Source organism: Streptomyces rubellus (assembly GCF_036323805.1).
Lineage (GTDB): Bacteria > Actinomycetota > Actinomycetes > Streptomycetales > Streptomycetaceae > Streptomyces.
Map to the genome: position 1 here is coordinate 57,672 of NZ_JAZDCX010000022.1, position 47,782 is coordinate 105,453.

Sequence of the window (47,782 nt, forward strand, 5' to 3'; positions counted from 1 at the left end):
ATCTCGCCCATGTAGACGGTGCACTCCAGGCCGAACAGGGCGCAGGCGGTGGCCGTGGCGACGCCGTGCTGGCCCGCGCCGGTCTCGGCGATGACCCGGGTCTTGCCCATGCGCCGGGTCAGCAGAGCCTGCCCCAGCACATTGTTGATCTTGTGCGAGCCGGTGTGGTTCAGATCCTCGCGCTTGAGGAAGACCCGGGCCCCGCCCGCGTGCTCGGCGAAGCGCCGCACCTCGGTCAGCGGACTGGGCCGGCCGGTGTAGTGGACGAGCAGGTCCTCCAGCTCGGCGGCGAACGCCGGGTCGGCCTTGGCCTTCTCGTACTCGGCCGCCACCTCGTCGACGGCGGCCACGAGGGCCTCCGGGATGAACTTGCCGCCGAACGCGCCGAAGTACCCCTCGGCGGTCGGCACCCGGCCCTCGGGGTCGGGGATGAAGAAGTCGGTGGACATCCGACATGCTCCTTGCGGGGACGCCGTGGCCCTGGGCCCCGGCGGGTGTGGTCGGGTGGGAACGGTACGCCGCCGCGCCGCGGTGCGGCCGGGCGGCGGGCGGGCGGGACGGGTCCCGCGCGGTGGGCGGGCCGGACCGGGTACCGGGCCGGCCGGGGGTCACCCCGCTCGGCGCCCGGGGGCGTCACCCGCCCCCGCCGGGGATCCCGGCACCGGGACGCCCGGTTACCGGGCGGCTTCTGACCGGTGCCGCGCCGGGTCCTGGCCGCGCGCGCCGCCGCGGTGCCATCGCTTCCCGTTGATCTGCCCCGGCTCGCAGCCGATGTGGTACCGCACCCGCCGGCCCAGTACCCGGCGGGCGGGCGCGCGGCAGCCACGCGGACGGCAGCCGCGGGCCAGCCGTGCGCACAGGGCCGTCACGCCCGCCACCGTCTCAGTTCCCGTGCCGCAGGGCGGGGTGGGCGCCGGCCGCGACCAGGTCGGCGACGGCGGCCTTCGGGTCCTTGCCGGTGACCAGCGACTCCCCCACCAGCACCGCGTCCGCGCCCTCGTTGGCGTAGGCGATCAGATCGTGCGGGCCGCGCACCCCCGACTCGGCGATCCTGACGATGCCCTCGGGGATCTCGGGGGCCACCCGGGTGAAGGTGCCCCGGTCCACCTCCAGGGTCTTCAGGTTGCGGGCGTTGACGCCGATGACCTTCGCCCCGGCGGCCACGGCCCGCTCCACCTCGTCCTCGTCGTGCACCTCCACCAGCGGGGTCAGGCCGATCGACTCGGCCCGTTCCACCAGCGACACCAGCGCCTCCTGTTCGAGCGCGGCGACGATCAGCAGGACGAGGTCCGCCCCGTACGCCCGTGCCTCCCACAGCTGGTAGGAGGTGACGACGAAGTCCTTGCGCAGGACGGGCACGTCCACCCGGGCGCGTACCGCCTCCAGATCGGCCAGCGACCCGCCGAACCGCCGCTGCTCGGTCAGCACCGAGATGGCCGCCGCGCCGCCCGCCTCGTAGTCGGCGGCGAGCCCCGCCGGGTCGGCGATGGCGGCCAGCGCGCCCTTGGACGGGCTGGACCGCTTGACCTCGCAGATCACCTTGACGCCCTCACCCCGCAGGGCGGCCAGAGCGTCGCGCACCCGCGGCGCACCGGCCGCACGCTCCTTGAGCTCGTCAAGGCCGACACGCGCCTGCCGCTCGGCGAGGTCGGCGCGGACCCCGTCGATGATCTCGTCGAGCACGCTCACGCGAGCGGCCCCCTTCCTGGCTGGCTCGGTCCCTGCGCCGGGCGCGGGGCTGGTCTGGGCACCTTCGGTCACGCTGTCACGCACTGCGATGGTATCCGGCTCCGGCCCCGGGCCCCGCATCCGGGCGCTCCCGGTCCCACATACCGGGCAGTACCGGACAGTACCGCGCCGTCCCGTACCGGCCCTCCGCGGCCGGCGGAAGTGGCGGGACGGCGCCGGGGACGGGCCGGGAGGAATCCGGCAGGACCTCGCGGGACCCGGTGGGATCCGCGGGAGGCGGCGTCCCGGCACGGCGGAGGCGCGGTGCGCCGTCCGCACCGCGCCTCCGTCACGCCGGGACGCCGCCTCCCGGCGGGCCGGCACCTACGCCTCCACCCGGTCCTTCGGCTCGGTCTGCCGGCCCTGCTCCTGCTCCGGCTGGCCCATCCCTATCGAGCGCATCACCAGTCCGGCGACGGCCCCGAGAAGAGTGATGGCGACCCCGACCCAGAAACCGACCGGCTCGGCCATCACGGTGAAGGCCGAGGCGACGCAGAAGCCGATGAACGCGATGGTGACGCCGGTCCAGGCGGCAGGAGTGTGTCCGTGGTTGTTGCCCGCCATTGAGTGCTCCTCACAGGTACTGTCCGGGTGGCTCACCGGCCATTGTGTCAGGGGCGGTCGGTGCCGTCCCCGGCGGTGGGGTCCTCTCCCCTGTCCAGGGCCTTCCACAGTTCCTCGGGCCGTTCCGGGCCGGGGCCGGACCGGCCGGCCGCGGCCCGCCTGCCCGGGCGGGCGGCCCCCCCGGCCGCCGGGGACGCGCCCGCCGTCCGCTCGTGACGGCCGGACATCGCGGGCCAGGAGCGCCCGTGGCGCAGTGCCAGCGCACCGGCCGCCAGCAGCAGGAGCCCGCCGAAGGCCGCGACGAAGGGCCACCCGCCGAAGGAGACGGCCTCGACCGTCCCCCCGGCCAGTCCGGTGGCCTCGGCCGCCGCCTCCTCCAGGGCCCCGCCGCCGTCGGCGGAGACCGCGGGGACGAGTGCGGCGGCGGCGGTGCCCGCGCCGCACAGGGCCAGCAGGGCGGCGACGACCGTCCGGCCGGTGCGGCGGACGGCGAAGACGGCGACCAGCGCGGCCAGCCCGACCAGGGCCAGGGCGCTGGGCAGCGCGGTCACCTCGCTGCCGGTGACCCGTACGGGGATCTCGCCCTGGGGAAGGGCGGCGGTGCCCTCCGCCCAGACCCGCCCCGAGGCCACCAGGACCGCGGCGGCGCCGAGCGCTCCGCAGGCCGTCGCGGCGGCGAGCGCCCGGCGGGCGGCGGGCGCGGCGGCGTCCGCGGCGGGCTCGCCGGAGGAGCGGGAGGCGCGGAGAGGGGGCCGGGAAGTCACTCCCCCACGCTACCGCCGAGCCGTCCGGCGGTGCGCACCGCCCTGAGCACCGCCGCCGCCTTGTTGCGGCACTCGGTGTCCTCCGCCGCCGGGTCGGAGTCGGCGACCACCCCGGCGCCCGCCTGGACGTAGGCCGTCCCGTCGCGCAGCAGGGCGGTGCGGATGGCGATGGCGGTGTCGGCGTCACCCGCGAAGTCGAGGTAGCCGACGCAGCCGCCGTACAGGCCGCGCCGGGTCGGCTCCAGCTCCTCGATGATCTGCAGGGCGCGCGGCTTGGGCGCGCCCGAGAGCGTGCCGGCCGGGAAGCAGGCGGTGAGCGCGTCGAAGGCGGTGCGGCCCTCCGCCAGCCGTCCGGTCACCGTGGAGACGATGTGCATGACATGGCTGTAGCGCTCGACGGACATGAAGTCGACCACCTCGACGCTGCCGGGCTCGCAGACCCGGCCCAGGTCGTTGCGGCCCAGGTCGACGAGCATCAGGTGCTCGGCGCGCTCCTTGGGGTCGGCCAGCAGTTCCTCGGCGAGCGCGGCGTCCTCGACCGGGGTGGCGCCGCGCGGGCGGGTGCCGGCGATGGGGTGCATCATGGCGCGCCCGTCCTCGACCTTGACCAGGGCCTCGGGGCTGGAGCCGACCACGTCGAAGCCGTCGAAGCGCAGCAGGTACATGTACGGGCTGGGGTTGGTGGCGCGCAGGACCCGGTAGACGTCGAGCGCGTCGGCCGGGCAGGGCGCCTCGAACCGCTGGGAGGGCACCACCTGGAACGCCTCGCCCGCGCGGATGCGCTCCTTGATGTCCTCGACGGCCGTCCGGTAGGCGGCCCCGCCCCAGCGCGCCGTGTACCCGGGCAGCTCGGCGGGCGGCAGCGGGGCGGCGCCGCCGGGCACGGGCCGCTCCAGATCGGCGGCCATGGCTTCCAGCCGCCGCACCGCGCCGGCGTACGCCTCGTCCACCCCGGTGTCCAGGTCGTTGTGGTTGATGGCGTTGGCGATCAGCAGCACCGTCCCGTCACGGTGGTCGAGGACCGCGAGGTCGGAGGTGAGCATCATGGTCAGCTCGGGCAGCCCCAGGTCGTCACGGGTGCTGTCGCCGATGCGCTCCAGGCGCCGCACGACGTCGTAGCCGAGATAGCCGACCAGGCCGCCGGTGAAGGGCGGCAGTTCGGCACCGCGGTGCAGGTCCCGCGGGGTGTGCAGGGCCTCGACGGTGGCGCGCAGCGCCGCCAGGGGGTCTCCGCCGGTGGGGACGCCGACCGGTGGGGTGCCCAGCCAGTGGGCCTGTCCGTCGCGGACGGTGAGGGCCGCGGAGGTCCGCACCCCCACGAAGGAGTAGCGCGACCAGGTCTGGCCTCCCCCGCCGCCCCCGGCCGCGGACTCCAGCAGGAAGGTGCCGGGACGGCCGGCGGCAAGCTTGCGGTAGAGCCCGACGGGGGTGTCCCCGTCCGCCAGCAGGCGCCGGACGACGGGGATGACGCGGCGGTCCTTGGCGAGGGTGCGGAAGGTCTCGATGTCCGGGGTGGCGCCGGGCGCGGTACCGGAGTCGGTGCCTGGGGTGGTCATACGGGGTGGCTCTCCTCTTCCCGGCCCTGTTCCCGGCCCTGTTCCCGGTCGCGGTCCGCCGGGCCCCGCAGCGGCAGTTCACCGGCGTCGAAGCAGGTCCGGTCGCCGGTGTGGCAGGCGGCCCCCACCTGGTCGACCCGGACCAGAACGGTGTCCCCGTCGCAGTCCAGGGCCACGGACTTCACATGCTGGACGTGCCCCGAGGTGTCTCCCTTGACCCAGTACTCGCCCCGGCTGCGGCTCCAGTACGTGCAGCGGCCGGTGGTGAGGGTGCGGTGCAGCGCCTCGTCGTCCATCCAGCCCAGCATCAGCACCTCTCCGGTGTCGTACTGCTGGGCGACGGCGGGGATCAGGCCGTCCGGGTTCCGCTTGAGGCGGGCGGCCACTGCTGGGTCGAGCGGGGATCGGGGCATGGGGCCATTGTGCCGCCCCCGCGCGGTACCCCGCGACAGCCCGGTGACCGGCCCGGACGTTCCGGGTGCCGGGGCCGTGCCCGCGGTTGCCGGGCTGTGTCAGTGTTGTGACGCACCCGGGGCTTCGCGGGTCGGCAGCGTACGGCATTCTGTCGGCCATGAGCTATCCACCGCCGCCCAACAGCGCGCACAATCCCGGCCCAGGTGGCGGTTTCGGTCCGCCCCAGGGCTTCGGTCCGCCCGAGCAGCCCGGCCCGCCCGCGGGCGGCTACGGCTACCCGGGCCCGCCCGACGGTTACGGCTACCCCGGTCCGCCGGGCGGCCCCGGTCAGCCCGGCGGCTACGGCCCCGGCGGCCCCGGTGGTCCGGGCGGTCCCTTCCCACCCCCGCCGGGCGGAGGCGGCGGGGGCAACGGGGGGAAGGTCGCCGCGATCATCATCGCCGCGGTGGTCGTGGCCGGCCTGATCGTCGGCGGCGTCCTGGTGTCCACCGGTGGAGACGGCGACGACGGAAAAGGCGACGAGGCCAGGCCGTCGAGCTCGCCCAGCGCCTCGGCCGACACCGCCAGTCCCTCGGCGGACCCCGGCAGCGACCCGACGGCTCTGCCGAGCCTCGACGTGGAGATACCCTCGCCGAGCTTCTCGCCGAACACCAGGCCCAGCGACCTGGTCCCGTACGTCGTGCTCGAACCGGGCACCTGCTTCGACCACCCGTCGCTGAGCAGCGGGGTCACGGAGGTCGAGGAGCGGTCCTGCAGCAAGCCGCACAACGGCGAGGTGATCGCCAACGAGACCCTCTCCGGCACCTTCGCCAGTGAGGCCCAGCTGCAGGCGAAGGTCCTGGAGCTGTGCAAGGCGGACGCCGAGAAGCGGCTGCGGAAGATGCCGCCGGACGGCAGGACGTACTACTACTACGCGATCTACCCGGCGCTGGCCACGTACCAGATCCGCGGGGAGGACCAGATCTCCTGCTCGCTGACGCTCAGCAACAAGCTGGACGGTCCGAAGCTGACCGCACCGCTGCCCAAGTGACCGGTGCGGCGCGTGGCGTGGGTCGGCGCCCGGCCGTAGGCTGGCCGTATGTCAACCCACGCCAGGCGCGAACGCCTTCTGCTTGCCGATCTGTTGGAGAGTGCGGGCCCCGAGGCACCCACCCTGTGCGAGGGGTGGCGGACTCGTGAACTGGCCGCCCATGTCGTGGTGCGCGAGCGGCGCGCGGACGCGGCCGGCGCGCTGGTCGTCAAGGCCCTCCAGCCCCGGATGGAACGGGTGCTGGAGGAGTTCGCGGCCAAGCCCTACGAGGAGCTGATCCAGCTCATCCGCACCGGTCCGCCGCGGGTGTCGCCCTTCAACCTCAAGCAGGTCGACGAGGCGGCCAACACCGTCGAGTTCTTCATCCACGGCGAGGACGTCCGCCGTGCCCAGCCCGACTGGACACCGCGCGAGATCGACCCGGTCTTCGCCGACACCCTGTGGAAGCGGCTGGAGACCACCGCCCGGCTCTACGGGCGCCGGTTCCCGGTCGGCCTGGTCCTGCGGCGGCCCAACGGCCAGGTGGTGGTGGCCCGCAAGGGCACCCCGGTCGTGACCGTCACGGGCGAGCCCGGTGAACTGCTCCTCTTCGTCTCCGGGCGCCAGGACTCGGCACGGGTGGAGACGGCGGGCGACGAGGAGGCCGTCGCGCGCGCCCGCGAGGCCAAGACGGGCATGTGAGCGCCGGGGCCGGTGAGGGCGGCGCGTTCCGCGCCTCCCCGCCGCCGCCCGGCTCCCCCGCCGGTGCCGTCCGCCGCAGCTCACCCCGGTCCGGGGCTCAGCCGCCCAGCCCGGCCTCGCGGGCCCGGGCGGCGGCGGCCATCCGGTCGGTCACCTGGAGTTTGGCGAAGACGTGGGAGATGTGGTTGCGGACGGTCTTGTCCGACAGGACCAGCTCCCGGGCGATCCGCCGGTTGCCGTAGCCCCGGGCGAGCAGCTCGAGAACCTGCCGCTCGCGGTTGGTGAGCTGGGGGAAGGCCACCCGGCCGGGCATGTCGTGGACCGCGGCGAAGTAGTCGCTCAGCCGGTCCGCGACGAAGGGGCTGAACACCGCCCCGCCGCCGGCGACCGTGCGCACCGCTCTCAGCAGCTCCTCGCGGGGCGCGTCCTTGACCACATAGCCACGCGCCCCGGCGCGGAGTGCCGATATCACCGCGTCGTCCTCCTCCAGCGCCGACAGGATCAGCACCCGGGGCGCCGGTCCCCCGCTCCGCGGTGCGGAGATGAGCAGCCGGGCGACCTCGGCCCCCGAACGGTCGGGCAGGCCGAGATCCATCAGGACGACATCCGCGGTCACCTCTCCCCCGCCCAGGGCCCGGATCGTCTCCTCCCCGGTGGCCGCCTCCCCCACGACCTCCATGTCGGCCGCGCCCTCGACGGCGTGGCGGGCCCCGGCCCGGAACATCGGGTGGTCGTCGACGAGGAAGACCCGGATCCTCGTCATGGCCGCTCCCGGGACCGCACGGTCCGCCCGCCGCGCGGAAGCGGCGGACGGACCGGCACGTCCGCGGTTACGGTCGCGGGCGTGCCGCGCGGAGCGCGGGCCCGTCCCTCGCCCTTCTCTTCCCTACCGGAAATTCCGTATTCGCTCCGGAGAGCCGATGGGGTACGCATTTCGCGTCTTGCCCGGCCGCCTCTCATCACCTCGTCGGTCATCGGTGAACGCCTCACTGTTTTTGCTTTGAACGATTCGGGTTCCGCTCTCCGACCCGGTGACCCACTCCCCGGCGCCGCTTCCCCGCATCCGGTCCGCTCGACTCCGCGGCCCCCCGGCGTCGCCATGAAGATTTCCCCCAATTCCCGCTGATCCTCGAACACTAATACAGCCAAAGCGCTTTCCGAAGGCATGGATTCGGCCACCCGTCGGCACGACTGACCAGGCATTTCTCCTGGGCATCACACCGGGTTTACATGTGAAAGCGAGCCGTGACGGCCGTTCGCCGCCTCCCCGGAAGTGGCGAGAAACGATGGTTACCCGTAAGGCGTCGGCGGAGGGCCCACCACGTGCTGGTCCTGGGCCGATCCGCACCGTACGGCCGTGCCACCCGGGACTTCACGGGACTTGGCTCCCACGAAACCGGGACAACGGACCTCCTACGTTGAAGATGTCCGGCACGTCCGGAGGCCGTTGGACCGACGGGTTCCGGAAGCCCTCGGCGGCGTCGCCCTCCGAGCCGTTCCCACCCCGAAGGGAAAACACATGGTGTGCGCTGCCGACCGGAGGCATCTTTCACGGACAGGCGCGGGATCCGTGGATTGGCCGGTGGGCACCGGACCGGCCGCCGTCCTCCACCCGCCGCCCGTAAAGCCCGGCGGACGCTGCCGGTCCGGGGCCGGGAACAGGCCGGTCAATCACTCCGTCCACCGCCGGCCGGGCGAGGGTCCGAAACAGTCCAACGAGATTCACCGGTGTTTTCGCGGATGCTTTGCCCGGCATGGCAACCGCAACACCGGCCGGCTCCGGACCCACCGGGGAGAGGAGACGCGGTGACGGCCTGGCAGGCGTACGGCGGGCGGGGCGCCACCGGTGTCTGGCTGGTGGGCGCGCGCGGCGCGGTGGCGGCCACCGCGATCGCGGGCGCTGCGGCACTGAGCGCGGGGCTGGTACGGCCCACGGGGTGCGTCACCGCACGGCGCGAGTTCCTCCCCCTGGACCTGCCGCGCTTCGACGAGCTGGTCTTCGGCGGACACGACATCGCCCGGACCAGCCTCCCGGAGCGGGCGGAGCGGCTGGTGGGGGAAGGTGTCCTGCCGCCGGGCCTGCCCCGTCTGGTGCGCGGGGAACTGCTGGCCGCCGAGAAGGAGATCCGCCCCGGGGTGACCGGGGCGGACGGCCCGTTCGACCAGCTGGAGGCGGTCCGCGGACTCACCGACGACCTGGTGTCCTTCCGGCGCCGGTGGAGCCTGGAACGCGTCGTCGTGCTCGACGTCTCCTCCACCGCCCCGGCCGCGGCACGGTGCCCGGCGCGCCTCTCGCTGCCCGAGCTGCGGCGCGCGCTGGCGTCCGGGGAGAGCGTCCTGCCGGACGGCTCGCTGTACGCCTGCGCCGCGCTGCGGGCGGACTGCTCCTACGTGGACCTCACCGCGTCGGCGGACCTGCGGCTCCCGGCCCTGCGGGAACTGGCCGCCGAGCGGGGGCTGCCGTACGCGGGCAGCGCGGTCAGGACCGGCGAGACCCTGCTGAGGTCGGTGCTGGCCCCCATGTTCACCCAGCGGGCGCTGGCCGTCCGGTCCTGGTCCGGCACCTGCCCGGGCGGCGGGGACGGTGCGGGCGACGGCCCGCCGGACCGGGTGGACCGGGTGCTCTTCGAGGGCTTCCTGGGCACCCAGATGACCCTGCGGCTGGCCTGGCAGGGCTGCGAACCCGCCCTGGTCGCCCCCCTGGCGCTCGATCTGGCCCGGCTCATGGCGCTGGCCGACCGGGCGGGTGTCCAGGGCCCGGTGCCCCAGCTGGCGTTCTTCTTCGGCGACCCCCTGCCCGGCGGCCCCTCCGGCGGGGACCGGGCCGCGCCGGCCGAGCAGTACGCGACGCTGGTCGAGTGGGCGCACGGGCTGCGCGTACCCGCGTGAGGCCCGGCGGCACCGGTCACGCCGACAGCGGACGGTGCGGCGCGCGCGGGGCGCCGCACATAGGTTCTCCGGCATGGAGCTCACCGAGGTCACCCGGGTGCTGCCCGGCCTGCACATGCTCGTCTTCACCGTCGGCCAGGCGTATCTGTGGCACGAGCCCGGCTCGCTGACCCTGATCGACACCGGCACCGCCGGTTCCGGGCCGGCCGTCCTCGACGCCGTACGGGAGCTGGGCCACACGCCGGGGGAGCTGGACCGTGTGGTCCTGACCCACTTCCACGAGGACCACACCGGGGGCGCCGCCGAGCTCGCGGAGACCACCGGGGCGACGGTCATGGCGCACCGGCTGGAGGCGCCCGTGATCCGCGGCGAGGCGCCGGGCCCGCCGCCGGACCTGGCCGGCGCGCCCGACTGGGAGCGCGAGCTGTTCGAGAACCTGCCCGCGCTGCCCCCGGCCCCGCCGTGCCGTGTCGACCGCGAGTTGGAGGACGGCGACGTGCTGGACTTCGGCGGTGGCGCCCGGGTGGTGGCCGTTCCCGGCCACACCGACGGCAGTATCGCGCTCCTTCTGCCCGCGGGCGGCGGTGTGCTGTTCACCGGGGACACCGCCGCCAACGTCGGGGGCGCCACCATGCCGGGGGTGTTCAACCTGGACCGCGCCCGCCTGTCGGCGTCGTTCCGCCGGCTGGCCGCCCTGGATACGGAGACCGCCTGCTTCGGGCACGGGGAGCCGATTCCCCACGGCGCCGGGGCGGTGCTGCGGAAGGCGGCGGCCGGTCTGCCGGGCCCCTGACGCCGGTGTTCCGCGGGCATCCGTCGGCCGGACGCCCGGAGCGCACCGTCTCAGCGCACCGGGTGGCCGGCCTCCCGCAGGGTGCCCTTGACCTGGCCGATGCGCAGGTCACCGAAGTGGAAGACGCTCGCGGCGAGCACCGCGTCCGCGCCGGCCGACACCGCCGGGGGGAAGTCGGCCAGCCGTCCGGCGCCGCCGGATGCGATCACCGGGATGGTGACGTGCTCGCGGACCGCGCCGATCATGGCGATGTCGTAGCCGTCCCTGGTGCCGTCGGCGTCCATGGAGTTGAGCAGGATCTCCCCGGCGCCCAGCCCGGCCGCCCGGTGCGCCCACTCCACCGCGTCGATGCCCGTTCCGCGCCGGCCGCCGTGGGTGGTGACCTCGAAGCCGGAGGGCGTCACCGTGCCCTCGGGGCAGCGGCGGGCGTCGACCGACAGCACCAGCACCTGGCTGCCGAAGCGCTCGGCGATCTCCCGGATCAGCTCCGGGCGGGCGATGGCGGCGGTGTTGACGCCCACCTTGTCCGCGCCGGCCCGCAGCAGCCGGTCCACGTCCTCGGTGCTGCGCACGCCGCCGCCCACCGTCAGCGGGATGAAGACCTGCTCGGCGGTGCGGCGCACCACGTCGTAGGTGGTCTCGCGGTCCCCGGAGGAGGCGGTGATGTCGAGGAAGGTCAGCTCGTCGGCGCCCTCCGCGTCGTACACCTTCGCCATCTCGACCGGGTCGCCCGCGTCGCGCAGGTTCTGGAAGTTGACCCCCTTGACGACCCGGCCGCCGTCCACGTCCAGGCAGGGGATGACTCGTACGGCCAGGGACACCTCAGACACTCTCCTTCGCCGGGCCCACCGGGCGGAACGCCTCGATCTCCACCTCGACCAGTACCCGCGAGTCGACGAAGCCGGAGACCACCACGAGCGTCGCGACGGGGCGGACGGAGCCGAAGATCTCCCGGTGGGCGCGGCCCACGTCCTCCACGTCGCGCGCGTGGGTTATGTACATGCGGGTGCGGATGACGGAGTCGGCGCCCAGGCCGAACCGTTCCAGCGCGGCCAGGGCGTTGGTGAACGCCGTCCTCGTCTGGAGGTACGGATCGCCCTCGCCGTGCACCACGCCGCCGGCCAGCGGCATCGTCCCCGCGACGAGGACCCGGTCGCCGACCGCGACGGCCCGCGCGAAGCCGATCTCGTCCTCCCAGGGGCTGTCGGAGCGGATCCGCTCCACCGCCGCGGGCCCCGCCGCCGGATCCGTCATCGGGAGACCGCCTCCAGTGCCTCCTCCAGCGTGAACGCCTTGGCGTACAGGGCCTTGCCCACGATGGCCCCCTCTACCCCCCGCGGCACCAGGGAGGCGATCGCTCTGAGGTCGTCGAGGGAGGAGACGCCGCCGGAGGCGACGACCGGGCGGTCGGTGGCGGCGCAGACGTTCTCCAGCAGTTCCAGATTGGGCCCCTGGAGGGTGCCGTCCTTGGCGATGTCGGTGACGACGTAGCGGGCGCAGCCCTCGGCGTCGAGCCGCTCCAGCGTCTCGTAGAGGTCGCCGCCGTCCCTGGTCCAGCCGCGGCCGCGCAGGGTGGTGCCGCGCACGTCCAGCCCGACGGCGATCTTCTCGCCGTGCTCGGCGATCACCTTGGCGACCCACTCGGGGCTCTCCAGGGCGGCGGTGCCCAGGTTCACCCGGGTGCAGCCGGTGGCCAGCGCGGCGGCCAGCGAGTCGTCGTCGCGGATGCCGCCGGAGAGCTCGACCCTGAGGTCCATGGCGCGGACGACCTCGGCGATCCGCTCGCGGTTGTCCCCGGTGCCGAAGGCCGCGTCGAGGTCCACCAGGTGCAGCCACTCGGCACCGGCCCGCTGCCAGGCCAGGGCGGCGTCCAGCGGATCACCGTAGGAGGTCTCGGTGCCGGACTCGCCGTGGACGAGCCGGACGGCCTGTCCGGCCCGGACGTCGACGGCGGGGAGGAGTTCGAGACGGTCGGTACTCATCAGGGGTGGTCCTCGGTCCTGGTCGGTCTGCTGGAGCGGTCCGCGTGAGCGGCCGGGGCCGCCGGCTCCTGCCGGAGGCCGTGTCGGGAGCGGTGTCGGTGCCTGCCGGAGGCTAGAGGGTGTCGATCCAGTTGGCCAGCAGCCGCGCGCCCGCGTCGCCGGACTTCTCGGGGTGGAACTGGGTGGCCCACAGCGGGCCGTTCTCCACGGCGGCGACGAAGCGCTCCCCGTGGGTGGCCCAGGTGACCTTCGGGGCGGGCATGGCCGGGTTGGTGGCCGTCAGCTCCCACTCGCGCACGGCGTAGGAGTGCACGAAGTAGTAGCGGGCGTCGGCGGACAGGCCCGCGAAGAGCTTCGAGTCCGCGGGCGCCTCGACGGTGTTCCAGCCCATGTGCGGCACGACGTCCGCCTTGAGCGGGCCGACCGTGCCGGGCCACTCGGCCAGGCCCTCGGCCTCCACACCGTGCTCGATGCCCCGGCCGAAGAGGATCTGCATGCCGACGCAGATGCCCAGCACCGGGCGTCCGCCGGCCAGCCGGCGTTCCACGACCCAGTCGCCGCGGGCCCGGCGGAGTCCGGCCATGCAGGCGGCGAACGCGCCGACACCGGGGACGAGCAGCCCGTCGGCGTTCATCGCGGCGTCGTAGTCGCGGGTGATCTCCACCTCCGCTCCGGCCCGGGCCAGCGCGCGCTCGGCCGAGCGGATGTTGCCGAAGCCGTAGTCGAAGACGACGACCCGTTTGTTCCTCTCCGCCATCACCACGCTCCCGCCACGTTCACGACCGCCGCCACCAGGACCACGGCGCCGACGATGCCCAGCAGAACGGTCACCCCGGTGGGGGGCTTCTGCCTCTCCGTCACGACCACACCTCCAGACGCAGGACTCCGGCGAGCAGGGACAGGGCCGCTCCGATGCCGAGCAGGGCGATGACCCCCCTGGGCATCTGCTGTTTCCAGAAGGAGACGGCACCGCCGAGCAGGAAGAGCCCCACGAAGATCAGCAGGATGGAGGGGCCGTTCACAGCGCGCCCTTGGTGGAGGGGATCTCCTTCTGGCGCGGGTCGGGCTCGCTCGCGTAGCGCAGCGCCCGGGCGAGCGCCTTGAACTGGCACTCCACGATGTGGTGCGCGTTGCGCCCGTAGGGGACGTGGACGTGCAGGGCGATCTGGGCCTGCGCCACGAACGACTCCAGGATGTGCCGGGTCATCGTGGTGTCGTAGGAGCCGATCATCGGCGCCATGTTCTCCGGCTCGGAGTGCACCAGGTAGGGGCGCCCCGACAGGTCCACGGTGACCTGGGCGAGGGACTCGTCCAGCGGTACCGAGGCATTGGCGAAGCGGACGATGCCGCGCTTGTCGCCCAGGGCCTGCCGGAAGGCGGCGCCCAGGGCCAGCGCGCTGTCCTCGATGGTGTGGTGGCTGTCGATGTGCAGGTCGCCCTCGGTCTTGACGGTGAGGTCGAACAGCCCGTGGCGGCCGAGCTGGTCGAGCATGTGGTCGTAGAAGCCGACCCCGGTCGACACGTCGGCCCTTCCGGTGCCGTCGAGGTCGATCTCGACGAGGACGGAGGTCTCCTTGGTGGTGCGCTCGACGCGTCCCACACGGCTCATCGGTTGCTCTCCTTCAGTACTGCGCGCATCGCGTCGAGGAACGCGTCGTTCTCGGCCGGGGTGCCCGCGGTGACCCGCAGCCGGCCCGGTACCCCGTTGTCCCGGACCAGGACGCCCCGCTCCAGCAGGGCCTGCCAGACGGCGTGGGCGCCGCCGGGGCCGTCGAACCGGCCGAACTGCACGAAGTTGGCGTCGGAGTCGGTGACCTCGCAGCCCATGGCGCGCAGCTCGGTCACCAGCCGGTCCCGTTCGGCCTTCAGCTGCTCCACGTAACCGAGCAGGGTGCCGGTGTGTTCCAGGGCGGCCAGGGCGGTGGCCTGGGTGACGGCGGACAGGTGGTACGGCAGGCGCACCAGCTGGACGGCGCCGACGACGGCCGGGGCGGCGGCGAGGTAGCCCAGCCGCAGTCCGGCGGCGCCGAACGCCTTGGACATGGTGCGCGAGACCACCAGGTTCGGGCGGCCGTCGAGCAGCGGCAGCAGCGAGGGCCGGTGGCTGAACTCGCCGTACGCCTCGTCGACGACCACCAGCGAGGGCCGGGCCGCCTGCGCCGCCTCGTACAGGGCCAGTACGGTGTCGGCCCCGACGGCCGTGCCGGTGGGGTTGTTGGGCGAGCAGACGAAGACCACGTGCGGCCGGCGCTCGGCGATGACCGCCCGTGCCGCCGCCACGTCGATGCGGAAGTCCTCCTCGCGCGGCCCGGAGAGCCAGCCGGTGCCGGTGCCGCGGGCGATCAGGGCGTGCATCGAGTACGAGGGCTCGAAGCCGAGCGCGGTGCGGCCCGGGCCGCCGAAGGCCTGGAGGAGCTGCTGGAGGACCTCGTTGGAGCCGTTGGCGGCCCAGACGTTCTCCGCCGCGAGCTCGTACCCGGCGGTGCGGGTGAGGTAGCGGGCCAGCTCGCCGCGCAGTTCCAGCGCGTCCCGGTCGGGGTAGCGGTTGAGGTGCCGGGCGGCCTCGGTGACGCGCTCGGCGATCCGGGCCACCAGCGCCTCGGGCAGCGGGTAGGGGTTCTCGTTGGTGTTCAGCCGTACGGGCACGTCCAGCTGGGGCGCCCCGTAGGGGGACTTGCCGCGCAGTTCGTCCCGGATGGGCAGGTCGTCGATGCCGGTCACTTCCCCTGGGGCACCTTCCAGTCGAACCTCGCCTTGAGGGCCGCCCCGTGCGCGGGCAGGTCCTCGGCCTCCGCCAGGACGACCACGTGGCGGGCCACGTCGGCCAGCGCGTCGCGGGTGTAGTCCACGACGTGGATGCCGCGCAGGAAGGACTGCACGGACAGCCCGGAGGAGTGGCAGGCGCAGCCGCCGGTGGGCAGCACGTGGTTGGAGCCGGCGCAGTAGTCGCCGAGGGAGACCGGGGCCCAGGGGCCGACGAAGACCGCGCCCGCGTTGCGGACCCGGGCGGCGACCGCGGCGGCGTTCTCGGTCTGGATCTCCAGGTGCTCGGCGGCGTAGGCGTCCACCACGGCCAGGCCCTGGTCCAGGTCGTCCACCAGGATGGTGCCGGACTGCCGCCCGGCCAGCGCCTCGGTGATGCGCCCGGTGTGCCGGGTGGCGGCCACCTGCACGGTCAGCTCGGAGTCGACGGCGTCGGCCAGCGCCTCGGAGGGGGTGACCAGGACGGCGGCGGCCAGGGTGTCGTGCTCGGCCTGGCTGATCAGGTCGGCGGCGACGTGGCGGGGGTCGGCGGTGTCGTCGGCGAGGATCGCGATCTCGGTCGGGCCGGCCTCGGAGTCGATGCCGATGCGGCCCTTGAGCAGGCGCTTGGCGGCGGCGACCCAGATGTTGCCGGGGCCGGTGACCAGCTGCGCGGGAGCGCACTCCTCGGTGCCGTAGGCGAACATGGCGATCGCCTGGGCGCCGCCGGCGGCGTACACCTCCTCGACGCCCAGCAGGGCGCAGGCGGCCAGGATCGTGGGGTGCGGCAGCCCGGCCGCCCAGTGCCCGGGGAGGCCCTTCTGCGGGGGCGAGGCGACGGCCAGCGAACCGACCTCGGCCTCCTGCGCGGGCACGACGTTCATCACCACGGACGAGGGGTAGACGGCCTGCCCGCCGGGCACGTACAGGCCCACCCGCTCGACCGGCACCCACCGCTCGGTGACGGTGCCGCCGGGGACGACGCGGACGGTGGAGTCGGCGCGCCGCTGGTCGCGGTGGACGGTCCGGGCGCGGCGGATCGACTCCTCCAGCGCCTCGCGCACCGCCGGGTCCAGCTCCTCCAGGGCCTTCTCGATCGCGGCGGCCGGGACCCGTACGCGCTCCAGGCGCACGCCGTCGAAGCGCTCGTTGTACTCGATCACCGCCGCCGTGCCGCGATGGTGCACGGCCTCGCAGATCGGCCGCACCTTCTCCAGGGCGGCCTCGACGTCGAGTTCGGCTCGGGGCAGCAGCCCCCGGTCGACCCCGTCCGCGGCGAGGTCGCGTCCGCGCAGGTCGAGTCGGGTCATGGATACGGATCGAAGCACGTGTCCCAGTGTCTCAGACCGGATCAGGTGCCCGGCCCGCCGTATCAGTGCGTGATACGGACGAGCCGGGAGGGGGAATCCTGTCAGTGCTGACCGATAGCGTCCGAGCAGTCACCCAGTGACTTCTGTGATCCGGGGGGAGACGAGGGGAGAGAGCGGTTGTGAGCGAGCCTCTGGACAGCGGGGACCCGCCCGCCGGACTGCGGCTGACCACCGCCGAGTGGGGCATGTGGCAGGCCTTCCGCAACGGCAGCGAGCACGATCTGCGCTCCGGCGCGCCGGAGCTGGACGATCCCAACGGGGACCACGAGTGGGGGCCGCGGCGGACGGTGCGGGCCCGGGTCGTCGCCCTGTTGCTGCTGCACGGGCCGTCGCCGCTGCTCGGCCGGGTCGCCTCGCTCCAGCTGACCGGCGCGTACGTCACCGGGAAGCTGGACCTGTCCGGGGGCACGGTCGAGCCGTACGTCGAGTTCAAGCAGTGCCGTTTCGAGGAGGAGGTGCTGCTGCACGAGTGCCGGCTGGTGACGGCCCGGCTGATCGACTGCCACATACCCCGGCTGGAGGCCTCCCGGATGAGCACCGAGGGCGATCTCCATCTGCCGCGCTGCACCGTTCCCGGGGGCGTGCGGCTCACCGACGCCTCCATCGGCACGGACCTGCTGCTGAACGAGATGACGGTCGGCAGCGGGCACCGCATGCGGTCGTTCTCCGCCGACGGGATCCAGGTCGCGCAGGATCTGCAGGCCAGCCTGGTGCTGGCGACCGGCGAGGTGGGCCTGCGGGGGGCGGAGATAGGCGGCTCGCTGTTCATGTACGGCAGCGTGCTGCGCCGCGGCAGCGGGCAGTACGCGCTGTACGCCCCGCAGATGACGGTCGAGCACTTCGCGCACTTCGCCTCCTCCGGCCCGCGCGAGCTGCCGGTCGTCCACGGCTCCACCCCGCCCGACGGCACCGCCTGGCCGCCGCCGGACGGGCACAGCCACGCGGTGCGGCGCGCCAAGCCCTTCGAGTGCACCGGCGGGATGAAGCTGGACGACGGGAAGTTCGGGGACTCCCTCGTGCTGGACGAGGCCCGCTTCCACCTGGAGCACGACCAGGAGCTGTCGCTGCGCCGCGTCCAGACCCCGGAGCTGTGCTTCACCCCCGAGCGGCCCGCGGACGGCCGGGTGGTGCTGGCGGGGGCGTCGGTGGACAACCTGGTGGACCGGGTGGAGAGCTGGCCGGTGGAGGACGGGCTGTGGATGGCCGGGTTCACCTACCAGAACCTGATCCCGCGCGGGCGGTTCACCCTCGCCCAGCGCATCCAGTGGCTGGCGACGGCGACCCCCGAGTACGCGCCGGAGCCCTACGAGCAGCTGGCGACCGTGATGCGCAACAGCGGGGAGGACGCCGACGCGCGCGCCGTCCTGCTGGAGAAGCAGCGCCGCCGCCGCGAGACGCTCCCGCCGGCCGCGAAACTGTGGGGCTATCTGCAGGACTGGACGGTGGCGTACGGCTACCGGCCGGGGCAGGCCGCGCTGTGGATGGCGGTGGTGTGGGCCTCGGGGACGCTGTACTTCGCCCGGCGTCCGCCGGAGCCGCTCAGACCGGGGGAGTCGCCGTACTGGAGCGCTCCCCTGTACGTCCTGGACCTGCTGCTGCCGGTGATCGATCTCGGCCAGTCCGGCCAGTGGAAGACCGACGGCGCCGCCCAGTGGACGACCACGGCCCTGATCCTGCTGGGCTGGGTGCTGGCCACCACGGTCGCCGCCGGGGCCACCAGGCTGCTGCGGCGGCAGTGAGACCGCGCCGGGACGTCCACCGGACCGGCCGACCACCGAACACGTCTTGATGGGCCTTAGGCTGCGGACTGTGACCACCACTCGCCTACCGCTGTTTCCCCTCAACACCGTGCTGTTCCCCGGGCTGGTGCTGCCGCTGAACGTGTTCGAGCAGCGCTACCGCGCGCTGATGCGCGAGCTGCTCCGGATTCCGGAGGACGAGCCGCGCCGCTTCGGGGTGGTCGCCATCCGGGACGGCCGCGAGGTCGCGCCGACCGCGACCGGGATGCCGGACCCCACCGCCCTCTCCGAGGCCGGCCCGGCGGCGGGCTTCGGACCGGATCCGATACGGGCCTTCCACTCCGTGGGCTGCGTCGCCGACGCCTCGACGATCCGCGAGCGCCCCGAGGAGGACGGGGAGGGCGACGGCTACGAGGTGCTCGCCACCGGCACCACCCGCTTCCGGCTGCGGTCCGTCGACGCCTCGGGGCCGTATCTGGTCGCCGAGGTCGAGGAGCTGACGGAGGAGGTCGGGGAGGGCGCGGGCGCGCTCGCCTCCGGGGTGCTGCGGGCGTTCCGCGCCTACCAGAAGCAGCTCGCCGGTGCCCGGGAGCGGACTCTGGCCGGCGGCCAGGAGCTGCCGGACGAGCCGTCGGTGGTGTCCTATCTGGTCGCCGCCGCGACCGTGCTGGACACCCCGACCAAGCAGCGGCTCCTGCAGGCCCCGGACACCGCCACGCGGCTGGCGGAGGAGCTGAGAATTCTGCGGCGCGAGACGGCGCTGATCGGTAGGCTCCCCTCGGTTCCGGCGGCGGAGCTCACCCGCCTGCCGACCAGCCCGAACTGAGCTCCGGGCCGTGGCGGTGCCCACCGGCCCGGCGCGGCCGTCCGGCGGCCCGAGACACAGCGAGACGACATTGGCCAGGAAGAAGCAGCGGACCGGCTCCGGCGGCACCCCCGCCACCGTGGCCGCCACGAAGGCGGGGGTGTCCTTCACCCTCCACTCCTACGAGCACGACCCGGCGAGCCCCTCCTACGGCGAGGAGGCAGCCGAGGCGCTCGGAGTCGGTCCGGAGCGGGTCTTCAAGACCCTGGTGGCGGAGGTCGACGGCGTGCTGACCGTCGCGGTCGTCCCCGTCTCCGGCTCGCTGGACCTCAAGGCGCTGGCGTCGGCCGTCGGCGGCAAGCGGGCCTCGATGGCGGACCCGGCCGCCGCCGAGCGCGCCACCGGCTACGTACGCGGCGGGATCTCCCCCCTGGGCCAGCGCAGGGCGCTGCCGACCGTCGTGGACGCCTCCGCCCAGCGGTACGGGACGGTCTGCGTCTCGGCCGGGCGCCGGGGCCTGGAGATCGAGCTGGCGCCCGCCGACCTGGTCCGGCTCACCGGCGCGGTGACGGCACCGGTCGCCCGCGGGTAGGTCTGCCGGGCGGGCCCCGGCCGGTACGGGTCCCGCCCCCGGAGGGCGCTACTCCTTGCCCGGTGCCCCGCTCCCCGGCGGCGGCCCCCACCCCGGGTGGGGGAACGGCTCGGGGCCGGGGTCACGGGGCCCGAACAGGGCCGTGAGTCCCAGGTGCACCAGCAGCGCGGCGAACGGCCAGGCCAGCAGGGCGCCCTTGGCCTTCAGCTCCAGCGGGGCGTCGAAGACCTCCCCCCTGCCCACCTCCCCGGCCCGGGCCACCACGTCCTGCTCCGGTCCGAGCTGGACGCCCAGCCGCCAGGCCAGCACCGAGCCGAGCACCGCGCCGAGCGCCAGCCCGATCACCGTGCCGATGCCGCCCCGGCGCCGGGCGAGGAAGACCGCGGCCCCGGTCAGCGCCCCGACGCCCAGGGCCAGCAGCACGAACGTGCCGTCGGCGCCGACCGTCTCCTCGCCCTCGGAGTCGCGGAGGTAGACGGCAGTGCCGTCGGAGACCAGCGGGATCCGCGGGGCGAGCCACAGCCACAGCAGACCGAGCGCCACGCCGGCGACGGCCACCGCGACCGCCACCGGCACGGCGTCGCGCACCTCCCGCCGGACCTCGACGCCACCGGTCTCCGCACCGGACCGGCGCAGTCCGCCGGTTTCCCCGCCCGGGCCGGGCCCGCCCGTGTCACCGGGTCCGCCGGACGCCGCGGCGCCGGGCGGCGGGGACGTCCACGGGTCGTAGTCCCGGGAGGGGCCGTGATGGGAAGGAGGAGGCGTCGGTGCGGTCACCCTGCCATCGTGCCAGGTTCGGTCACCGGTTCGACGGGCAGGCCGTACGAGTGGCACGCCGGAACGGCGCGGCCGCGGGGTTCAGCGCACCGCCGCGCGCCGGTACGCCCAGGTGGCGGCGGCCAGGGTCACGGCGCCGACCGCGACGCACACCCCGAGGTCGGCGACCACGGAGGGCCAGTGCGGCCGGGGCCCGAGCACGGCCGCCAGCGCCTCCACACCGTAGGTGGAGGGCAGCAGGTCCCGCAGCCCGCGCACCGGCTCCGGCAGTCCCGAGGCGGGCAGGACGCCCAGCAGCAGCGCGGCGGACATGCCCAGCTGCCCGCAGAGGGTGGCGATCTCCTGACGGGGCGCGAGCAGCCCCAGGGCCGCGCCGAGCCCGGCGAGCGCCGCGCCGACCAGCGGCACCACCGCCGCCAGCAGCCACAGCCCGTCCAGCGGAAGGCCGTAGAGCAGCGCGCCGGTCACGGCGGTGACCGCCGTGCCGGGCAGGGTGAAGGAGGCGTACGCGCCCGCCGTGCCCAGTACCACCGCCGCGGGCGGCACCGGCAGGGTGGCGTAGTGGTCCAGGCCGCCGGAGGCGCGCAGCCGGCCGAAGTACTGGGCCAGCAGGTTGAGCGCGACGAAGGCGACCACCAGCACGCTGGAGCCCGCCACCACGGCCCGCGCCTCGTCGCCGGGGCCGGCGTCCACGACGCCCCGCATCAGGACCATGATCCCGATCGACTGGAAGGTGGCCACGAACAGCAGCGGGATACGGGCCACCCGGGCCCGGGAGAGCTGCGCCCGGTAGACGGCCGCCAGACCGGACCACAGGCCCGCGCCGTCGGCGAGCGGGGCGGCGGCCGGCCCGCCCGCCTCCCCGGGCTCCCCCGGCTCCTGCCCGGCCGGCCCGCCGGGCGGCGCGGTCCGCGCCGCGGAGGTGCTCACGCCTTCACCAGTCCTTCCGTGTGTCCGCCGAGCGCCAGGTAGACGTCCTCCAGGCTCGGGGTGGCCAGCGTGAAGTCGTCCAGCGCGGCGAACGCCGGGCCGCCGGTGACGGCGGCGACCGCCGCCCGGGCGTCCTGCTGGGGAAGCCGCAGCGTCCAGCGGCGGCCGGCCGTCGCGGCGGACCGGTGCAGGGCCGCCACCTCGGGCAGCTCCAGCGGCGGGCGGTCCCGCCACACCAGCTCCAGCCGCACGTCCTCGCCGACCACCGCCTTCAGGCCGGCCGGGGTGTCACAGGCGATCACCCGGCCGCGGTCCAGCACCGCGACCCGGTCCAGGACGAGTTCGGCCTCGATGACGTTGTGGGTCACCAGGACCACCGTGGCGCCGTGCTCGGCGCGCCGCCGGTCGATCGCGGACCACACCGCGCGCCGCGCCACGGGGTCCATGCCGGTCGTCGGCTCGTCCAGCACCAGCAGGGGCCGCTCCCCCACCAGCGCCGCCGCCACGCAGGCGAGCCGCCGCTGGCCGCCGGAGAGCCGCCTCAGCGGACGGTCCGCCAGCGGCCCCAGGTTCAGCTCGTCCAGGACGGTGTCGCACTCGCGGCGCGCGGCGGCGGCGGCCAGGCCGCGCAGCCGCCCGGTGGTCTCGGCCGCCAGCGTCACGGTCAGCTCGTCCAGCGCGGTGGACTCCTGCCCGAGGTAGGCCAGCAGCCGGGCCGCCCGCCTCGGGTGGCGCACCAGATCGTGGCCCAGGACGTCGATGCCCCCGGCGTCGGGCCGGAGCAGCCCGGTGAGCTGCCGCACCAGGGTGGACTTCCCCGCACCGTTCGGGCCGAGCAGGCCGAAGATCTCGCCGTGCCGCACGGTGAGGCTGACACCGTCGCTGGCGCGTACGGCGGGGGTGCCCGGGGCGCCGCGGCGCCCGCGCCGGGCGGGGTAGGTCTTGACCAGCTCGCGGACGCGCACGGCGGTCTCCGCCGGCATCCGCGCGCCGTCCGCCGCGGCGCCCACGGCGCTGCCCGCCGTGTCACCCACCGTGCCGTCCGCCGCCTGCCGAGTGCCCGTGCTCACGAGCTACGAGGGTACGCGTCCCCGCCGGACTCAATCGCCGGTGGGTGCGTGTTCGTTCACCGTACGGGCGTCCACCTCGCGCCAGAAGCCCGCCCGGATCGCATAGCGGTCGTGCTCGTCGATCTGGTCGTCCTTGTGCGCCAGCAGACCGAAGCGGGCGGCGTAACGCAGCAGCTCACCGTCGATGCGGTGCGGGATGCGGGGGTACTCCGCGGAGAGGACCCGCAGATGGGCGGGGACGGCCAGCCGCCCGATCCAGCGGCGGGCGAAGACCTGGCCGACCTCGAAGGGATCGCCGCTGACCGTGGTGATGTCCTCCTCCCGGTCCGCCCAGCGCTGCTCGGCAGTGGTGAGCTGGGCGAGGGTGGGCAGCCCGGCGGCGTCGGGTGACTCACCGGGCGTACCGCGGTCGACCCAGCCCCGGTCGGAGGACCAGCGCAGGGTGGCGCCGGGGGAGGCGGAGGGGTTGGGCGGCACGGCGGGGCGGCCGAGTCCGGCCAGGTCCTTGGGGGTGGGCACGCCCCTGACCGGCCCGGGCTCTCCGCCGTGCCCGTCGGCGGCGGGGGCCTGGGCACCGTTGCTGCCGGGGTCGGCCGGTCCCCCGGCGGAGACGGTGCCGGCGGTGCCCGGCCGCGGCGCTCCGTCGGCGGCGGGGGCGTGTGCGGGGGCGTCCTCGTCCGGGGCGGCGGTGTTCCCCCCGCCGGAGGGATGGGGGCGGTCGGGCAGCGGTGCGGAGAGGATCGCGGTGATCTCGGGCCGGGTGTCGGGGCGGGGCGGGCAGATCCCCGTGAGGTCCTTGGCCCGGACGGCGCGGGTGATCCAGTCGCGGTCCAGCACCCGCCGCTCGTCGGCCTCGGCGACCAGGTCCTCGGACTGGTTGTAGTCGCCGTCGGCGGCCTGGACGGCCCACAGATGGACGGCGACACCGTGCTCCTTGGCGGACATCAGCCCGGGCAGCAGATCGCCGTCGCCGGTGACCAGCACGATGTCGGAGCAGGCGCGGTTGCGGGCCAGCTCGGTCAGCTCGGCGTGCATGGCCGCGTCCACGCCCTTCTGCGCCCACCGTCCCTCGCTGCGGGTGAGGGCGCCGAGCCGTACGGTCACCCGCGGCATCACCCGCAGCCGCCGGTGCTCGGGCTGGGGCACCCGGTCGGGCGCACCGTCGAACCAGTAGATCCGCAGCAGACGGCAGCCGGTGTCCTCCTCGGCGCGCTCGCGCAGTCCCTGGATGAGCACGGAGTGGTCCACGGTGATCCGGGAGCGTGCGGGCTCGCCCGCCAGGAGGCTCGCGGCGGCGCCCAGGAGATATCCGGCGTCCACCAGGACGACGCAGCGGTCCACGCTCCACCCACTCTCGGTACGACCCGCACGGACCGGTACGGCCACCGTGACCGGTGGCTTCCCGCCGGTCTTGTGCGCTTGTCTCGGATCTGTCTCGAGTCTGCCCGACCGTACAGGCTCGACGGCTCGGACTCGATCTTCGGCGTGGCGGAACACCGATGTCCACCGTACGGGAGGGCCGCCCGGGCAAGAAGACCGGCCGATCAGGGTAATTGCCCGGAATGCGAATTCCGCGACCGCGTGCGAGGCTGATCGCGGCCCATCGTTCAGAGGTCCGCACAGGAGGAGATCATGGGCAAGCACAGGAAGGACGACCGCGACCGGCGGCGCGGACGCGGGACCACCGAGCAGACGCGGGAGCGGCCGCAGGACACGGCCGGGGAGGCGGCGTCCTCGCCGGGCGGCCCAGGCGAGGGCGGCCGCAGGAGCCACCGGCGCTTCGGCCACAACTGACCGGCGACTGATCACCGGCCGGCCGGCAACCGGCTGGCGGAGAACCACGGCCGCCCGGCCCCGGTTCCGCGAGACCCCCGGGGGCCGCGCACCACGGGACGGCCCCCGGCGGTGGGCGCCCACCGCCGGGGGCCGTCCGTCCGCTCCGGGCAGACCGCCCCGGGCGGGGCGGGGTCAGCCCGCCAGACAGGACGGGCCGAGCAGTGCCTTGAGGTCGCCGAAGAGTGCCGGGTCGGCGGTGACGCGGTGCCGGTCGAGCCGGAGCACCGTCGTCTTGCGGCTGCCCTGGAGCCTGACGCGCACCTCGGTCGAGCCTCGGTGGTGGGTGAGCACCTCGCCCAGCTTCTCCACCAGCGGCGGGGTGACCTTGACCGTGGGAATGGTGATGGTGACGGGCGCGTCGGAGGCGGCGTCCGACAGGTCGGGGACCATCAGCTCCATGGCGACCAGCCGGGGGATGTCCTCCCGCTTGTCCAGGCGCCCCTTGACGAAGACCACCGTGTCCTCGACGAGCTGGGTGGAGACGAGCTGGTAGGTGGCGGGGAAGAACATGCAGTCGATCGAGCCGGCCAGATCCTCCACGGTGGCGATCGCCCAGGCGTTGCCCTGCTTGGTCATCTTCCGCTGGAGTCCGGAGATGATGCCGCCGATGGTGACGATCGCCCCGTCGGCGAAGTCGCCGCCGGTGAGCTGGGAGATCGCGGCGTCGGCCTTGTCGGTCAGCACGTGCTCCAGACCGAACAGGGGGTGGTCGGAGACGTAGAGGCCGAGCATCTCCCGCTCCTGGGCGAGCAGATAGCTCTTGTCCCACTCGTCGGTGGGGAACTCCACGTCCAGGCCGAAGCCCGGACCGCTGTCGGCGGTCTCCTCCCCCATGCCGCCGAACAGGTCGAACTGTCCCTCGGCCTCCTTGCGCTTGATCTGCACCACGTTGTCGATCATCGACTCGAAGTGGGCGGTCAGACCCTTGCGGGTGTGGCCCAGCTCGTCGAAGGCACCGGCCTTGATCAGCGACTCGACGGTGCGCTTGTTGCACACCACGGCGTCGACCTTGTCCAGGAAGTCGGGGAAGGAGGTGTACTTCCCCTTGGCCTTCCGGCAGGCGACGATCGAGTCCACCACGTTCTGGCCGACGTTGCGCACGGCGGTGAGCCCGAAGACGATCACGTCGTCGCCGCGCGGGGTGAAGTTCGCCTCGGACTCGTTGACGTCCGGCGGGAGCACCCTGATGCCCATGCGACGGCACTCGTTGAGGTAGACCGCCGACTTGTCCTTGTCGTCGCGGACGGAGGTCAGCAGGGCCGCCATGTACTCGGCCGGGTAGTTCGCCTTGAGGTAGGCCGTCCAGTACGACACCAGTCCGTACGCCGAGGAGTGCGCCTTGTTGAAGGCGTAGCCGGCGAAGGGGACCAGCACGTCCCACACGGCCTGGATGGCCTCGTCGGAGTACCCCTTCTCCCGGGCGCCCTTCTGGAAGTTGACGAACTCGGCGTCCAGGACCTCCTTCTTCTTCTTGCCCATCGCCCGGCGCAGCAGGTCGGCCTGTCCGAGGCTGTACCCGGCGAGCACCTGGGCGGCCTTCTGCACCTGCTCCTGGTAGACGATCAGGCCGTAGGTGATGTCGAGGACCTCCTTGAGAGGCTCCTCCAGCTCCGGGTGGATCGGGGTGATCTCCTGCTGCCCGTTCTTGCGGAGCGCGTAGTTGATGTGCGAGTTCATGCCCATCGGGCCGGGCCGGTACAGGGCCGAGACCGCGGAGATGTCCTCGAAGTTGTCCGGCTTCATCATGCGCAGCAGGGAGCGCATCGGCCCGCCGTCGAACTGGAAGACGCCCAGGGTGTCGCCGCGCTGGAGCAGCTCGAAGGTCTTGGGGTCGTCCAGCGAGAGGTCGAGCAGGGTGATGTCGATGCCCTTGTTGGCCTTCACCAGCTTGACGGCGTCGTCCATGATCGTGAGGTTGCGCAGGCCCAGGAAGTCCATCTTCAGCAGGCCGAGCGACTCACAGGTCGGGTAGTCCCACTGGGTGACCACCGCGCCGTCGTTCTTGGGGCTGAACACCGGGACGTGGTCGACCAGCCGCTCGCTCGACATGATCACGCCCGCCGCGTGCACGCCCATCTGCCGCACCAGGCCCTCGATGCCCCGGGCGGCGTCGATCACCTTCTTCACGTCCGGCTCGTTCTCGTACATCGACCGGATCTCGCCCGCCTCGTTGTAGCGGGGGTGCTTGGGGTCGGTGATGCCGGACAGCGGAATGCCCTTGCCCAGGACGTCGGCGGGCATCGCCTTGGTGATGCGGTCGCCCATGGCGTACGGGTAGCCCAGCACCCGGGCGGAGTCCTTGATCGCGGCCTTGGCCTTGATGGTGCCGTAGGTGCCGATCTGGGCGACCTTGTCGGCGCCGTACTTCTCGGTCACGTAGCGGATGACCTCACCGCGCCTGCGCTCGTCGAAGTCGATGTCGACATCCGGCATGGACACGCGCTCGGGGTTGAGGAACCGCTCGAAGATCAGCCCGTGCTCGATCGGGTCGAGGTCGGTGATGCCCATGGCGTACGCCACGATCGAGCCCGCCGCGGAACCGCGGCCGGGCCCGACGGCGATGCCGTTGTTCTTGGCCCACATGATGAAGTCGGCGACCACCAGGAAGTAGCCGGGGAACCCCATCTCGACGATGACGTCCATCTCGTAGTCGGCCTGCCGCTGCCGGTCCTCGGGGATGCGGCCGGCGTACCGGCGCTCCATGCCCCGCCGGACCTCCTCGCGGAACCAGGACTCCTCGGTGTGCCCCTCGGGGACGGGGAAGCGGGGCATCAGGTCCCGCTTCTCGAACCAGCCGGTGGTGTCGACCTGCTCGGCCACCAGGAGGGTGTTGCGGCAGCCCTCCTGCCAGGCGTCGGAGGAGTCGATGGCGTACATCTCCGCCGCGGACTTCAGGAAGTAGCCCGCGCCGTCGAACCGGAAGCGGTCGGGGTCGGAGAGGTTCTTGCCTGTCTGGATGCACAGCAGCGCGTCGTGCGCCTCGGCCTCGCTGGCGTAGGTGTAGTGGCTGTCGTTGGTGACCAGCGGCGGGATGCCCAGCTTCTTCCCGATCTCCAGCAGCCCGTCGCGGACCCGGCGCTCGATCTCGATGCCGTGGTCCATCAGCTCCAGGAAGTAGCGGCCCTTGCCGAAGATGTCCTGGTAGTCGGCGGCGGCCTTGAGCGCCTCGTCGAACTGGCCCAGCCGCAGCCTGGTCTGCACCTCGCCCGAGGGGCAGCCGGTGGAGGCGATCAGGCCCTCGGAGAACTCGGCGATCATCTCCCGGTCGGTGCGCGGCCACTTGACGAAGAAGCCCTCCATGTAGGCGTCGGAGGAGAGCCGGAAGAGGTTGTGCAGACCGGTCTTGCTGGCCGCCCAGATCGTCTTGTGCGTGTAACCGCCGGAGCCGGAGACGTCGTCGCGCTTCTGGTGGGGCTGGCCCCACTGGACACGCCGCTTGTAGCGCCGCGACTGCGGGGCGACGTACGCCTCGATCCCGATGATCGGCGTGACACCCGCCCTGGTGGCGTGCTGGAAGAAGTCGTAGGCCCCGTGGAGGTTGCCGTGGTCGGTCATGGCGATGTGCGTCATGCCCATCTGCTGGCACGCCTCGAACATGTCCTTCAGCCGTGCCGCACCGTCCAGCAGTGAGTACTGGGTGTGTACGTGCAGATGGGTGAACGGCTGATCGGCCACGACGGGGGACCTCCGGTGCAGGGGCTTGCGGCAGTGCCTGGACGGCTCCGAAGTCTAAGGCCTGGCACCGACAGAACTCCCGTGCCCCGCGCGGGCGGACGGGTGGCCGCCCGGCCTCGCCCACCGGTCCGGCCCCGGCATGGAAAGCGCAGGTCAGGCCGGTCGTCAAGGCGGCATCCGCCGTTGTTCCCCGGAGCCCGCCCATGTTGCGATCGCCACCGGCGCCCGCACTTTAGGCCCTTCTTAGGGGAGCACGTGGCACACTCGGCTGCGATGGACACGATGGGCTTCCCGGGCACGGGCGTACGAGCGGTGCGCGCCGCGGTCTTCACCGCACTGTGCGTCACCCTGTCCGCGGGTGCCCACGTCCTGCTCACCGGAAACCCCCTGCCGTTCCTGCCGCTCGCCCTGGTGACCGCGGTGGTGTTCGCCGCCGCCTTCGCGCTCGCCGGACGGCGGGAGCGGGGGTACTGGTCGATCGCCGCGCTGCTGGTGCCGCTGGAGCTGGCCGCCGACACGGTCTTCACCGCCGGCCAGGACACCTGCTACGGGCAGGCCGGCGGTCCGGTGGCGGGCCCGTTGCGCTCACTGGGTGTGGACCTGCTGTGCGCGGGCGGCGACTTCGGGACGCCGCTGGCACGGATGGCCGCCTCCGGCGCCTCCCCGCTCCCCGCCCCGGCGCACCCCGCCGCCCCCTGGCTCCTGCTGGCCGTGCACCTGGCCGTGGGACTGACCGCCGCCGCCTGGCTGCGGCGGGGCGACGCGGCGCTCACCCGGCTGCTGCGCGCCGCCGCGACGGCCCTGTTCCGGCCACTGCTGCTGGGGACCGGCGCCCGTCCGGCGCCCGTGGGGCGGACTGGGCTCGGCGTCCGCCCCGCCCTCCACCCCCGCGCCCCCCGCGCGCTTCCGCTGCTCATCCACTCCGTCGTGCGACGCGGACCTCCCTGCCCGGCGGCCACCACCGTCTGAGCACTACCGTCCCCACACGTACGCAACCGACACGGAGAACCCCCCGATGAGCAAGCGAAACAGCCAGGAAGCCAAGCGTGCCGCCCGCGAGCGACTGCGGGTCGAGCGCGAGAAGCAGGCCAAGAAGGAGAAGATCCGCCGCCAGCTGATCGTCGGCGGCTCGGTGATCGCCGTCCTCGCGGTCGCGGGCGGTGTCGGTTTCGCCGTCGCCAACATGGAGAGCGAGAGCGGCAGCGACAAGTCCTGGTCCGCGGCCGCCGACAAGAAGCTGGTCAAGCCGGCCAACGCCACCGGGGAGAACGGCACGGTCGTCGTTCTCGGCGGCGAGGACGCCAAGACCACCATCGACGTCTACGAGGACATGCGCTGCCCGGCCTGCGCCAGCTTCGAGCAGGCGCTCGGCGAGACCATCAAGAAGGGCGCCGAGGAGGACAAGTACAAGCTCCAGATCCACCTCGGCGCCATCATCGACGGCAACTTCGGCGGCAACGGCTCCAAGAACGCCGCCAGCGCGCTGGGCGCCGCGCTGGACGTGAGCACCGAGGCGTTCAAGGAGTACCACGGCCTGCTGTACTCCGCCGAGCACCACCCGCCGGAGAACGAGGACAAGTTCGCCGACAACGACTACCTGCTGAAGGTCGCGGAGAACGTCGACGCGCTGAAGGGCAACAAGGAGTTCGAGACGGCCGTCGAGAAGGGCACCTACGACAAGTGGGCCCTGGAGATGATCGACAGCTTCAACAAGTCCGACGTCAAGGGCACGCCCACCGTCCGGATCGACGGCAAGGACGTCGAGACCCCCAAGCTCCCCGAGGAGCTCGCGAAGCTCGGTGTGAAGTAAGCGGCGCACAGCCGCCGGACCGCCGCCGGACGGCGGTCGCCCCATCCGGCCCGGTGTCCCGCCGCCCAGCGGCGCGGTCACCGGGCCGGTCCCGTCCGGCACGTCCGGCCCGGCGCGGACACCGCGCGGACACGGCTCCGGCGCGGCTCCGCCCGGGGCCGGGGAACGCCGTCCGGCGGTTGTCCGACCGGTGGCCGAACTCCTGCCGGTCCGCTGGCCGCCGGTCCCGCCACCGCATAGCATCGGCCGCCGTGACCGACACTCACGCCCCTTCCGCGTCTTCCGCGTCCTCCACTCCTCCCGCGTCATCCGCCACTCCCGCCGCTTCCGCCCCCTCCCCCACCCGCCGCTCGGTCGTCGCGGCCGGCGCCGCGACCGCCGCGCTGCTGCCGCTGGCCGCCACCGGGCAGGCCCGGGCGGCCGGCGCGCCCGGTGACGGGCCGGTCTTCGCGCACGGCGTCGCCTCCGGGGATCCCCTGCCCGACGGCGTCCTGCTGTGGACCCGGGTCACCCCCTCCCCCGACGCGGTGCCCGGCTCCGGCCGGGGAGCACCCGTGGAGGTCTCCTGGGAGATCGCCGAGGACCGCGGCTTCTCCTCCGTCGTCGCCTCCGGCCGCGTCACCGCGACGGCCGCCTCCGACCACACGGTCAGGGCCGACGTCCGCGGGCTGCGCCCGGCCACCGACTACCACTACCGCTTCACCGCCGCCGGCGTCCGCTCCCCCGCCGGCCGCACCCGCACCGCGCCCGCCGACGGCACCACGGCGGACCGCCTCCGCTTCGGGGTGGTCTCCTGCGCCCACTACGAGAGCGGTTTCTTCGCCGCGTACCGCCACCTCGCCGCCCGGACCGACCTCGACGCCGTCCTCCACCTCGGCGACTACATCTACGAGTACGGCCGGGAGGAGTTCCCGCTGGGGAGCGGCTCCGTCCGGGCGGTGGAGCCCGCCCACGAGACCGTCACCCTGGCCGACTACCGGCAGCGCCACGCCCACTACAAGACCGACCCCGACCTGCGGGCCCTGCACGCCGCCCATCCGGTGATCGCGGTCTGGGACGACCACGAGTCGGCCAACGACTCCTGGTCCGGCGGCGCCGAGAACCACACACCCGGTGCGGAGGGCGACTGGGCGGCGCGGGCGGGAGCGGCGCGGCAGGCGTACTTCGAGTGGATGCCGGTCCGCCCCGCCACCGAGGGCACCGTCCACCGGCGGCTGCGCTTCGGCGACCTCGCCGACCTCCACCTGCTGGACCTGCGCTCCTTCCGGGACGAGCAGGCGGGTGCCGGCAGCGGCGACGTGGACGACCCCGGCCGCACCATCACCGGCCGCGCGCAGCTGGACTGGCTGAAGTCCTCGCTGTCCGCCTCCGCGGCCGCCGGGATCCGGTGGCATCTGGTGGGCACCTCGGTGATGATCTCGCCGGTCGCCTTCGGCTCCGTCCCGGCGTATCTGCTGGGACCGCTGGCCGGACTGCTCGGCGTCCCCCGGGAGGGCCTGGCGGTCAACACCGACCAGTGGGACGGCTACACCGACGACCGCCGCGAGCTGCTGACCCACCTGCGCGACAACCGCATCGGCAACACCGTCTTCCTCACCGGCGACGTCCACATGGCCTGGGCCAACGAGGTGCCGGTGCGGGCCGCCACCTATCCGCTGGAGCCGCCGGTCGCCACGGAGTTCGTGGTCACCTCCGTCACCTCGGACAACCTCGACGACGCGCTCGGGGTCCCGCCGCACACCGTCTCGGCCGTCGCCGAGGCCGCCGTACGGGCCGCCAACCGCCACACCCGGTGGGTGGACATGGACTCGCACGGCTACGGCGTCCTGGAGGTGACCGGCGAGCGGGCGCAGATGGACTACTACGCGCTGGCCGACCGGACCGACCCGGACTCCGCCGTCCGGTACCTGCGCTCCTACCGTGCCCCTTCGGGCACTCAGCGCGTGGAGCGGGCGCCGCAGGCCCTACGCTGATCCCCATGCCAGGGGCGGACCACGAGGGGCACGAAGGGCACGGCGCGCACGGCGGCGCGGAGCACGGCGGACGGGCCGGGCACCGCGGCCCCGGGCGGGTCGTCGACGGACGCTTCGAACTGCTGGAACGGCTCGGCAGCGGCGGTATGGGCACGGTGTGGCGGGCCCGCGACACCGTGCTGGACCGTCAGGTGGCGCTGAAGGAGGTCCGTCCGCCCGATCCCGCCCTCGACGGGGACGGCGGGGGCGGTGAGGACGGCGAGGGACCCGCCTCGCGCAGACTGCGGGAGCGGGTGCTGCGCGAGGCGCGCGCCCTGGCCCGGATCAGCCATCCGCACGTGGTGACGGTCCACCACATCGTCGACTCCCGGCCGCATCCGTGGATCGTGATGGAGCTGCTGCCGGGCCGCTCGCTCCAGGACCTGCTGGGCGGCGGCCCGCCGGCGCCGCGCGAGGTGGCCCGGATCGGCCGGCAGCTCCTGTCCGCGCTGCGCGCCGCGCACGCCGCCGGGATCCTCCACCGTGACGTGAAACCCGCCAACGTGCTGCTGCGCCCCGACGGGAGCGCGGTGCTGACCGACTTCGGCATCGCCGCGCTCCGGGGCTCGGCCTCGCTGACCATGACCGGCGAGATCATCGGGTCGCCCGAGTACATCGCCCCCGAGCGCATCCGGGGCGACGGCGGCGACACCCCGGCCGCCGATCTGTGGTCGCTGGCCATGACGCTGTACGTCTGCGCGGAGGGCGTCAGCCCGCTGCGCCGCGGCTCGGCCCTGGCCACCCTGGCCGCCGTGCTCGACGATCCGGTCCCCGAGCCCGTCCGGGCCGGGCCGCTCGCCCCGGCACTGACGGCGATGCTGGTCCGCGATCCGGCGGCCCGGCCCGACGCCGAGCGGTTCGACGCGCTGCTCGCCGCGGCGGAGGCCGGCCCGGACGCCGGTCCCGCGTCCACCGTCGTCATGCCCCGGCCGCCGGCGTCCGTATCGGCCACCTCCCCGCCGTCCCCGGCACCCGTGCCGCCGGGCACTCCGACGGCCGGGACGGGTGTCCTGCCCGCGGCACCGGGGCGTCCCGCGCGCCGCCGGGCGATGACGGCGGCGGGGGCCGTCGCCGCCGTCGCGGTGCTGCTCGCCGCCGGTGTGTACGGCGTCACGGCGCTCTCCGGCGGCGACGAGCGGCGGAACACCGGCGCCCGCCCCGCGGCGACGACCTCGCCCGGCGACGGGGCGGCGCCCGACGGAAAGCCCGCCGGGGCCGGAGCCGACGGGGCGGCGGACAGGACGTCCGGTACCGGCTCCGCCCCGGCCTCCCCGGACGGGACGGGGGCACCGGAGGACGGGGCTCCGTCCGCCGACGCCTCCCCGGACTCCGGGGAGGCGAGTGCGGACAGCTGGATCGCCCAGCTGTTCTCCGAGCCGGTCTCCTCCGGCACCGCCGCCCGCGACGAGCGGCTGGCGTCCGTCCGCGCCCAGGTGCCCGGGGCCCGGGTGCTGCGCAGTGACGACTTCGCCGCGCTGCGCCCGGGCTACTGGGTGATCTACGCCCCGGGCCCCTTCGCCGACGGCAACGCCGCCGTACGGTACTGCGCGGAGCACGGCAGGACCACCTCCGACGGCTGTGTGGGCCGCTACCTCAGCCACGACCCGGCCGACCGGGTGTACGTCTGCCATCCGGACTCGGGGGGCTCGGGCCGCTGCACGCGCCCCTGAGCCCCGGGCCTCCTCAGCCGTCCGCCGGGTCCGGCAGGCCGGCCAGGAAGTCCAGCGCGACGCGCCAGGTCCGCTCGGCCGCCTCCTCGTCGTGATCGGGCAGCCCGGGGTCGGTGTACAGATGTCCGGCCCCGGGGTGGCGGTGGACCTCGACATCCGCGCCCGCCCGCCGCATCCGCAGGTACCAGGCGTTCAGCCAGTCGTGCGGCTCGAAGGGGTCGGGGTCGGCGACATGGAGCTGTACGGGCAGCTCGTCGACGGCCGCGTCCTCGGGGATGTCGGAGGTGCCGTGGAGGAGCAGCAGCCCGCGCGCCCTGTTGTCGGCGAGCGCCAGGTTCTGGGCGATCGCCCCGCCCAGTGAGAAGCCGGCGTAGACCACTCCCCGCCCGGAGAGCGGCGCCGCGGCGGTCACGGCCCGCCGCAGCAGCTCGTCGCGGCCGATCTCCTCCCTGATCCGCATGCTCTCCTCGACCGTGTCCGCGGTCCGTCCGCCGTACAGGTCCGGGGTGTGCACCTCGTGCCCGGCCTCCCGCAGCAGCCCGGCCGCGGCCTGCACGGCGGGGCGCGGCCCGAAGGCGGAGTGGAACATCACAATGACGGCCAAGGTGTCACTTCCTTCGCTGGTCACAGCCGTGGCCCGGACCCGGGTGCCGGGCCCGGGGCGGGATCGCCCCCATGGTGCCAGGTACGGTCGGGGGAGCCCTTCTTCCGTTCCCAGGAGTCCCCCGAGGAGTCACCCGACCATGGAGAACGTGCTGCGGCCGCTGATCGTCTTCGGCGGCGCCATCGCGCTGGCCCTCGTCGTCGGATGGGGCGTGGACCGTGCGCTGCGGCGCCTGGACGCCCGGCACCCGGAGACCCCGATGTGGGGTCTGCTGCGCAGCGGCCGGTGGCCGCTCCAGGCCGTGGTCTTCGTCGGCCTGCTCAACGGTTTCTCCGAGCAGACGCATCTGGCCAGGAACCACCAGGAGACCGTCGACCTGTGGCTCAACCTGATCCTGATCGGGGCCACCGCCTGGCTGGTGCTGCGGATCGTCACCGCGGTGGTGGAGACGGCCTACTCCCGCTACGCCGGGATCGCCCACGACGCGGCGCGGGTGCGGCGGGTGCGCACCCAGCTGACCCTGATCAGGCGGCTGGCGACGGCGGTGGTCACGGTGATCGCCGGTGCGGCGATGCTGCTGCAGTTCCCCGCGCTGGAGAAGCTGGGCGCCTCCATGCTGGCCTCGGCCGGTGTACTGGGCATCGTCGTCGGCATCGCCGCCCAGTCCACACTGAGCAACCTCTTCGCCGGACTGCAGATCGCCTTCGGCGACATGGTGCGCATCGGCGACACGGTGATCGTGGACGGCGAGTGGGGCACGGTCGAGGAGATCACCATCTCGTACCTCGTCGTGCGCACCTGGGACGAGCGCCGGATCACCATGCCGGTGTCGTACTTCACCAACAAGCCGTTCGAGAACTGGTCCCGCGGCGGCGCGCAGATGACCGGCACGGTCTACCTCCACCTCGACCACTCCGCCCCGATCGCCGAGATCCGCGCGAAGACGGAGGAGCTCGTGCGGGCCAGCGACATGTGGGACGGCCGCAACTGGAGTCTGGTGGTCTACGACACCACCCCCACCACGATCGTGGTCCGCGCGGTGATGACGGCACGCAACGCCGACGACATCTGGACGCTGCGCTGCGAGGTCCGCGAGGGGCTCGTCACCTGGCTCCACCGGGAGCACCCCTACGCGCTCCCCCGCGTCACGACCGCGCCCGCGGCGCCGGAACCGGGCCGGAACGGCGAGGCGGCGGCCGGCCGGGCACCGGAGGAGGCCGCGGAGCGGCCCGGGCCCGGCCGCACCGGGGACACGGGCGGTACGGCCGGGAAGGACGACACGGGCCGGGCGAACGTCCCCGGTGCCCGCAGGGCGACCTGAGAGGACCGCTCCGGGACCCCGCCGCGGGCCGTGCCCGGGCACGGCCCGCGTTCCGCCCCGCTACGCGCTCTCGGCGCGGATCCGGTCCAGGGCCGTCCGCAGGTCGTCCGGGTAGTCACTGGTGAACTCCACCCGGCGGCCGTCCGCCGGGTGTTCGAAGCCGAGCCGGACCGCGTGCAGCCACTGCCGGGTCAGGCCGAGCCGCTTCGCCATCGTCGGGTCGGCGCCGTAGGTGGTGTCGCCGACGCAGGGATGCCGGTGGGCGGCCATGTGGACGCGGATCTGGTGGGTGCGGCCGGTCTCCAGCCTGATGTCGAGCAGGCTGGCGGCCCGGAACGCCTCGACCAGGTCGTAGTGGGTGACCGACGGCTTGCCGTCGGCGGTGACCGCCCACTTGTAGTCGTGGACGGGATGCCGGCCGATGGGCGCGTCGATCGTGCCGCTCAGCGGGTCGGGGTGGCCCTGGACGAGCGCGTGGTAGCGCTTGTCCACCGTGCGCTCCCGGAACTGCTGCTTGAGCAGGGTGTAGGCGCGCTCGGACTTGGCGACCGCCATCAGCCCGGAGGTGCCCACGTCCAGCCGGTGCACGATGCCCTGCCGCTCCGCGGCGCCCGAGGTGGAGACGCGGAAGCCCGCCGCGGCGAGCCCGCCGATCACGGTGGGACCGCTCCAGCCGGGGCTGGGGTGGGCGGCCACCCCGACCGGTTTGTCGACCACCACGAGGTCGGCGTCGTCGTGCACGATCCGCATGCCCGCCACGGGTTCGGCCACGACCCGCAGCGGCGCGGGCGGCGCGGGCATCTCGACCTCGATCCAGGCTCCGCCGCGCACCCGCTCCGACTTCCCGGCCTCCGTTCCGTCGAGCCGGACCTTCCCCGCGGCGGCCAGTTCGGCGGCCTTGGTGCGGGAGAAGCCGAACATCCTGGCCAGGGCGGCGTCGACGCGCTCGCCCTCCAGGCCGTCGGGCACGGGCAGGGTACGGATCTCGGGAAGCAGGCTCACCCGGTCGAGTATGCCGGAAGCGGCGTGTGCCCCCGCCCGGCGGGCGGGGGCACACCGCGGACCGGGCCGGCGGCCGGTCAGTCCCGGTGGACCGTCCCGTCCGGGTCCAGGCCCCGGAAGGACAGGAAGACGATCAGCACACCGCCGCAGACGATCGCCGAGTCGGCGAGGTTGAAGACGGCGAAGTGCGCGGGCGCGATGAAGTCCACGACGTGGCCCTGGAAGACCCCCGGCGACCGGAAGAGCCGGTCGGTGAGGTTGCCCAGGGCCCCGCCCAGCAGCAGCCCGAGCGCCAGGGCCCACGGCGCGCTGTACAGTCTGCGGGAGATCCGTACGATCACCACGATCACGGCCGCCGCGATGACCGTGAAGACGACGGTGAGGGCCTCGCCGATACCGAAGGCGGCACCCGGGTTGCGCACCGCCTGGAACCGCAGCCAGGTGCCGATCACCTCGATCGGATCGTGCCCCTCCAGCCTCTCCACCACGATGATCTTGGTGATCAGGTCCAGGGCGTACGCGACGGCCGCCACGATGGCGAGTTCCGCGATCCGCCGCCGACGGCGACCGGACGCGGGCCGCCCGGCGCCCCCGGCACCGTCCCCGGCCCCGGTTCCGGTGCCGTCCGCGGACTCGTCCTCGGTCACGGCCTCTGCCTGGCCGGGCTTCTCGCCCGCCCGTTCCACCTCTGTCACGTGTTGCAGGGTACGTCACACCCGCCCGGATGCCGTCAGCGGCGTTCCTGCCGCTGCTTGCACTCCACACAGAGCGTGGCCCGGGGGAAGGCCTGCATCCGCGCCTTGCCGATCGGCTCCCCGCAGTTCTCGCAGTCGCCGTACGTCCCGGCCACCAGCCGGTCCATGGCGCGCTCGGTCTGGTAGAGCATCTCGCGGGCGTTCTCCGCCAGGGCCATCTCGTGCTCGCGGGTGATGTTCTTGGTGCCCGTGTCGGCCTGGTCGTCCCCGGCGGCGTCGGCCGAGTCGCGCATCAGCCCCTCAAGGGCCTCCTCGGCGGTGTGGATCTCGGCGCGCAGCCGTTCGGCCTCCTCGGCCAGCGTGGCGCGCGCCCCCTCCACCTCGTCCGGGGTCCAGGCCTCCTCCCCCGGCCGTACGGCCAGCTCACCGGGGGCGGCGGGGGCCGCGGCCGTACGTGCCGGGGGGACCGAGGTGGCTGTCCCGGCGGCCTGCGTTCCCGTCGTGCTCTTCTTGGCAACCACCGTCTTGGCTCCTGTCTTCTTCCCGGCCGCTTTCCCGGCCGTCTCTTCCGTGGCCCTCTCCACGGCCCTTCCCGCGGTCGTTCCCGCGGCCCTGCCCGCGGCGGCGCCGCCCGCGCCCATGGCGGATCCCCGTACGGCCCCGTTCCTCCTCGCCGCGGTCTCCTTCGTCACCATGGCCGCTTCCCTTCACATATTGTGATCTTGTCCGCGGACAGTGACGCGAACGATAAATCGGTGCCATTCACCCGGCAACGGGACGCGCCGGGCCGTCCGGGCCTCCTCCGGAGAACTTCCGGGGGGCCCGTATCCCTGCGAAGCGTTGTGCCCCGCCCCGCCGCCCGAAAACCGGTCCGCTCTCCCCCGGGAGCACCCTTACACTGGGCGGAGCGAAAGGCGTGGATGGGGACGAGTAGCGTTCCGTGAGCGGCCACGAGCGACCCGGGGACGGTGTGAGCCCGGGGGCGAGCGCGGCGTGAAGATCACCCCGGAGCCGCCGGAGGAAAACCGCCCGGACGGGCGGTGAGTAGAACCGGCAGCGCGGCACCAATGAGTGGGCGGCGGGAGGCGCGTACGGCGCGTCCGCCGTCAAGGAGGGTGGTACCGCGGGTACCGGCGCCGACAGGCGGACGGTCTCGTCCCTCCGGCGGAAGTCACGACGTCCGTTGGAGGAAGCCCGCCCATGAGCCAGCAGTCCCCGCCCCAGTACCGTCCGGTGCCCGCCCAGGTGGATCTCCCCGCCCTGGAGCGCGCCGTGCTGGACTTCTGGCGCGAGAACAAGATCTTCGCCCGCACTCTGGAGCAGTCCGAGGGCCGTCCCGAGTGGGTGTTCTACGAGGGCCCGCCGACCGCCAACGGCATGCCGGGCGCCCACCACATCGAGGCCCGCGTCTTCAAGGACGTCTTCCCCCGCTTCCGCACCATGCGCGGGTACCACGTGGCACGCAAGGCCGGCTGGGACTGCCACGGACTGCCGGTGGAGCTGGCCGTGGAGAAGGAGCTGGGCTTCTCCGGCAAGCAGGACATCGAGGCCTACGGCATCGCGGAGTTCAACGCCAGGTGCCGCGAGTCGGTGACCCGGCACACCGACGCCTTCGCCGAGCTGACCACCCGGATGGGCTACTGGGTCGACCTGGACGAGGCCTACCGGACGATGGACCCGCAGTACATCGAGTCCGTGTGGTGGTCGCTGAAGCAGATCTTCGACAAGGGCCTGCTCGTCCAGGACCACCGGGTCGCGCCCTGGTGCCCGCGCTGCGGCACCGGGCTGTCCGACCACGAGCTGGCCCAGGGCTACGAGACCGTCGTCGACCCCTCGGTCTTCGTCCGCTTCCCGCTCACCTCCGGTCCGCTGGCCGGCGAGGCCGCGCTGCTGGTGTGGACGACCACCCCCTGGACGCTGGTGTCCAACACCGCGGTCGCCGTCCACCCCGAGGTCACCTACGCGGTGGCCACCGACGGCACCGAGAAGCTGGTGGTGGCCGAGCCGCTGCTGGCCAAGGCGCTGGGTGAGGGCTGGAGCACGACGGGGCAGACCTTCACCGGCCGGGAGATGGAGCGCTGGGCCTACCGGCGCCCGTTCGACCTGGTGGAGATCGAGGGGGCGCACTTCGTCCTCAACGCCGGGTACGTCACCACCGAGGACGGCACCGGCCTGGTCCACCAGTCCCCGGCCTTCGGTGAGGACGACCTGGCCACCTGCCGCGCCTACGGGCTTCCGGTGGTCAACCCCGTCCGGCCCGACGGCACCTTCGAGGAGGGACTGGGCCTGGTCGGCGGGCAGTTCTTCAAGAAGGCCGACGAGGCGCTGGTGGCCGACCTCGACGCGCGCGGGCTGCTCTTCCGCCATGTGCCGTACGAGCACAGCTATCCGCACTGCTGGCGCTGCCACACCGCACTGCTCTACTACGCGCAGCCGTCCTGGTACATCCGCACCACCGCCGTCAAGGACGAACTGCTGCGGGAGAACGAGCGGACCAACTGGTTCCCGGAGTCGGTCAAGCACGGCCGCTACGGCGACTGGCTGAACAACAACATCGACTGGGCGCTGTCCCGCAACCGCTACTGGGGCACCCCGCTGCCGATCTGGCGCTGCCCGGAGGACCACCTCACCTGTGTGGGCTCGCTGGCCGAGCTGACGGAGCTGACCGGCACCGACCAGTCCGGCCTGGACCCGCACCGGCCCCACATCGACGCCGTCACCTTCACCTGCCCCGCCGAGGGCTGCTCCCGTCAGGCCGTCCGCGTCCCGGAGGTCATCGACGCCTGGTACGACTCCGGCTCGATGCCCTTCGCCCAGTGGGGCTACCCGTACCGGAACAAGGAACTGTTCGAGAAGCGCTACCCGGCGCAGTTCATCTGCGAGGCCATCGACCAGACCCGCGGCTGGTTCTACACGCTGATGGCGGTCGGCACGCTCGTCTTCGACCGCTCCTCCTACGAGAACGTGGTCTGCCTGGGGCACATCCTCGCCGAGGACGGCCGGAAGATGTCCAAGCACCTGGGCAACATCCTGGAGCCGATCCCGTTGATGGAACGGCACGGCGCGGACGCGGTGCGCTGGTTCATGGCTGCGGGCGGCTCGCCGTGGAGCGCGCGGCGCGTCGGGCACGGCACGATCCAGGAGGTCGTCCGCAAGACCCTGCTGACCTACTGGAACACCGTCGCCTTCCAGGTGCTGTACGCCCGCACCTCCACCTGGACGCCCTCTCAGGCCGACCCGGCCCCGGCCGAGCGGCCGCTGCTGGACCGCTGGCTGCTGAGCGAACTGCACGCCCTGACCGACCTGTGCACCCAGGCCATGGAGGCGTACGACACCCAGCGCGCCGGCAAGCTGCTGTCCACCTTCGTGGACGACCTGTCCAACTGGTACGTGCGCCGTTCCCGGCGCCGCTTCTGGCAGGGCGACGCGGCGGCGCTGCGCACACTGCACGACGTGCTGGAGACCGTCACCCGGCTGATGGCGCCGCTGGTGCCGTTCATCACCGAACGGGTCTGGCAGGACCTGGTCGTGCCCGTCACGCCCGGCGCGCCGGACTCGGTCCACCTGGCCTCCTGGCCCGAGGCCGACCTGTCTGCCGTCGACCCGGACCTGTCCCGCGACATGCTGCTGGTGCGGCGGCTGGTGGAGCTGGGCCGGGCCACGCGCGCCGAGTCGGGGGTCAAGACCCGGCAGCCGCTGTCGCGGGCGCTGCTCGCGGCGCAGGGCTTCGAGCTGCTCAGCGACGAACTGCGGTCCCAGATCGCCGAGGAGCTGAACGTCACCTCGCTCGCCTCCCTGGCGGAGGTCGGCGGCTCCCTGGTGGACACCACGGCGAAGGCCAACTTCCGCGCCCTGGGCCGCCGGTTCGGCAAGCGCACCCAGGAGGTCGCCCGTGCCATCGCCGCCGCGGACGCCACCGCGCTCTCGGCGGCGCTCCGCGCGGGCACGGCGGCGGTGGAGATCGACGGCGAGACGATCGCGCTGTCGCCGGAGGAGGTCATCATCACCGAGACCCCGCGTGAGGGCTGGTCGGTGGCCTCCGACACCGGCGCCACGGTCGCCCTCGACCTGGAGATCACCCCGGAGCTGCGGCGGGCCGGTCTGGCCCGGGACGCGATCCGGCTGGTCCAGGAGGCCCGCAAGAACAGCGGGCTGGACGTGGCCGACCGGATCGCCCTGCGCTGGCACTCGGACGATCCGGAGGTCACCCGGGCGCTGACCGACCACCAGGCCCTGGTCTCGGACGAGGTCCTGGCGGTGGACTACGCGGAGGGCGAGGGGGACGACTCCTTCGGCGAGCCCTTCGAGGACGAGGCGCTGTCCCTGGTCTTCCGGCTCCGCCGGGCGTAGGGGCCGCACGGCTCCCGGCCGTTCCGGGGCGGCGACCCGGAACGGCCGGGAGACCGGGGCCGGCCGGGTCCCCGCGGCCGGGGAGCGGAGCACTCCCCGAGGGTGCCGGGGGCGCCGCCCCAAGTCCCCGGGATCCGCCGGACGGTGGCCGCCCGGACACATCCGTACCGCCACACCGACGGGCCGGGCCCGGGACCGTGTGGTCCCGGGCCCGGCCCGTCGTGATATGCCGATCCGTCCGTCCCCCGGCGGCGGGCTGGCTCTCGGCCCCGCCGCCGGTCAGCCGGTCAGTTGTCGTCCTCGTCGATGAGGAAGCCCCGCATCGGTGACGGTGCCTGCTGCATCGGCTGGGGACCCTGCGGCCTGACCGGCGCCATCGGCTGGGTCATGGCCGGGGACATCTGCTGCTGCCCGCCGTAGGTCTGGCCGCCGCCCTGGTTGTGGCCACCGTGGCCACCGCCGTGACCGCCCGGACCGCCCATCGACTGACCGCCCTGGTTGTGACCGCCCATCTGCTGGTGGCCACCCATCCCGCCGCCGGCCGAGGCCATCGAGGGGGACGGCGGCAGCGAGGCCGCCGCCGGGGTGCGCGGCGGGGCCAGCGAGTCGTCGGCCTGGCTCTCCAGCTGACGCAACTGGCTCTCCAGGTAGGACTTCAGCCGTGTGCGGTACTCGCGCTCGAAGCCGCGCAGGTCCTCGACCTTGCGCTCCAGCGTGGCGCGGGCGGACTCCAGGGAGCCCATCGCGACGCGGTGCTTCTCCTGCGCGTCCCGCTCCAGGGCGTCGGCCTTGGCGCGGGCGTCCCGCTCCAGGCCCTCGGCGCGGCTGCGCGCCTCACCGACGATCTTGTTGGCCTCGGAACGGGCCTCCGCGATCGCCTGGTCGGCGGTCTGCTGCGCCAGCGACAGCACACGGGCCGCGCTGTCGCCGCCCGGACCGCCGGGGCCACCGGGACCGCCGGGGCCACCCGGACCGCCCATGGGGCCGCCGTGACCCATCGGACCGCCGTGACCCATCGGACCGGGGCCGTGCGGGCCCTGCGGCCCGGGCCCGCCGGGACCTGCCGGCAGCTGCGGCGCACCGCCGGGCAGTTGGGGCGGACCGCCCATCTGCCCCGGCGGGACCGGCTGCGGTCCTGATATGGCGGCGGGCACGGGCGCGCCGGGCCTCTCCTGGTGTTCCGGCTTCCGCATGCCCTGTTGCTGCTGGCTCTGCGCGGCGGCCCGGGTCGCCGCGGCGAGCTTGGCGCGCAGGTCCTCGTTCTCCCGGAGCAGCCGGGTCAGTTCGGCCTCGACCTCGTCGAGGAAGGCGTCGACCTCGTCCTCGTCGTAGCCCTCGCGGAGTCGGACGGTCGTGAACTGCTTGTTCCGCACGTCCTCGGGGGTCAGCGGCATCTCTCCACCTCAACGTAAGTCATCGGCATATCGGCACGACCGTATCGCTCACAGCCTGGCCACGACACTGATCAGGATGTAGACGATGATCATCAGTACGAAGAAGGACAAATCAAGCGCCACACCCCCGAAGCGCAACGGCGGTATGAACCGCCGCAGCAGCTTGAGTGGCGGATCAGTGACAGTGTAGGTGGCCTCCAGGACGACCACCATCGCCTTGCCGGGCTGCCATGAGCGGGCGAACATGAAGACGTAGTCCATCACCAGGCGGAAGATCAGTACGACCAGGAAGCATTGCAGCGCAACAAGGATCACCTGCTGTGCGACGCCCATCGTGCGCTTCCCTCTCCCCTTGCTCCGTGTCCGGCCCGCGGGCCGGTGTTCTGCGGTGTGGTCCGATCTCAGCTCTGGTTGAAGAACCCGCCCTCTGCGATGCGGGCCTTGTCCTCCGCCGTGACATCGACGTTAGCAGGCGACAGCAGGAATACTTTCTGTGTCACCCGCTCGATACTCCCATGGAGACCGAAGACCAGACCGGCGGCGAAGTCGACGAGTCGCTTCGCGTCCGTGTCGTCCATCTCGGTCAGGTTCATGATCACCGGAGTGCCCTCGCGGAAGTGTTCCCCGATAGTACGGGCTTCGTTGTACGTCCGGGGGTGCAGCGTGGTGATCCGGTAGGGCTCCCGCTCGGACACGACCTTGGGCATGATCACCGGTGCGTTCTTCTCCAGACTCTGACGTTCGGGTGTGATGGACGACACGGGGGCGATCCTCCCGGACCGCCCGCCGTCGGGGACGGCCGCGGGAGCCTGCTCGCGCTCCCGGCGGGCCGGAGGACGGACGACGCGCACCGGCTCCTCGGGCTCCGGCTCCTCCTCGGCCTTGGCCGCGGGGGCGTCCACGGACTGGTGCGGCTGATGCCGTCGCCGGTCCCGGTCGGGCTCCGGCTCGGGCTCGAACTCGTCGTCGGGGTCGAACCCCGGGCCGTCGTACCCATCGTCCTCCACGAGGCCGAGGTAGACCGCCATCTTGCGCATCGCGCCGGCCATTCTCTGCGTCCTCCGCTCTGTGGTGGTTCCCCTGCCCGCGGACGGGGGAGGCCCCTTCCCTGCCCCCGGCACCTCCGGCAGGAGGCCCCAGGGCTCCATCCCCGGTGGCCCCGGTGGCCCTGGATCCACACGGTCATCCCCGTAAGGCGGAAATGACCATATTTTCTGTTGTGGTCCGACTCCTTCGGCGACGTTACCGGAGCCCGGGTCGGACTCCGAGTACCGCGCTGCCGATACGCACATGTGTCGCACCGGCCGCCACCGCTTCCTCCAGGTCCGCGCTCATTCCCGCGGAGACCATGGTGGCAGCAGGATGGCGGGCCCGTAGCCGGGTTGAGATTTCCGCCAGCCGCTCGAAGGCGGCGCCCGGCCGCCCGGCGTACGGCCCGGACAGGGGCGCGACCGTCATCACACCGGCCGGCCACAGCCCCGGCGCGGCGGCCAGCGCGTCGGCCAACTCCCCCACCTCGTCGGGCGCGGCGCCGCCGCGTCCCCCCGCCGCACCCGACTCCCGGTCGAGCGCCACCTGGACGAGGCAGCCGATCCGCCGCCCGGCGCGTTCGGCCGCCGAGGACAGCGCGCCGACCAGTCTGAGCCTGTCGACCGAGTGCACGAAGTCGGCGTAACGGACGACGGAGCGGACCTTGTTGGTCTGCAACTGCCCCACGAAGTGCCAGGTGAGGGCGAGATCTGCACAGGAGGCCGCCTTCTGGGCCGCCTCCTGGTCGCGGTTCTCCGCCACCTGCCGCACCCCGAGTCCGGCCAGCAGCCGGACGTCCTCGGCGGGATAGGTCTTCGTGACCACGATCAGGGTCACGTCCTTCGGTTCGCGCCCCGCGGCGCCACAGGCGCGGGCGATGCGCTCCTCCACCCGGGCGAGACGGTCGGCCAGTTCGGCCCTGCGGTCGCTCACACTCCACGCTCCCCGTCCGCCGTACCGGCGGCGTGCCCGCCGGCCCCGCCCTCCAGCCAGACGTAACCCGCCAGCCTGCCGGTGGTCCTCTCCCGGCGGTAGGAGTAGTGGTCTTCCGACTCCAGCGTGCACACCCGGGACCGCGGCGGTTCGGGGACACCGAGCCGGACGAGCTGGGCGCGCACTCCCGCGGCGACGTCGACCGCCGGCGTGCCCCGGGAGGTGGTGGCGTACGCCTCGGGCACCGCCGCCGCGACCTCCTCCCGCATCCGCTCCGGCACCTCGTAGCAACGCCCGCACACCGAGGGGCCGATACGCGCGACGGTGCGCGCCGGGTCGGCGCCGAGACCGGTCATCGCCGCCACCACCGCCGGCACCACCCCGGCGACCAGCCCGGGCCGTCCGGCGTGCGCGGCGCCCGCGACCCCGGCAACCGGGTCGGCCAGGAGGACGGGCACGCAGTCGGCGGTGAGCACCGCGAGCGCGAGGGACCGGCGGGTGGTCACCACCGCGTCCACCCCCGGTGCGGCACCGGTGCGCCACGGCTCGGTGACGACCGCCACCTCGCGGCCGTGCACCTGGTTCATCCAGACCACCGCGGCCGGGTCGAGGCCGAGCGCCTTCGCCGCCAGCTCCCGGTTGGTCCGCACCGCGCCGGGGTCGTCCCCGACCGCGCCGCCGAGGTTGAGTTCGCCGTACGGAGCGGCGCTCACCCCGCCCCACCGGTCGGTGAAGGCGAAGTGCGCGCCGCTCACGAGGTCGTGCTGTCGTATCACGCCCGCGGCGCCTACTTGAGGAAGTCCGGCACGTCGAGCTCCTCGGCCTGCCCGTCCTGGTACGGACGGGCCTGGGGCACCTGGGGAGTCACGGCCGGGCCGCTGTCGGAGGACGGTGCGCCGTAGGCGGACGGGGAGTCGGCCAGCGGGGCCGCCGGGGGCTTGTCCTCCTCGCGCGGGGTGACCGAGCCGAGTCCGCCGAAGGACGGGCGGTCGGGCTCGGCGGGCACCGGGCGCGGTCCCGCGGCGGGCTCCTCCTTGCCGCCGCTGTAGGAGCCGAGCACCTTGTCGCGGTTCTTGGCCGGCGGCTGCCCGCCGTCGAAGCCCGCCGCGATGACGGTGACGCGGACCTCGTCCCCGAGCGCGTCGTCGATGACCGCGCCGAAGATGATGTTCGCCTCGGGGTGTGCCGCCTCGCTCACCAGCTGGGCGGCCTCGTTGATCTCGAACAGACCGAGGTCGGAGCCGCCGGAGATGGACAGCAGCACCCCGCGGGCGCCGTCGATGGACGCCTCCAGCAGCGGCGAGGAGATCGCCATCTCGGCGGCGGCCACCGCGCGGTCGTCGCCGCGCGCCGAGCCGATGCCCATGAGCGCCGAGCCCGCCTCCGACATCACGGACTTGACGTCCGCGAAGTCCAGGTTGATCAGGCCGGGCGTGGTGATGAGGTCGGTGATGCCCTGCACACCGGACAGCAGCACCTGGTCCGCGGACTTGAACGCGTCGAGCACGCTGACCTGGCGGTCCGAGATGGACAGCAGCCGGTCGTTGGGGATGACGATGAGGGTGTCGACCTCGTCGCGCAGGGCCGCGATGCCGTCCTCGGCCTGGTTGGCCCGGCGGCGGCCCTCGAAGGTGAACGGGCGGGTGACGACGCCGATGGTGAGGGCGCCGAGGGAACGCGCGATGCCCGCGACGACGGGCGCGCCTCCGGTACCGGTGCCACCGCCCTCACCCGCCGTGACGAAGACCATGTCGGCCCCCTTGAGGACCTCCTCGATCTCCTCCCGGTGGTCCTCGGCGGCCTTGCGGCCCACGTCGGGGTTGGCGCCGGCTCCGAGGCCGCGGGTGAGCTCACGGCCGACGTCGAGCTTGACGTCGGCGTCGCTCATCAGCAGGGCCTGTGCGTCGGTGTTGATCGCGATGAACTCGACGCCCTTGAGACCGACCTCGATCATCCGGTTGATGGCGTTGACGCCACCGCCGCCGATGCCGACGACCTTGATGACTGCGAGGTAGTTCTGCGGTGCTGCCACGTCGAAGGCCTCTCGCCTCGAGTTATGTGTCGCCGCTCCACAAGGGCTGCGGTGCGACGACCTATGCCGAGTGGGACGGTCCGGACGCCGACCCGAACCCTAACGTTGAAGTTTAGGGTTACCAGTGTCTGTTGTTCCTCGGATTCTCTGGAATGGACACTAGGTCGACAAGCCGTGCGCGTTCAACGAACACGCCGAACCTCCCGTTTTTCTTCTCACCCTATGTGATCAGGTATCGCGGTAGCCAACCAGGGTGCTGGCCTGTGTGTACGCCCGTCAACTCCCCGACGCCGCCGGGGCACCGGGAACCCGCACGTCGAACCTGTCGGCCCCCTCGGCCGCTTTCATCAGCAAAGCGAGCGATTCGGCCTTCCTGGCGCCGTGCTCGGCGCTCCCCCACATCACCGTGCGCCCGCCCGTCAGCTCCAGGGTGATGGAGTCGAACGAACGGACCCGCACGGTGCGGGTGTCCCGGCGCACCCCGCCGGGAAGGGCCGAGACGGCCGCAGCCGCCTCCTGGCGCATCCGCCCGGGACCGAACCGGTGCCTGCTCGGGGAGTCGTCGAGGTCCAGTACGAGCAGGGGGACACCGGCGGGCCGCCGGGCGGACGTGCCGAACGGTACGCCCTCCTCGTCCACCTCCACGTACTTCCCGGCGCTCCCGGCGTCCTCGGCGTTCCCGGCCTCCCGTGCCATGACGACCACCGGTTTCCGCTCGGTGACCGCCAGTTCCACGCCGTGCGGCCAGGACCGCGACACCTCCACGGACCGGATCCGGGGCAGCCTCTCCAGCAGCCGCCGCTCCACCGCGCCGGGATCGACCGAGACCAGCGGCTCGCCCAGCGGCACGTCGGCGGCGTCGAGCACCTGCCGCTGGGTCAGGACCCGCTCCCCGCCGACCGTGACGTTCTCCACCCGCAGCCACGCGGAGCCGTAGAGCAGCCACAGGGCGAACCCGCCGAGCAGCAGCGCCGGGGCCAGGGACAGCAGGAG

At 73.5% G+C, this 47,782-nt stretch carries 46 protein-coding genes and 1 pseudogene (1 of these 47 running past the window's edge); 14 read left to right on the top strand and 33 right to left on the bottom strand.

The window, feature by feature from the left end:
* From trpB to hisI, 7 genes are all read right to left on the bottom strand, one after another.
* On the bottom strand, positions 1-449 hold the beginning of the coding sequence (gene trpB / locus V1L54_RS22930; RefSeq protein ID WP_330119978.1) for a tryptophan synthase subunit beta. It extends 811 nt beyond the left edge of the window; 449 of the gene's 1,260 nt are visible here — the first part of the coding sequence; it begins with the start codon at positions 447-449; its stop codon lies off the left edge, out of view.
* 225 nt (positions 450-674) lie between these two features.
* Positions 675-878, bottom strand: coding sequence for a tryptophan biosynthesis modulator TrpM (gene trpM, locus V1L54_RS29535; RefSeq protein WP_443076751.1), 204 nt, complete (start codon positions 876-878; stop codon positions 675-677).
* Positions 879-882: 4 nt separating this feature from the next.
* Entirely contained in the window at positions 883-1,689 is an 807-nt protein-coding gene (gene trpC, locus V1L54_RS22935) for an indole-3-glycerol phosphate synthase TrpC (RefSeq protein WP_330119979.1), read from the bottom strand.
* Between the two features lie 363 nt (positions 1,690-2,052).
* A complete protein-coding gene (locus tag V1L54_RS22940; protein ID WP_330119980.1) occupies positions 2,053-2,292 on the bottom strand; it encodes an HGxxPAAW family protein in 240 nt (79 codons plus the stop codon).
* Between the two features lie 47 nt (positions 2,293-2,339).
* On the bottom strand, positions 2,340-3,056 hold the full coding sequence (locus tag V1L54_RS22945; RefSeq protein WP_330119981.1) for a TIGR02234 family membrane protein: 717 nt from the start codon (positions 3,054-3,056) through the stop codon (positions 2,340-2,342).
* Positions 3,053-4,612 (bottom strand): anthranilate synthase component I, encoded by a 1,560-nt coding sequence (locus tag V1L54_RS22950; protein ID WP_330119982.1) that lies wholly within the window; start codon positions 4,610-4,612, stop codon positions 3,053-3,055. Before V1L54_RS22950 ends, V1L54_RS22945 begins: the two co-directional genes overlap by 4 nt.
* Positions 4,609-5,025, bottom strand: coding sequence for a phosphoribosyl-AMP cyclohydrolase (gene hisI / locus V1L54_RS22955; RefSeq protein ID WP_330119983.1), 417 nt, complete (start codon positions 5,023-5,025; stop codon positions 4,609-4,611). The genes V1L54_RS22950 and hisI overlap by 4 nt, the downstream gene beginning before the upstream one ends.
* A gap of 158 nt (positions 5,026-5,183) precedes the next feature.
* Here hisI and V1L54_RS22960 point away from each other — a divergent pair, with 158 nt between their 5' ends.
* Together V1L54_RS22960 and V1L54_RS22965 are read left to right on the top strand one after the other, a co-directional pair.
* The gene (locus V1L54_RS22960) at positions 5,184-6,056 is read left to right on the top strand and encodes a hypothetical protein (protein WP_330119984.1); all 873 of its coding nucleotides are present in this window, start codon (positions 5,184-5,186) and stop codon (positions 6,054-6,056) included.
* 48 nt (positions 6,057-6,104) lie between these two features.
* Positions 6,105-6,737, top strand: coding sequence for a TIGR03085 family metal-binding protein (locus V1L54_RS22965; protein ID WP_330119985.1), 633 nt, complete (start codon positions 6,105-6,107; stop codon positions 6,735-6,737).
* A gap of 97 nt (positions 6,738-6,834) precedes the next feature.
* Here V1L54_RS22965 and V1L54_RS22970 read toward each other — a convergent pair whose 3' ends face one another.
* Positions 6,835-7,500, bottom strand: coding sequence for a response regulator (locus V1L54_RS22970; protein ID WP_330119986.1), 666 nt, complete (start codon positions 7,498-7,500; stop codon positions 6,835-6,837).
* A 1,043-nt stretch (positions 7,501-8,543) separates the two neighbouring features.
* Between V1L54_RS22970 and V1L54_RS22975 the strand changes: the two genes are divergently transcribed.
* A complete protein-coding gene (locus V1L54_RS22975) occupies positions 8,544-9,626 on the top strand; it encodes an inositol-3-phosphate synthase (RefSeq protein WP_330119987.1) in 1,083 nt (360 codons plus the stop codon).
* A gap of 73 nt (positions 9,627-9,699) precedes the next feature.
* The gene (locus tag V1L54_RS22980; RefSeq protein ID WP_330119988.1) at positions 9,700-10,419 is read left to right on the top strand and encodes an MBL fold metallo-hydrolase; all 720 of its coding nucleotides are present in this window, start codon (positions 9,700-9,702) and stop codon (positions 10,417-10,419) included.
* 50 nt (positions 10,420-10,469) lie between these two features.
* Here the strand turns inward: V1L54_RS22980 and hisF are convergent, their stop codons facing one another.
* From hisF to hisD, 8 genes are all read right to left on the bottom strand, one after another.
* A complete protein-coding gene (hisF, locus tag V1L54_RS22985) occupies positions 10,470-11,240 on the bottom strand; it encodes an imidazole glycerol phosphate synthase subunit HisF (protein WP_330120028.1) in 771 nt (256 codons plus the stop codon).
* Between the two features lies 1 nt (position 11,241).
* A complete protein-coding gene (locus V1L54_RS22990; protein WP_330119989.1) occupies positions 11,242-11,673 on the bottom strand; it encodes a RidA family protein in 432 nt (143 codons plus the stop codon).
* Complete coding sequence (priA, locus tag V1L54_RS22995) at positions 11,670-12,401, bottom strand: bifunctional 1-(5-phosphoribosyl)-5-((5-phosphoribosylamino)methylideneamino)imidazole-4-carboxamide isomerase/phosphoribosylanthranilate isomerase PriA (protein WP_330119990.1); 732 nt, start codon at positions 12,399-12,401, stop codon at positions 11,670-11,672. Before priA ends, V1L54_RS22990 begins: the two co-directional genes overlap by 4 nt.
* A 112-nt stretch (positions 12,402-12,513) precedes the next feature.
* Positions 12,514-13,158 (bottom strand): imidazole glycerol phosphate synthase subunit HisH, encoded by a 645-nt coding sequence (gene hisH, locus V1L54_RS23000; RefSeq protein ID WP_330119991.1) that lies wholly within the window; start codon positions 13,156-13,158, stop codon positions 12,514-12,516.
* Positions 13,159-13,258: 100 nt separating this feature from the next.
* Positions 13,259-13,423, bottom strand: coding sequence for a CG2302 family histidine operon protein (locus V1L54_RS23005; RefSeq protein WP_330119992.1), 165 nt, complete (start codon positions 13,421-13,423; stop codon positions 13,259-13,261).
* Positions 13,420-14,010, bottom strand: a complete 591-nt coding sequence (hisB, locus tag V1L54_RS23010) for an imidazoleglycerol-phosphate dehydratase HisB (RefSeq protein ID WP_330119993.1) — start codon at positions 14,008-14,010, stop codon at positions 13,420-13,422. Before hisB ends, V1L54_RS23005 begins: the two co-directional genes overlap by 4 nt.
* On the bottom strand, positions 14,007-15,122 hold the full coding sequence (locus tag V1L54_RS23015) for a histidinol-phosphate transaminase (RefSeq protein ID WP_330119994.1): 1,116 nt from the start codon (positions 15,120-15,122) through the stop codon (positions 14,007-14,009). The genes hisB and V1L54_RS23015 overlap by 4 nt, the downstream gene beginning before the upstream one ends.
* Positions 15,119-16,453: a histidinol dehydrogenase gene (gene hisD, locus V1L54_RS23020; RefSeq protein ID WP_330119995.1), complete on the bottom strand. Its 1,335-nt coding sequence runs from the start codon at positions 16,451-16,453 to the stop codon at positions 15,119-15,121. Before hisD ends, V1L54_RS23015 begins: the two co-directional genes overlap by 4 nt.
* 179 nt (positions 16,454-16,632) lie before the next feature.
* On the opposite strand from hisD, the gene V1L54_RS23025 reads away from it, so the two are divergent.
* The 3 genes from V1L54_RS23025 (at position 16,633) to ybaK (ending at position 19,649) form a co-directional block, all read left to right on the top strand.
* Positions 16,633-18,252 (top strand): oxidoreductase, encoded by a 1,620-nt coding sequence (locus V1L54_RS23025; RefSeq protein WP_330119996.1) that lies wholly within the window; start codon positions 16,633-16,635, stop codon positions 18,250-18,252.
* A gap of 70 nt (positions 18,253-18,322) precedes the next feature.
* Complete coding sequence (locus tag V1L54_RS23030; protein ID WP_330119997.1) at positions 18,323-19,078, top strand: LON peptidase substrate-binding domain-containing protein; 756 nt, start codon at positions 18,323-18,325, stop codon at positions 19,076-19,078.
* 70 nt (positions 19,079-19,148) lie between these two features.
* Positions 19,149-19,649, top strand: a complete 501-nt coding sequence (ybaK, locus tag V1L54_RS23035; protein ID WP_330119998.1) for a Cys-tRNA(Pro) deacylase — start codon at positions 19,149-19,151, stop codon at positions 19,647-19,649.
* Positions 19,650-19,697: 48 nt separating this feature from the next.
* Here the strand turns inward: ybaK and V1L54_RS23040 are convergent, their stop codons facing one another.
* The 5 genes and pseudogenes from V1L54_RS23040 to V1L54_RS23055 form a co-directional block, all read right to left on the bottom strand.
* Complete coding sequence (locus tag V1L54_RS23040; protein ID WP_330119999.1) at positions 19,698-20,426, bottom strand: hypothetical protein; 729 nt, start codon at positions 20,424-20,426, stop codon at positions 19,698-19,700.
* Positions 20,427-20,507: 81 nt separating this feature from the next.
* Complete coding sequence (locus tag V1L54_RS23045; protein ID WP_330120000.1) at positions 20,508-21,356, bottom strand: ABC transporter permease; 849 nt, start codon at positions 21,354-21,356, stop codon at positions 20,508-20,510.
* Positions 21,353-21,733 carry an ATP-binding cassette domain-containing protein gene (locus V1L54_RS29640; protein ID WP_503676904.1) on the bottom strand — a complete coding sequence of 127 codons (381 nt, stop codon included), beginning with the start codon at positions 21,731-21,733 and terminating at the stop codon, positions 21,353-21,355. The genes V1L54_RS23045 and V1L54_RS29640 overlap by 4 nt, the downstream gene beginning before the upstream one ends.
* A pseudogene (locus V1L54_RS29645) lies at positions 21,722-22,228 on the bottom strand (ATP-binding cassette domain-containing protein); the annotation flags it as partial. The pseudogene V1L54_RS29645 and the gene V1L54_RS29640, both read right to left, overlap by 12 nt.
* Positions 22,229-22,456: 228 nt before the next feature.
* Complete coding sequence (locus V1L54_RS23055) at positions 22,457-23,767, bottom strand: NYN domain-containing protein (RefSeq protein WP_330120001.1); 1,311 nt, start codon at positions 23,765-23,767, stop codon at positions 22,457-22,459.
* A 291-nt stretch (positions 23,768-24,058) separates the two neighbouring features.
* On the opposite strand from V1L54_RS23055, the gene V1L54_RS23060 reads away from it, so the two are divergent.
* On the top strand, positions 24,059-24,220 hold the full coding sequence (locus V1L54_RS23060; RefSeq protein ID WP_330120002.1) for a hypothetical protein: 162 nt from the start codon (positions 24,059-24,061) through the stop codon (positions 24,218-24,220).
* 174 nt (positions 24,221-24,394) lie between these two features.
* Here the strand turns inward: V1L54_RS23060 and dnaE are convergent, their stop codons facing one another.
* Positions 24,395-27,937: a DNA polymerase III subunit alpha gene (gene dnaE, locus V1L54_RS23065; protein ID WP_330120003.1), complete on the bottom strand. Its 3,543-nt coding sequence runs from the start codon at positions 27,935-27,937 to the stop codon at positions 24,395-24,397.
* Between the two features lie 282 nt (positions 27,938-28,219).
* Here dnaE and V1L54_RS23070 point away from each other — a divergent pair, with 282 nt between their 5' ends.
* The 4 genes from V1L54_RS23070 to V1L54_RS23085 all read left to right on the top strand — a co-directional run bounded on the left by V1L54_RS23070 (position 28,220) and on the right by V1L54_RS23085 (position 33,429).
* Positions 28,220-28,906: a hypothetical protein gene (locus V1L54_RS23070; RefSeq protein ID WP_330120030.1), complete on the top strand. Its 687-nt coding sequence runs from the start codon at positions 28,220-28,222 to the stop codon at positions 28,904-28,906.
* 46 nt (positions 28,907-28,952) lie between these two features.
* Positions 28,953-29,747 carry a thioredoxin domain-containing protein gene (locus V1L54_RS23075; protein WP_330120004.1) on the top strand — a complete coding sequence of 265 codons (795 nt, stop codon included), beginning with the start codon at positions 28,953-28,955 and terminating at the stop codon, positions 29,745-29,747.
* A gap of 251 nt (positions 29,748-29,998) precedes the next feature.
* Complete coding sequence (locus V1L54_RS23080) at positions 29,999-31,720, top strand: alkaline phosphatase D family protein (protein ID WP_330120005.1); 1,722 nt, start codon at positions 29,999-30,001, stop codon at positions 31,718-31,720.
* A 5-nt stretch (positions 31,721-31,725) separates the two neighbouring features.
* Positions 31,726-33,429: a serine/threonine-protein kinase gene (locus V1L54_RS23085; protein ID WP_330120006.1), complete on the top strand. Its 1,704-nt coding sequence runs from the start codon at positions 31,726-31,728 to the stop codon at positions 33,427-33,429.
* Positions 33,430-33,442: 13 nt separating this feature from the next.
* On the opposite strand, the gene V1L54_RS23090 is transcribed toward V1L54_RS23085, so the two are convergent.
* Positions 33,443-34,147 carry a dienelactone hydrolase family protein gene (locus V1L54_RS23090; RefSeq protein WP_443076756.1) on the bottom strand — a complete coding sequence of 235 codons (705 nt, stop codon included), beginning with the start codon at positions 34,145-34,147 and terminating at the stop codon, positions 33,443-33,445.
* Positions 34,148-34,172: 25 nt separating this feature from the next.
* Between V1L54_RS23090 and V1L54_RS23095 the strand changes: the two genes are divergently transcribed.
* Positions 34,173-35,354 carry a mechanosensitive ion channel family protein gene (locus V1L54_RS23095; RefSeq protein ID WP_330120008.1) on the top strand — a complete coding sequence of 394 codons (1,182 nt, stop codon included), beginning with the start codon at positions 34,173-34,175 and terminating at the stop codon, positions 35,352-35,354.
* Positions 35,355-35,414: 60 nt separating this feature from the next.
* Here V1L54_RS23095 and V1L54_RS23100 read toward each other — a convergent pair whose 3' ends face one another.
* The 3 genes from V1L54_RS23100 to V1L54_RS23110 all read right to left on the bottom strand — a co-directional run bounded on the left by V1L54_RS23100 (position 35,415) and on the right by V1L54_RS23110 (position 37,746).
* Entirely contained in the window at positions 35,415-36,356 is a 942-nt protein-coding gene (locus tag V1L54_RS23100) for an RluA family pseudouridine synthase (RefSeq protein ID WP_330120009.1), read from the bottom strand.
* A 77-nt stretch (positions 36,357-36,433) separates the two neighbouring features.
* Positions 36,434-37,051 (bottom strand): signal peptidase II, encoded by a 618-nt coding sequence (gene lspA / locus V1L54_RS23105; RefSeq protein WP_443076753.1) that lies wholly within the window; start codon positions 37,049-37,051, stop codon positions 36,434-36,436.
* Between the two features lie 35 nt (positions 37,052-37,086).
* Positions 37,087-37,746 (bottom strand): TraR/DksA family transcriptional regulator, encoded by a 660-nt coding sequence (locus V1L54_RS23110; protein WP_330120010.1) that lies wholly within the window; start codon positions 37,744-37,746, stop codon positions 37,087-37,089.
* Between the two features lie 505 nt (positions 37,747-38,251).
* On the opposite strand from V1L54_RS23110, the gene ileS reads away from it, so the two are divergent.
* Positions 38,252-41,401: an isoleucine--tRNA ligase gene (gene ileS, locus V1L54_RS23115; protein WP_330120011.1), complete on the top strand. Its 3,150-nt coding sequence runs from the start codon at positions 38,252-38,254 to the stop codon at positions 41,399-41,401.
* A gap of 287 nt (positions 41,402-41,688) precedes the next feature.
* Here ileS and V1L54_RS23120 read toward each other — a convergent pair whose 3' ends face one another.
* The 7 genes from V1L54_RS23120 to V1L54_RS23150 all read right to left on the bottom strand — a co-directional run.
* A complete protein-coding gene (locus tag V1L54_RS23120) occupies positions 41,689-42,795 on the bottom strand; it encodes a DivIVA domain-containing protein (RefSeq protein ID WP_330120012.1) in 1,107 nt (368 codons plus the stop codon).
* 48 nt (positions 42,796-42,843) lie between these two features.
* A complete protein-coding gene (locus tag V1L54_RS23125; RefSeq protein WP_330120013.1) occupies positions 42,844-43,128 on the bottom strand; it encodes a YggT family protein in 285 nt (94 codons plus the stop codon).
* A 68-nt stretch (positions 43,129-43,196) separates the two neighbouring features.
* A complete protein-coding gene (locus tag V1L54_RS23130; protein WP_330120014.1) occupies positions 43,197-43,844 on the bottom strand; it encodes a cell division protein SepF in 648 nt (215 codons plus the stop codon).
* A gap of 193 nt (positions 43,845-44,037) precedes the next feature.
* Complete coding sequence (locus V1L54_RS23135) at positions 44,038-44,757, bottom strand: YggS family pyridoxal phosphate-dependent enzyme (protein WP_330120015.1); 720 nt, start codon at positions 44,755-44,757, stop codon at positions 44,038-44,040.
* Complete coding sequence (gene pgeF / locus V1L54_RS23140; RefSeq protein WP_330120016.1) at positions 44,754-45,533, bottom strand: peptidoglycan editing factor PgeF; 780 nt, start codon at positions 45,531-45,533, stop codon at positions 44,754-44,756. The genes V1L54_RS23135 and pgeF overlap by 4 nt, the downstream gene beginning before the upstream one ends.
* Before the next feature lie 11 nt (positions 45,534-45,544).
* Positions 45,545-46,789, bottom strand: coding sequence for a cell division protein FtsZ (ftsZ, locus tag V1L54_RS23145; protein WP_330120017.1), 1,245 nt, complete (start codon positions 46,787-46,789; stop codon positions 45,545-45,547).
* A gap of 276 nt (positions 46,790-47,065) precedes the next feature.
* A partial coding sequence (locus V1L54_RS23150; protein WP_330120018.1) for a cell division protein FtsQ/DivIB occupies positions 47,066-47,782 on the bottom strand: 717 nt, incomplete at its 5' end.

Excerpts from the sequence above, each read along its gene's own strand:
- V1L54_RS23070 (WP_330120030.1), top strand. The coding sequence starts at position 28,220 with ATGGGCTTCCCGGGCACGGGCGTACGAGCGGTGCGCGCCGCGGTCTTC.
- hisB (WP_330119993.1), bottom strand. The coding sequence starts at position 14,010 with ATGAGCCGTGTGGGACGCGTCGAGCGCACCACCAAGGAGACCTCCGTC.
- V1L54_RS22950 (WP_330119982.1), bottom strand. The coding sequence starts at position 4,612 with ATGACCACCCCAGGCACCGACTCCGGTACCGCGCCCGGCGCCACCCCG.
- V1L54_RS23075 (WP_330120004.1), top strand. The coding sequence starts at position 28,953 with ATGAGCAAGCGAAACAGCCAGGAAGCCAAGCGTGCCGCCCGCGAGCGA.
- V1L54_RS22960 (WP_330119984.1), top strand. The coding sequence starts at position 5,184 with ATGAGCTATCCACCGCCGCCCAACAGCGCGCACAATCCCGGCCCAGGT.
- V1L54_RS23120 (WP_330120012.1), bottom strand. The coding sequence starts at position 42,795 with ATGCCGCTGACCCCCGAGGACGTGCGGAACAAGCAGTTCACGACCGTC.
- V1L54_RS23130 (WP_330120014.1), bottom strand. The coding sequence starts at position 43,844 with ATGGCCGGCGCGATGCGCAAGATGGCGGTCTACCTCGGCCTCGTGGAG.
- V1L54_RS22965 (WP_330119985.1), top strand. The coding sequence starts at position 6,105 with ATGTCAACCCACGCCAGGCGCGAACGCCTTCTGCTTGCCGATCTGTTG.
- V1L54_RS23110 (WP_330120010.1), bottom strand. The coding sequence starts at position 37,746 with ATGGTGACGAAGGAGACCGCGGCGAGGAGGAACGGGGCCGTACGGGGA.
- V1L54_RS22990 (WP_330119989.1), bottom strand. The coding sequence starts at position 11,673 with ATGACGGATCCGGCGGCGGGGCCCGCGGCGGTGGAGCGGATCCGCTCC.
- V1L54_RS22970 (WP_330119986.1), bottom strand. The coding sequence starts at position 7,500 with ATGACGAGGATCCGGGTCTTCCTCGTCGACGACCACCCGATGTTCCGG.
- hisH (WP_330119991.1), bottom strand. The coding sequence starts at position 13,158 with ATGGCGGAGAGGAACAAACGGGTCGTCGTCTTCGACTACGGCTTCGGC.
- V1L54_RS23125 (WP_330120013.1), bottom strand. The coding sequence starts at position 43,128 with ATGGGCGTCGCACAGCAGGTGATCCTTGTTGCGCTGCAATGCTTCCTG.
- hisD (WP_330119995.1), bottom strand. The coding sequence starts at position 16,453 with ATGACCCGACTCGACCTGCGCGGACGCGACCTCGCCGCGGACGGGGTC.
- hisI (WP_330119983.1), bottom strand. The coding sequence starts at position 5,025 with ATGCCCCGATCCCCGCTCGACCCAGCAGTGGCCGCCCGCCTCAAGCGG.
- V1L54_RS23085 (WP_330120006.1), top strand. The coding sequence starts at position 31,726 with ATGCCAGGGGCGGACCACGAGGGGCACGAAGGGCACGGCGCGCACGGC.
- V1L54_RS23060 (WP_330120002.1), top strand. The coding sequence starts at position 24,059 with ATGGGCAAGCACAGGAAGGACGACCGCGACCGGCGGCGCGGACGCGGG.
- V1L54_RS23095 (WP_330120008.1), top strand. The coding sequence starts at position 34,173 with ATGGAGAACGTGCTGCGGCCGCTGATCGTCTTCGGCGGCGCCATCGCG.
- priA (WP_330119990.1), bottom strand. The coding sequence starts at position 12,401 with ATGAGTACCGACCGTCTCGAACTCCTCCCCGCCGTCGACGTCCGGGCC.
- ileS (WP_330120011.1), top strand. The coding sequence starts at position 38,252 with ATGAGCCAGCAGTCCCCGCCCCAGTACCGTCCGGTGCCCGCCCAGGTG.
- V1L54_RS22980 (WP_330119988.1), top strand. The coding sequence starts at position 9,700 with ATGGAGCTCACCGAGGTCACCCGGGTGCTGCCCGGCCTGCACATGCTC.
- V1L54_RS22940 (WP_330119980.1), bottom strand. The coding sequence starts at position 2,292 with ATGGCGGGCAACAACCACGGACACACTCCTGCCGCCTGGACCGGCGTC.